The organism is Pseudomonas sp. SBT1-2 (assembly GCF_028640875.1).
In the GTDB taxonomy this organism is placed as follows: domain Bacteria; phylum Pseudomonadota; class Gammaproteobacteria; order Pseudomonadales; family Pseudomonadaceae; genus Aquipseudomonas; species Aquipseudomonas chlororaphis_I.
The window spans coordinates 1-56,535 of the sequence record NZ_JAQZAA010000056.1 but is presented as its reverse complement, the minus strand read 5'-3'; the positions used below and the strand labels follow the sequence as shown (position 1 = coordinate 56,535).

The following is a 56,535-nucleotide window of genomic DNA, read 5'->3' as shown; positions in this document are numbered from 1 at the left end:
CGGGCCGGTGCGGTTGGTCGCGCGTAGGGTGGCTCCTGCGGGACCGCCGGGATCGGCGAATTGCCCGGCATCGCTGAGGCTGTCGCCGAAGACGACAAAGCTCGAGTAGGGAGAAGGAGATGCGATCGCTTGAGCGCAGGCCAAAGATAGAAGGCTGCTGGCGAGCGGTGCAAACAACGTCTTCTTGATCATGAACAAGTCCGTCTTCTTGTTGTAGGGAGTGAAACGGTAGTGTCAACGGCTCTCTCTTCCCGGATGTAGCCACAGGCTACGTCACCTGCTTGCTGACCACTGCGCTCCACAAAGTGCAGGCGCGCTCGCTTTCCAAGACTGTGCCCGGCAAGAGAAATGCAAAAATAGGATGCCTGATCCCGATCTCGCAAAACGCAAGGGGATCGAAATTCAGATTGTTCTGATAGAAATGCGTCAGACGAAAAGCAGCCAGGACCTTCAAGTGCTAGTGGGGCCGGGCTGAATAGTGCAATTCAATGCAACGATCCGCCGGCATACCTCTCTGGCGGCATCATGCGGTGCGTCCAAGCAGGCGTGTCCGTGGAGGGAAGCAGTGCGGACTATGGCTTGTTGTCAACGTTGCGTCTGTTGGCGATCCTGCGCCACGCAGCGGGCGCCGTAACGAGTGAAGGCTAGCGTTTTACCCGGGTGTCGGAAGGTCGCTCCATGAACATCTTCCGATAGTCCGTGGCGAACTGCCCGAGATGGGAAAATCCCCAGCGCGTTGCGATCTCGGTGATTGACGACATTTCGTCAGGATCCTGCAATGCCATTCTGACGCGCCCCAGACGCACATCCTTCAGATAGCGCATGACGCCAACATCTCGCCATTGCTGGAATGCACGGTGAAGGGTACGAACGCTGCAATGCGATGCCTCCGCGATGTCGGTCAGCGTCAGCGGTCGTTCCGCGTGTTCCTCGATGAACGCAACGGCGCGTCTCACGCAGGCGGCTGCAAGGCCGCGCTCTGCCGGCACCGCGTCAGTCAGTTGTTCGCCGACCAGGCTCATCAACAGGATCTCTTCTGCCCGCGGGAGCTGCATCGCTCTGAGCGCTGCCGGTGTGTCAGGGTCGAGTAGCTGCCTGACCAACTGAACCGAGGCAAGCCAGCGGTCGCGCCGCGCCGCATCAAACAGCGCTGGCACTGGCACTGCCAAAGGCGGTTCACGCCTCGCGATGCTGCGCCAGATGTCCGCGATTCGGCGTGCATCGACTCGCACGCCCAGTTGAACGTTCTCCGCGCTGTAGCGGAATTCCGATCGCGCATCCGACGCAACCAACACCGTCGACCCGGCCCTGCCTACATGATCGACCGGCCCGCTGCGGGCTTCCGAATGACCCGCCAGGGTGGTAAGAACGAGTGCAAAGTCACCGCAAATCTCAGGCCGGATAGAGATATCGGTCCCATACGCGAACCATGTCAGTGCCATGCCATCACCGTCCAATTTGAACATGGTGACAGGCATCGTTCGGCGCTCGCTGGCCGTAAATCGATACGGGCGATAGACGCGGCCAATCTTCATCCGGGCCAGCTCAAGATCGTCGGACTGAAACAGCAGCGCGCTACGCGGAATGTCGCTACCGGGCAAGAGCGGCGGGAACTGCAATGTCGGAGGATTCAGGCGGGAGCGCCAGTCGTTCATCTCGGGTCTCCTGGTAGTGCGGGAGGCCTTTTTCACGGAAAACGAAAAATGGCGCTCATTCGATATCAGCGGCGCAACTACGATAGCCACCCACAAATGTTCCGGGAATGATGGGGGTGGGTGCAACGCTTGGTCTCGCAACGCAACTGAATGCCCGGGCCGGACGTCACTCCAAGGGCATCATACCGACTCTACTTCCCGCGCGTTCCAATTGTGGGATATCCACTCTTCCAGTACCAGCCAGACGATTCGCGGCAAAGGGCCAGGGCTTATTAAGTCCTCGCACTCAGAATGCGAACCTATGAGGACATGAACATGACAACGCTATATCGCGGCATGAACCGCGCAGCGCTCGACGCTGCTTACAACAACGTCGCAGCCATCCCTGATTTTCCAGTTGTACTGGCCGACTTTCAGATGCGCAGCGCGAAGCTCTACGAGCGCGAGTCGTGCCGTCGTGACCTTTCTTACGGCGACAGCTCCCGTGAGCGCTATGACTGGATCGAATGTGGGAAGCCTGATGCGCCAACGTTCGTATTCATCCACGGCGGCTATTGGCAGAACTGTACGAAAGAAGATTTCGCTTTCATCGCAGGCGGCCCACTCGCAAACGGGTTCAACGTTGTACTCGCTGAGTACACACTGGCACCTGACGCGTCGATGACGCAGATTGTCGGTGAAACCGGTCGCCTGCTTGATCATCTTGCGGCCGATCACGATGCGCTCGGGATAGGAAAGCGGCCGCTCGTGCTGAGCGGTCACTCGGCCGGAGGCCACCTTACTGCCTTGTATCGCGGGCATCCGGTCGTGACGAGTGCGCTGCCAATCAGTGCCCTTGTCGACCTGGAACCTATCAGCTTGTCATGGCTCAACGACAAACTAAAGCTGTCGAGGTGGGAGATCGATGCATTCAGTCCAATCAGGCATATCGATAAGGGTGTGCCCATGGCAGTCGCCGTTGGTGATGCGGAACTACCGGAACTCGTGCGTCATTCGGATGAGTATGCGGGCGCATGTGCGGCCGTCGGCGAGACAGTCGAGTTGGTCCACGTACCAGGCTGCACGCACTTTTCGATACTCGAGACACTCGCTTTACAAGACGGCAGCCTCGCAAAAGCGCTTGTGAGAATCGCCGGACGTTGATACCGCACACCATGGGCTGCACTGGCGCACGACGATGAGTGTAGGTCCATCACCGGCGGGCAAGTTTCTCTCCAGGCCAGTCGGCCACGACGAAGGGTCAAAGAGCGTGGCAACTGATGAACTCAAATTCATCTTCGGATACTTCCTTTGATTATCAGGATTGATCTCATCTCAATTTTGAATGGCCATCGGTATTTTGCTCGTCCCTATTTTTGGGGCAATGCATCCAGCGGTGATGCATCTACATACAAGCAGAAGGAAGTACATGTGAAAGCGATTCTCAAACTCCTCGCATTGTCGACTCTTGTCGCAGCCTCTGGTTGCACCAGCTACAACATCAGCCAGCCGTCGTCACCAATCGACAGCCAGGTCAAGGCCGACTTGAAGGCTGACGTCGCGGTGGGCGAAGCAATCTCGGGACAGTCGTCGGTCAACATCCTGTTTGGCTTCCTCCAGTTCGGTGGCGATAGCCAGTTTGCCGACGGTGTGGCATACGGCGGTGAAGGCAGTGGTGCTCTGGGTGGCCTGGGCCTGGATCCGGTTAGTTCGGTCAAATCCGCCGCGGCATTCAAGGCCGTCAAGTCTTCCGGGGCAGACCTGATCGTTGCTCCTCGCTATGAAGTAAGCGAAGAGAACTACTTCGTCTTCAAAAAGGTCTCCGTAACCGTTAAAGGCAACAAAGGCAACATCCGCAGCATCCGCTAACTCGTGGTGCCATGGACCTCCGGCGCATCGGATCACCGTAGCAGCAATCTTCTCTCGGACTGGCTGCTGCCGATTCGATCTGAGCACGACTGGCTCGCTGAGCTGACGATGGCTTGGAGGTGGGGCATTGAGTCCGCTGGTGTTGCTCCCATTCGCAGACTCTCCGCACCTGCTCGCTTCCTGGAGACGTCCAAATCCTGGTGAAAGCAAATCCCTTAGCCCGTCCCCAGCGGGCTTTTTTTTGAGCCGCGCTCAGTACAAGCAGCCCCCGTAGTAGTCCTTGCCTCATCGAAGGCTGCCCTTACCAAACAATCCGGATACGCCGGCGTTCCGATTGATTACGGCGCCGGGAACCGATCCGCCCGACTCTTTCGCCATTCCCCTCAACCTGGAATCGCGAACATGCATCTCCCCCGCCGCCATCGTTGGCTATTTGCGCTTGTGCTGGGCTGCCTGTCGCCGCTGGCGACTGCCGGTGAGGCTGAGTTGCGAGCTGAACTGGCCGTACTGATGCGCCAGTTCGATGGCCTGGAGCGCCAGGTTGATCACAGTGCAGCGTTGGCCGCTAAGGGGTACACACCGACGGGCAGCCGCTACCACTTCGACTACACCCGTCTGCGCGAAGACCTGCACCGCATTCGAGGCGGCATCCAGGAGTACCTGGCGCCGACCCGTGCGCAACCACGCGACCCTGTCGAATTGCGGGGTGACTACCGCCGGGAGTCTAGGGACAAGGGGGCACCATGATGACCGCTGCTCAAAACGCTGCATTCAAGGCCAACGGCGGTATCGACCCTGGCGTGCTTTCGACCCTGCTGCTCGGACTGCTGTTCGCAACTCTGTTGCTCTGGGGCGTATGGGCCATGCGCACCGCCTACGTAGGCTGGTCTGAGCAGCGCCTCAATCAACGCCAGTTCCTCGCCGTGATCGTGCGCTTTCTCGCGGTGTACCTCGTGCTCGGGTACCTCCTTCTCCGGTAGTTCAACAAAGGCATCTGATATGAAGTTCAAGCACTCATTCACATCATCTCGCGCGGCCGCTTTGATCGCTCTCGCGGGCACACCACTGTTGGCCTTTGATGCCCTTTCTTCTGGTCTGCCGAAGATGGATGCGCCGTCACGCGGTGAGGGCAAGGGCATCCTGCAAACCCTACAGAACTACGGCTATGACATCGTGATGCTGGTGGCCTTGATCGTGGTGGCAGCGATGTTCCTGGGCGTCTGCTACCACGCCTACACCCGCTACTCGGAAATTCATACCGGGCGCGCCACGTGGGGGCAGTTTGGTCTCTCCGTGGCGGTGGGTGCGATGCTGCTGGTCGTTGGCATCTGGCTCCTGACCCAGGGTACGGGTGTGCTGTGATGGGCAGCCAGGGGCAGGACGGCACCGTGGCGTTTCTTCCGCATCGGTTGAATCGCCAGCCAGTGGTCGTGAGGGGATTGACTGCGGACGAACTGTGGATCTGCGCGGGCCTGTCCGGCGTGGCCGGCCTGCTGGCGGGTGTTCCGCTGGCCTGGTTGGTTGGCAGCATCGCCATGGTGCCCACCCTGATCGTGGGCGGCGTCGCCGCCGGGGTGTTCATCGGAGGCGGTGTCCTGCGGCGGCTCAAGCGCGGTAGGCCTGAGACCTGGCTACACCGTCAGTTGCTGTGGCGCCTCGCTCAGGGCTACCCGGCTCTGGCGGGCCGTCTGGGTGGTCAGTTGCTGATCACGCGCTCCGGCTGCTGGAGCACGCACAGGGGCAAGCCATGAGCCGTTTCAAGAACGAAGTGGCCCACCTGTCAGCGCACGTGAAGACGCTGCGCATCGGCGTCGGCGCACTGTTCGTGCTGCTGCTGGTGGTAAGCGGCGGCTGGTGGAGCGCTCCGCGGGACCTGACCATCCACGTGCCTCCGGACCTGCGCTCTGGCAGCACCCGAAAATGGTGGGAAGTACCGCCTGAAAGTGTTTACGCGTTCACTTACTACATCTTCCAGCAACTGCACCGCTGGCCCACCAACGGCGAGGAGGACTACCCGCGCAACCTCCACGCACTGTCGGGGTATCTGACGCCTGCTTGCCGGGCCTATCTGCAGCAGGATTTCGAATCCCGGCGCGTGGCCGGAGAGCTGCGTCAGCGGGTGCGCGGCGTCTATGAAATCCCCGGCCGAGGCTACGGTGACGACCCGAACCTGCGTGTAAAGGTGCTTTCAGACAAGGACTGGATCGTCACGCTCGACCTCAACGCTGACGAGTACTACGGCTCAGAGCCGGTCAAACGGGCGCTGGTGCGCTACTCACTGAAAGTGGTTCGCTCTGACCAGGACCCTGAACGCAATCCGTTCGGCCTGGCGCTGGACTGCTACAGCCAGCCGCCACAGCGTATTTCCATCGCTGCGACATCAGAGGCTGCCCCCTCCAAGGCGATGATCATTGAAGGAGCCACGCCATGACGCGTCTGCTCATCCTGCTTGCCATCAGTCTGCCGCTCTCAGCGCAGGCGGTCGAGATTTTGCGCTGGGAGCGCATGCCACTAGCCGTTCCGCTGCTGGTGGACCAGGAGCGCGTGGTGTTCATCGACCGCAATGTGCGCGTCGGCGTGCCCGCGGAACTGAGCGGCAAGCTGCGCGTGCAGAGTGCCGGCGGCGCCATCTATCTGCGGGCGAATGAGGTCATCGAGCCCTCACGCCTGCAGCTGCAAGACGCCGACACCGGCGCACTGATCCTTTTGGACATCGCTGCGACGGAGCCACGCAAGGATCAGGCTGCGTTGGAGCCTGTGCGCATCGTAGAGGGTGACAACACGTCCAAACGCTATGGAAACGCCGACACTGCCGCCCGTGGCGAAGACCGCGAGGAGAACGAAACAGCCCAGCAGATCGCACGGGAAACACCCGTCCCAGTGGTGCTGACCCGCTACGCTGCGCAGAACCTGTTCGCCCCGCTCCGCACCGTCGAGCCCGTGAACAGCATTGGCCGGGTCAACCTGCGCCGCGACCTGCCGCTCGGGTCACTGCTGCCGTCACTGCCAGTGCATGCCCGTGCGCTGGCGGCCTGGCGCCTGGAGGACTTCTGGGTGACCGCCGTGCGTCTACGCAATACCTCGCCCAGCACATTGGCACTCGACCCGCGCACGCTGCAGGGTGACTTTGTCACGGCAACCTTCCAGCACCCCGACCTGGGGCCCACAGGGCAGCCCAGCGACACGACGGTCGTGTACCTCGTGACGCGTGGCCATGGCCTGGCGGAGTCGCTGTTGCCCGCGACCAGCAAATTTGACGCATCGCTGAACCTGCCGGCGCCTGATGCAGGAGGCGGTCATGAAAAGTAACCGCCTCTTGAAGTGGCTGGTCCTCCCTCTCGTGCTGCTGGTGCTCCTCGTGGGCGTGAAGCTGTTCAGCGGGCGTGGCCAGGCCGGCGATGCGACCGAGAGCGGGCCGCGCCTGACGCCGGAAGAGATGAAGGCTCTGGGTATTGAAGGTGATACCCCGCGCGACACCGTTGCCACCCTGGTCGGCCAGGTCAAGCAGCTACGGACGGAACTGCAGGGCGCACTGGGTGACAACAAGCAGCAGAAGGAAGAGAACGAACGCCTGCGGGCGCGCGAGGCCACGATCGAGCAACGAATCCAGGGCGCGCTTGATACGGAGCGCCAACGCCTGCAGGACGAGCGCTCGGCGATCGAGGGCGAGAAGACCCAGACCGCGGGCATTTTGCAGGAATTGCAGCGGCGCATGGACGGCCTGAGTGCCGGCGGTAGCAGCCAGACGGACCTGCCGGTCGGCCTGGGCCTGGAGGCCGGCGACGGCAAGGGCTTCAGTGGTGGTATGCGCTGGATCGAGCCCGAGGATGCCCGCCCGGCAGAAGGCGCCGGCGGGCGCAGCCCAGGCGCCAAGGCGGCGAGCTTTCCGACCAGTTTCGGGCCAGCCCAGACGGCGCTGGAGCAACCGGGCGAGACCATTCGCCACCGGGATCGCGACCTGGACAAAGCAAGCAGGCTCAAGCCGATCTACACGCTGCCCTCGAACTCGACGCTGATGGGTTCGATCGCCATGACTGCGCTGATCGGTCGGGTGCCGGTGGATGGAACGGTCAACGACCCGTTCCCGTTCAAAGTCCTGATTGGGCCGGACAACCTCACTGCCAATGGCATCGACCTGCCTGATGTGGTGGGTGCGGTTGTCAGCGGTACGGCGTCTGGCGACTGGACGCTCTCGTGCGTGCGGGGGAACATCCGCACGATGACATTTGTATTCAGGGACGGAACGGTGCGCACCGTCCCGAGCACTGACCGCAACGACCGGGACGACAGCAGCAGTGGCAATAGCGAGGGCGCCAGCGGCGTGAATACCGATGGCAGCCTGGGCTGGATCAGCGACCCATACGGTATTCCATGCGTCAGCGGCGAGCGCCGCAGCAACGCCCAACAGTACCTGGGCACACAGGCGCTGATTACCGCGGCCGGCGCCGGTGCAGCATCGCTGATCAAATCCGACAACGGCAACGTCGCGATGGTGGCCGGCAGCGACGGCCAGTTGGGCACCGTGGGTATCTCGGGCAACGAGGCCATGGGCCGCATCCTAGCCAGTGGCGTGCAAGGCATGTCCGAATGGGTCAACAAGCTGTACGGCCAGGCTTTCGCGGCGGTGTACGTGCAGCCCGGTGCCAAGGTCGCGGTCCACCTTGAGCGTCCGATCAACATCGACTACGACCCCAAAGGTCGCCGGGTCGACTACCGCGCAGGAGGTTCGCATGCACCCGATCTTGACTAAGCGCCTGGGTAAACACCTGGGACTATTGGTGGCAATGTCGCTACTGGCCGGCTGCGCTACCAACAAAGAGACACTGCTCCCGCACAGCGACAACACGATGCTCGATGTGTGGGACCAGGAAACCGGAGGAAGTGCTGCCGGCGGCCAGGCACAACGGCGGCTGCTTGATGCTCGCCAGCAACTGCGCCGCCCGCTGCCCCCAGAAGGTTCCGCAGCCATCAACGGCAGTAGCTACACGCGTACTGCGCAGAACGAAATCTACCGCCAGTTCCATCGGCTGCCGAACCCGGATCTGGTCATGTATGTGTTCCCGCACCTGGCCGGCACCGATCCGGTGCCGGTACCCGGATACTCCACGGTGTTCCCGCTGTACCAGCGTGTGCAGTACGCGCTACCGGGCGAACGGCTGGATGACTACTGAACCGTTCGCCGGCTCATCTTCACCGGCGACCGCGCGCCCTGTGCCTCTGCTGCAGTAGCGCCACGTTCGCGTCGATGCGGTGTTGGATCATGCGCAACGTATCTCGAGTGATAAGCCGCGGGTACATGTGATCGGCCATGTCTGTGAACTGGCTGGCCACTTCGCAAATGGCATCGATTCGCCTCCCTGCAACGTCCTGGGGCACTTCGGCTTCCTCGGCAAGCCGAAGCATCTCCTCGCGGGAAATCGATACCGCCTCTCCCATCACGTCCATTTGGTGGTACCCATGCGGCCCCTCGCAGAAGGTCACATCGTAGGCCGGCGCCAGTCTCCACTGACCATCGGGCGCCATGATGTAGGAGAAGTTCTTGGGGTGATCGTCTCGGTTGTTGAAGGCAACGTTGAAGACGGCGCGCTCGAAGGCCACCGCCATTTCTCGCACGTCGTTCGTGCACATCTGCGTTGCCCGCATGAAACTGAAGTAATCCAGCGTCCCCGGCGTCCGGTAGTTGGCCCCCGTAAAGGCGGCGAGGCTCTGCATGGGCACGCGCTGTCCATCATGGCGATCAAAGCGTTTGCTGGCGAACGCTGCCAGGCCATTGGGCAAACTGAAGTACTGCGTGTCCGGAGTCTCGATGGCGCACCTGCGAAGGCATTCGGCGTAGACCATCTCGATGGCGCACACCTCGGGGTGCTCCTCCTTGGCTGGGAACTTGACCAGCCAGGCTTCGAAGCCTGGCACGACGGCCGTGGTGAACCCGCCGGATTGCGGGTCACGATAGACAAGAGCCTTGGGTCTTGCACCTTGGGGCGAGCCGCCAACCAGCAGCAACGTCTGCAGGAACTCACCCCCCTCGCCATGGAGCACCTCCTGCACTTCAGCAGCAAGTTGTTCCAGCGGGATATGGACGTCCGGCGCCTCGCCTTCGGGTGCGACGGGTTCGAACGTCATGGCCCCCATCGCGTTGCTACCGATATAGGCCAACCGCTCCAGGGCGCCAATCCGCGCCGTGGTGAGCCCACGGCGCCTAAACATACGGTCCATCAGCAGCATGCCCCACCCATCGGGCAAGGAGTCATAGACGGGCCCCGGCAGTTGCAACTGATGGTCTGGGAAATCTCGCCGCAACTGGGGACCCTCCAGCGGCAGCTTGTACGACGACAGCTCTAGGCCCTTTTGCCGGGCCTGGTTGCTGTACTCGAACACGATCAGTGGGCGACCGGTGAGGGCGGTCGTGGAGACCAGCGTGCCCCAAAGCCATCGCTCGCCCCAGCCCTCGTAGAAGACATTCACTTGCTCAAGCATTGCTGGGCCTCTTCTTGGTACGGAGGCGCTTTGAGGTTTTCTCGTAGCGCAGAATGTCCTCGATGCTGTCCAGCTTTGGCAGGAACAGACCTTCGAGCTCCTTGACGCGGCCGAGCGCCATCGCCACCCGGACCACGGCTTCGAAACCAACATTGCGCCCGGCTTCCAGATTCGACACGGTGTTGGCCCCGATGCCGGCACGCCCGGCCAGATCGGCCTGGGTCATGCCCAGAGCCAAACGCTCTGTGCGCAAGCGCTGGCAGAGCCGCTTGACGACTTCACTCGGTTTGCTAAAGCTTAAATCCAGCATAGTGTGCCTATGCCCCCTTCTATGCCAGTTAGTACACAAAATTATAGAATTAACCCGACTTCCGTTCAAGTCGCGTAATTCCCACATTCTGTGATTTATCGGCGGATATAGCTGAACGACCACCGCATACGGGAGTTATTAGATCAGCCCCCCAGGGAGAGGCCATCGAACCCTCCCAGGCGGCGCCGGACTATCCGGGGCAGTCCAGAAACACATTGTTGGGGGCACGGCACAGGCCTGCCGACGAGACTGGGCGATACCAACATCCACCACCGGTATCGCGATCGTGACAATCAGCCTCCCTGCTGGGCCCGGCCAGACACCAGAGCCCACCGGCACCTGGACTGAGCCACCTCAGGCCCTGCTTCCGCACAGCAGCACGATGCTCGATGTATGGGACCGGGAAGCCGCGGAAGTGTTGCCGGCGGCCAGGCAGAACGCCGGCTGCTTGATGCTCGCCAGCACTGCGCCGCGCACCGCCCGCCCGGGTGAGTGCTTGGAAGACTACTGACGCGCTCCCGCTGGCTGGTTGCACGCTTCCCGCCTGATGCAGCGTAGAGGCAATCGAGGCCGAGATGGGACCTGAAGAGAAACGAGGAGGTTAAATGCTGCTTCCGTTCGAGCTGGACCCGCAGATCATCCACCACATCGTATACAGCCAAGCGGGCTCCATCGGTAAGGCCCTCATCGAGCTCCTGATGAACTCGGTCGATGCCCACGCGAAGGCCGTAAGGCTTACCCTCAGCAAAGCCGGTTTCGAATGCAGCGACGATGGCAAGGGATTTGCCACTCGCGAGGATGTCGTTCGCTACTTTGGTCGCTTCGGCACACCACATGCAGAAGGCGACTCGACATACGGCCGGTTCCGGCTCGGCCGCGGCCAGATCATGGCGCATGCCAGTACGGTCTGGCGCTCCAGCGCCTGGAAAATGACTGTTGATACGCGGTCCATGGGCTACAACTATGATCTCGACGAGCTGTCAGACTCTTGCTTGGGCTGCGCCATTGCAGGCTGTTGGTATGACGAGCTCAGCGATTCGGAGCTGATGTCGGTCCTGCAAGAGATCCGCGACCTGGTTCGCTACACCCCGATCCGCGTGGAGTTGAACGGGCGCCTGATTACCCGGGATCCTCACGACGAGAAATGGGATGCGGAAGACGATTTCGCCTGGTATCGCGTGAAGGAAGACGGAGCGGTCTCGATCTACAATCAGGGCGTGCTTGTTCGCCACGACCCCGGCCACCTTTGGGGCGCCGGTGGCCTCATCGTGTCGAAGCAGGCGATCAGCCTCAACGTGTCCCGTACCGAGATCCTGCGTAAGACCTGCCCGGTCTGGAAGGCCATCGCCAGGCAGTTCGGGCAGATGGCCGATGCCATCACCTCACGCCTGGGCGACCACCGCAAGACCGAGGCCCGGCGCGAGAAGTCTGCTCGCGCACTGCTGGCTGGCGATCCCCTCATCGCGAATATCTACACCACTGAAGAGGTCATCACCATCCTCCCGGGTAAACGCCACATTTCCCTGGAGAACTTCTTGCGCAGGTGCCGCTCCAGCCAGGGTAAGCAACCGGTCGGGGCGTTTTCCGTGGTGGAAGACGGCTTCGATGTGCCCAAAGGTGAGGCCATTGCGCGCGACGGTATTGCCGTCATCGTCCACCCCAAGACCCTTGAGCGCTTCGGTTGCTACAACGCAAGCGATCTGCTGGAGTGCATCGATCGCATCCATGCCAATCTTCGCGACGACGTTGCCAAGAACCACACCCGGTTCTGGGGGCTCGGCAGGCTCTATCTGCCCGAGCTGATCGCGTTCGCAACGCTGAGCGCCGCCTACGTCGAGCACACCGCGCTCGTGAGCGAGCGTGATGCGCTGGACAAGGAAACACGGCGCGCCTGGATGGCCCTACGCGGCGTACTCCCGCACTATGTCGCCATCTGCACCGGGGGCAATCGCTTTCGCGGTCCGACCGTGCGGGGCGGGAAAGCGCTGCAGGTCTTCCTGGGCCAGTCGACCAGTGCCGAAGCGTGGACTGACGGGCATAGCTACATCGCAATCAACACCAACGTGGTGCAGCACCTCAAATCCCACCCGCTCACAACCGTCACCCGTATCTTCTCTCTCGTTGAACACGAGATCGCACACGAGGGCGATAGTCTTGATTGTGGCCATGACGAAGCGTTCTACCAGCGCTTCCACGACCTCACCATCAAGTACGCCGAACAGCGCCAGTGGTACATGCACTTATGGCTGATGCGGTACACCACCAGCATGGAGAACGAGGGAAAACGTGCTCGTGGTGAAGCGTGGCGCGAACGCTTCCTGATCGACCGCGCAGGCATTAGCCGGGTACAGCGCGGACTAGAGCCAGTAATCGACGACGCACGTACGCTTCCAGTCGCTCTTGAACCAAATCTCGCCGAGGATGAGGCATTCATCGACAAAAACAATGCGCGTTTCGACGCACCCGGACCTCCCGCTGTTGACGAGGGGACAGGTCGATGACAACGCTCCGGCATTGATAGTCAACGCCATGACCCTGCCCACCATCTCACGGAATATGTCGTTCCTATCTGAAATGACCCGAGGAAAGCTCCTGTTCTTGCTGTGTTCGACACTGCTGCAAGCACAATAGGTCGATACTTTACCCCTCGAACCGCACTGGAGCACTGGCATGGATACCCTAACGAGCCTAAAGGTATTCCGCGAGATCGTTGAGCTGAATTCCTTCAGTGGTGCAGCAAAGCGGCTCGCGATTTCAACTGCCATGATCAGCAAACACGTTGCTCATTTGGAGGCAACTCAGCAAACAAGGCTTCTCAATCGGACCAGTCGAAGCATTAGCCTGACCGAATCCGGAAGACTCTACTACAACAGCTGTCGCGAAGCGCTCGACATACTTGACGATGCCGAGGCGCTACTGGGGCACCACAACGGAAGCCCAAGCGGAACGCTGCGGGTGACTGCTCCCCAATGGTTCTCCAATCCTGAGTTCGCACGTATTCTCGTGGAGTATCAACACGCCTATCCGAAGGTAAAGCTGGAGCTTCTCCTGGACAACGCGAAGCATGATCTAGTGTCCGGACGCTACGATCTGGCTCTTCGTGTCACTGACAAGCCGTCACCAACGCTAATCGTGCGACCAATAGCTACTCTGGAATTTGTCTTAGTCGGCACACCGTCTTACTTTGCCAAGTCTGGACGTCCATCCTCTCCGAAGGAGCTGGGGATCCACAACTTCATTCTACCGGTTCTTACAGAGGTCGAGGGTGCGGATATTAACAAAGACCAGGAAGCCGATGCAGTTGTTAGGGGGCGGGTCATACGCTCGAATGACACCACGTTGATTCTCCAACTTGCTCAGTCGGGTTTCGGACTGGCCTATCTGCCGCGCTGGCTGGTCGAAGCAGACTTGGAACAGGGGAAGCTGGAAATGGCCATACCGGGCTACGTTCCGTTCTCTTCACCGCTTTACGCTGCCTATAAGAATCGAAGATTTCTAGCTCCCAAGATTCGCACATTCATCGATTTCATGGCATGTGCACTCAGCCACCTCGATACCGCAGGGGGTGCGGATTGACACTCCATACTCACCAGATTCGATCTTCAATTAAGCGCAACTGATCGGATGGCGAGCGAGCTAGTGCCGAGCTATGGCTCAGCTCTGATTTCAACGCCGCCCCCCATATGCTGATGCACTCAGGCGAGGAGCTTAAATCTTCAAAGGCGGATAAGTACGCTTTGGACTGAGTATGCGCGGCTTTCGACGCGGTAATCGTGCCGCCAGCCACCCGACCACTCTCTTGCTCCCAAGGTTTCCTGATAGGAGATTTATAGTTTCCTCAAAACCTCTTTTTTAATCATAAACACTCCCCTACATTAAGCCTGCATTAATAGTAATGATTATCGATGCTAGAAACTACGAGGCTCGGTGATGAGTAGCTCACTCTGACCTCCTATGCGCGAACTCGGGTGCTCCGGCAGTTCCGCTGTGAAGTTCAGGTGGGTAGATGCGTTGTCTCGCGACCAAGCTGGCAATATCAAAGGGGGGCATATGCGATATGAAGGGCTCAGATCAGCCATTTCGTCCTTGGACGGAGTGAAAGGCGGTTGCACCGCGGCATTCTTTGATCTCGACAATACGATCTTGGACATGCACACCATGATCTTGTTTGCTCGATACCTGTCAGATCTAGCTCGGGTCAGTGACGATCAGGTTTCCACTATGTTGGCAGCGGTGAAGGATGCTGAAAGAGCCGGAGCCACGCGGGAGCAAACCAACGGTATCTTCTTCAGTGTCTTGAGGGGGCTAAGCGAAGAAGAATATCTGCATCTAGGATCGCAATGGTGGGAGCAGGCAGAGAAGAAGTTCGTGGAGCCCATCTTGCGGGAGTTTGAACTCCTAAAAGCACACGACGTGCCGGTTGTTGCCGTTTCGGGCTCATATTCTTGCTGCGTTCGTCCGATCATCCAGAGTCTTGGAATGACCGCAGGATTTGGCTCCGAGCCGGAGATATCCAGCGGCCTCTTGACCGGGAAGGTGCGCGTTCCATTGGTGGGTGAGCAGAAGAAAGCACAACTGCTCGAATACTTGAAAAGCCACGCTGGCCTGAGTTCATCGACGCTAGCCTACGGCGATCATCCATCCGACTTCCCCATGCTCTCGGCAGCATCAAGAGCTTGTTTCGTGCATTCCGGCTCGACCGATGCCGAGACACTGCTTTACGTCCAGTCACGCGGCTGGAGAGTTGTGACCGTCTAGCCCGCTCAGTCCGACCACAGCCAGAAGGCAAAGGCCTAGATGGAGTTCGTACGTGCTGGCGCAAGCTCTCGCGTATATACGAAAAATGAAGAAGGAGCTTTTCCTATGAACATCACGACTGCGGGGCGAGGGCTGAACTTCGAGCGGACGCTTCCAATTTCCCTAGTTCACAAGCCGTCGAACGATTCGGTTTTGCTTACGGACTATGTGGTTCAATCCCATCTTGAGACATTGCTCGGCGCCCAGGTCGCAAGAGGGCATGGTCTGTATCAGGAGAACATCCTCGAGGTTGCGGGTTACGACATTGCTGCGCTTGTAGAGATCTGCCGGCAAGCTTGCTTCGCCATTGCGCACAATCAGTTCGATCTTTCGCTGAAGGAAAACCGGTACCAGTTCCTGTTCCGCGAGCTGGAGGCCAACATCACCCCTTCGGCCCTTGAGATCGAGCATCCCCGTGGTCATCCGATAAGAGTTGTCGTAGCGAGTACCGTGGAAAAAGTACTCCGATCAGACAAGCGTACCTCAGGGTTGACGTGGCGTTTTGAGCTCAGCGATCCAAAGGGAATGGAAATTGCGCTCATCCGAATTCGTCAGAACTTCGTGGATCGGGAGCAATGGAAACGAATTCGCGAGGCAATGTGCCGCCAACGCGGGGTGGTGTTCCAAGGTGCCATCGAGATCCCGCCTGAGAGCGAACTACTTCCCTCCGACGTCGGACGTTGGAATCCACAAAACTTGGCCCTGATCGGTGTGACCAGCATAGGCAATCGCTACGAAGCAGTTGCCCGAATCGATCCCCGCCATCCCATCCTGTTCGATCGCCCCACTGCTGATCACATATTCGCGATGATACAGCTGGAAGCCAGTCGACAACTTTCGGTCTATTCAGCGGCGAAGTCGCTCAACGTTAACCCGTTCAAGCTGAAGGTCATTCGCTGCGATGCACTTTTTCAGTCGATGGGTGAACTCAACACTCCCACGATACTGCACGCCGAGCTCTCGACCAACAGAGGTGGCAGATCCGGTGCTCGTGTAGATATTCAGATCATGCAAGGTGAGCGATCAGTCTCAACGTTTCAAGTTGAAATTCTCGAAATTGGCACCTGAATCCCGTGCGTTTGGCCCGATGGAGTGCGCGCCAGTCATTTGTATAGCGAATCTGCATAACAAACATCTATGAAAGGAATCTGAACATGAAATCTATCGACATCAAAACGCTCATGGAATTTCTGAAGAACTCGGGTGAGCAAGATGAATCCTCTCAGGTATCGATCACAGAAGAACACGCCGATTTCCGGTTCGATGAGCTTGGGTTTGACTCTCTTGCACTCCTCAATGTCGTGGAGCATCTGAAGCAGAAGCATGGTCTCGATATTGGCTATGACATTGCAGTAACTGCTGAAACGCCTCAAGCGCTACTGCGCATTATCCAGGGCGGCTTGTTTATGGATGTAGCGAGATAGCCTTCATCTGCGGCAACGAATCTCATTCTTGGGCAGCCCATCAAATTGATACGGCGACAGTTACAGGCGAGAGCCGGCAACTGTTCGATGATTAAACGCACTCAATATTTAATGAGGTACATATGTGCGGAATAGCAGGCTGGGTAGACTATCAACAGGACTTGGAACAAAACCTTCCTACAGTACGCGCGATGACGCACACGCTGACGAATCGCGGACCTGACGCGGAGGGGCTATGGCACAGTAGGCATGTAGTGTTTGGTCATCGCCGCCTTGCCATTATCGACCTCGAAGGTGGCCGTCAGCCGATGGAAGCTGCTACCGACGCGAACAATAGTGCAGCAATCACATTCTGCGGTGAAATCTACAACCATGTTGAGTTACGCCAAGAACTGAAGTGCCTTGGCCATCACTTTCAAACACGCAGCGATACGGAGGTTCTTCTTAAGGCATTCCTGCAATGGGGTGTGGAAATGGTCAGTCGCCTCAATGGGATGTTTGCCTTTGCCATCTGGGACCGCCGGCAGGATGAACTGATCCTGGTTCGCGACCGAGTAGGGATAAAGCCGCTCTACTACTACCCCACGCAGCATGGAATCATCTTCGGTTCCGAACCGAAGGCCATCCTAGTCAATCCCTCCGTACCTAGGCGCGTATCGCTCCAAGGCCTGCGGGAAATGCTCGATATGGTCAAAACGCCAGAGGCGTCGATCTACGATGGCATGTACGAGGTTCGACCTGGCCAAGTCATACGCTTCAACCGCCAGGGACTGGTGAAGTCTACTTACTGGAAGCTTGAGGCACATCCGCATACTGACGACTACGAGACTACGGTACAGCAGGTTCGCAGCCTACTTCAGGACTCGGTGCGAATGCAGATGGTGGCGGACGTACCTATCTGCACTCTACTTTCAGGAGGCCTTGACTCTTCCACAGTCACGGCAATGGTGGCCAAGGAACTGGGCTCCGACGTGATTCGATCTTTTTCCGTCGACTTCACGAAAAACCAACAACAGTTCGAGGTGGATTCGGTACGTGGCTCTCCGGACGCGCCGTTCGCGCGCGCACTATCGGAGCATGTGGGTTCGGTCCACACCGAGATCCTCCTAAATAGCCAAGAGCTCCTGGATACATCAGTACGCGCGAGTGTTCTGCGGGCGACTGATATGCCACCAACCTACTGGGGCGATATGTGGCCATCGCTCTATCTGCTATTTCGTGAGATCCGGCGCCATTCGACGGTCGCCCTATCCGGTGAGGCCGCAGACGAGATCTTTGGCGGCTACCAATGGTTCCGAAATCCTGCGGCGCTACAGGCCGATACATTCCCCTGGTTGACGTCCGGCTCTTCGCGCTACTTTGGTGGCACCCAACTCCTGTCTCCAGATCTCCTCAGACAACTCGACCAGGAGACGTATCGAAAGGATACTTATCATGATGCACTGCGCGAAGTTCCCGTGCTTCCGGGGGAGGCGCCCCAGGACAAGCGCATGCGGGAAATCACGTATCTCAATCTCACACGATTCCTGCAAACGCTCCTTGACCGCAAAGATCGGATGAGTATGGCTGTTGGTCTTGAAGTGCGCGTTCCATTCTGCGACCACCGGCTGATTGAATATGTGTTCAATGCGCCTTGGCAGATGAAGGTTGCCGACGGGCGCGAAAAGAGCCTGCTGCGCGCAGCGGCTAAAAACCTTCTCCCTGACTCAATTATGACACGCGTCAAATCCCCCTATCCCGCGACGCAGGACCCAGCCTACGAGGCCGGGCTGCGTCGTGAGCTTCAGGAGGTTCTAGCAGATCCGAACAGTCCCGTGTATCCGCTTCTTAACGTGTCAAAGGCTCAAGAACTGCTCAAGCGCGTGGGCTCAGCGAAAAGCCAACCGTACAACCGCGGCGGGCTTGAGGTAGCCCTTTGGATGAACCGTTGGCTGACGGAATACAAAGTCGATTTAGCCCTGTGAAGTAGGCATCGGGTGCCTTCGCTGGTGCCTGCGGGATCAAGATACCAACTTCAAGCTGCTGTCGCCGCTTGACGATTCGTCATTGGAATGGAGTGAAATGATGACTGCTGCAAACTCAGAATTAATCGAACCTCGCATCGTTGTTATCGATCCGAGTATTCCCAAGGAGCAAGTTGACGCCCAGATCCTCGCCACGCGCAAGTTCGACACATTCTGGGCCAATGGGGATGAGTCACTAGCTCTTGCAGTGTTGTCCCCCGACTATAGAGATCAAACTTTGCCTCCAGGTCGCCCAACTGGGCCGGATGGAGTATTGCGTGCCGCAAAGGCGATCCATACCGCGATACCGGACTTGCAATGCGAGATAGACCAGCTACTTGTCATTGGTGACCGGGTCGCGACCTATCTGATATTCACCGGGCATTTCACGGGGACCTTTCGGGGAGTGCAGGGAGGTGGGCAGCCGGTCAATTACATTTCGATGGATATCTATCGCTTCTCCAATGGCTTGATCTTTGAGAGCTGGCATCTGGAAGACAACCTCACCCTCTACTCCCAACTCGGCATCATCAACTCCTGAGAAACCTTGAGATTCCTGGCGGTAAACGCGCGGGAGTTTCGAATCCAGTTAGCCTATACGAGGTAGACGCGCCCGCCATCTGCTGGTTCGACGGTGGGCGACAATCGTCCAAATTCAAAGGTAATCAAGAGCGTCATGACTGAAGAAATCTGTGCAGTACCCGTCGAAGAAAAAGGGGCCGATCGCCTGCCGCTCTTGGCGCTGCTTGCGCTAGCCGCATCGTGCTTCGTCACGATCCTTACGGAAACGCTACCGGCTGGCCTTCTCCTGCCGATAAGTGCAGACCTTGGAATCTCGGAGGCCATGGCGGGGCAACTGGTAACCGCATACGCCATAGGCTCTCTCATCGCAGCCATACCTTTGAGCATCGCCACACGTGCTTGGGGTCGACGCCCTTTGCTGATGCTCACAATCGCGCTCTTTGCGGTGATCAACCTGATCACGGCAATTTCCGACAACTACGCGCTGACGCTCATAGTCCGCTTCCTCGCTGGTATGAGTGCTGGGTTGCTATGGAGTATCATCGCAGGCTATGCCGCCCGGATGGTCGCTCCTGAACTCAAAGGGCGCGCCATCGCAGTAGCAATGGTTGGAACGCCCATCGCATTGTCCCTTGGCCTGCCTGCAAGCACATTCCTCGGGCAACTGCTGGGTTGGCGGGCTGTTTTTGTTCTGATGTCCGCTGCAAGTGTCCTGCTTTTGATCTGGATTCGCTGGCGCATGCCAAACTTGCCTGGGCAGGATGCCAGGACGAAGCTCACCCTGCGTCGGGTCTTCGTACTTCCCGGCATGAGGCCGATACTTCTAACTCTCTTCACATTCGTCCTCGCTCATAACATCCTATACACCTACATTGCGCCAATGGTGGTTCCGTCCGGACTTACTGATGATCTGAGCGGCGTGTTGCTGGTTTTTGGCCTTGCGTCGCTGGCCAGTATCGGATTCGTCGGCAGCCAAGTGGATAGGCGTTTGCGGCAACTAACTCTAGCCAGCATCACACTATTCGTTTTCGCTGTAATTGGCCTCGCGGTTGGGATAGATCTAGCGCCAGTTATCTATGTCGGCGTTGCTGCATGGGGGCTTGGTTATGGCGGTTCGGCAACCCTCTTTCAGACTGCGACAGCTCATACGGCAGGGGCGGATATCGATGTCGCCCAGTCCATGACTGTGGTTGCTTGGAACCTCTCAATTGCCGGTGGCGGCATCCTTGGAGGCGTGCTCCTGTCTGTTGGGCTTGACGCTTTGCCTATGGCTACGATTCCGCTTCTGATGGTTGCTCTCGTTACGGTATGGAGCGCGTCGAAGAGCGGGTTCAACTGAGATTGTGAATAGATTAGTCGTCAAGGCCAAGTTCTGCTGGATCCTATCGGCCTCACTGCTATAGATGACAGATACGTCTGACAGGTAAACAACCGCCCCATCAGCTTGTCAGTACGGATGGAGCGGTTGCTCGAGACCGAGGAATCAGCGCATGGCCTGGTTGATGACCGAAAGGTCGTTACAAACTCGCCAGTGGGTAGTCGATGGTCAACCGTGTTTCATCGACGTCGCGGTCCAGGTAGTCATGATTACCACGGTGCCACGCTTGCGATGTGCGCAATGACAACCCGGCCAATGGGCCATCTTTGATGCGGTAGGCAAGACCCAGGTCGGTTTCCCAGTGTCGCCCGTCCCGGCCATATAAGCCCGTGTAGATGCTGCTGGCGGCTGTCTTGCTCCCATCACTGCCATAGCCCCGAGCATGCAGGCCATAGAGGCTGAGTCCATTGAAGCCAACGCCTGTGAGGTCAAGATCGTAGCGCAATTGCCAGGAGCGTTCGCCGGGCCCGTTGAAGTCCGAGTAGCCCACGGAGTTGGCCAGGGCCATGGACGCGCTGGAGCGTCCGTCGCCGAACGCCATGTAGTCGAAGGGCTGGTCCCCACGCACGTGCTGGAAGGCTGCGGTTACGCTGTGGAAATCGCGGTCATAGGCCAGGGCCAGGGATGCGGCAACGTTGTTGATTCCTCCAAAGCCACGCGACCCTGTGTCCAGGGTCCTATATGCATTCACGTCCACGCGCAGCGCTTCTTTGGGCGTTAAGGGCAGTTTGTAGCTCGCCCCCAGGTAGTACTGGCGCCAAACGTCCTCGAACCGCGAACTGTAGGCGCTCAAAGAGAGGCCATCAGTAGCCTTCCAGACTCCGCCCAGGTAGTCCACCGAATCGACTTCGGCCGAGCGCTTCCCGAGCTTGCCGTACACGGTTGTGATCTTGCCATGTACTTTGGATTCGCTCGGGCCAGCGGCTGCCGTGAAGTGTCCGCCTTCTACCCGGAGGTCATCCGTAATGACGCTCCCGATGTGCATCCCATAGGCCATGCCGATCAAGGTGCGATTGCTGACGGCTGCGAACACCGGGGCCGAGGTGGTCATTTGGCCGTATTTAAGCTGCGTCCCGCCGGCTCGCATTTTCAGCGCGCCGCCGAACTTGCCATAGTGCGAGTCCGGGTGGCCGTCGCCACCCACGGGCAAGTTGCCCGTTCCCGTGCGACCACCGCCACTGTCCAGTTGCAGCCCCATCATCGCGTGGGCGTCCAGACCGAAGCCGACAGTGCCTTGCGTGTAGCCGGACACAAGCCAGCCGGTCAGGCCCTGAGTAAGCTCTTCGCGGTATCCGTTGCGCGCATCTCTGGGCTTGCCCCGATTGCGGCCGGCATTGTTGCTTTGGTCGCGGTAGTCGCGATTGAAATAGTAGGTACGTGTTTTCAACGACACTTCACTGTCTTCCAGGAACCCTCCTTCCTGTGGGGCTGCAAACGCAAGATCAGACAGGCTGCCCGCTAAGACTCCGACGCGAAACACATGTTTGAGGTTATTCATTTTATTAGAGCCCTCTGTGTTGGCTGAACGCTAGTTCGACGATGTGCCGAGGACTCAGTATCGAGATTCGATTTCCGCCCGCTTGTGTTTGTCTGCCAGGTCGGCATGACCCTGGCAGGCGTAGGCAAGATTGCCCGGCGAGGAAAACGGACAGTGTGTCCAGTGGCTGCGAAGGGCAGTCATTGGGCGGGCCTGAAGGTCCATGACTCGACTGAGAGGAAGACTGTCTATGAATACGTTCCCCCGTTCGCTGCTGTTGGGCCTGTTCCTGCTGCCGGCGTGGGTGGTGCACGCCGATACCGCCATCACGCCATATGTGCTGAAGGAGCCGCTGCAACTAGCGGACTACCTCCCGCCACCACCAGGGGCGGACTCTGCCGTGGCCCGCGCCGACCTCAAGGCAGTTCTCGATGTGCAGAAGAACCGTACCCAGGAGCAGACGACCCGGGTACAGGCGCATGATCAATGGGAAGACAACATCTTTCCCTTCGCCCGAGACATTTTTGGCGAAGCTTTCGATAAGGAGCAATTGCCCCTGACGCGCCAGTTTTTCCAGCGTGTGCAAGAGAACCTTGTCCAGGTGCTGATGCCGGCGAAAAAGCACTTTGCGAGACCGCGCCCCTATGAGTTGGAGCCTGCTGTCAAACCAGTCCTGCCGCCCCCGGAAGGCGATTCCTACCCAAGCGGCCATGCCATGGACAGCTACTTGAATGCGACCCTACTCAGCATCGCCGTGCCCGAAAAGCATGACGAACTGTTTGCCCGGGCCAGGGCCCACGCAGACAGCCGCGTCCTTGCCGGCGTGCACTACCCGAGTGACCTGCAAGGTGGACAGGTCGCTGCCGCAGCACTGGTTGGCGCCTTGCTGGCCGAACCACGGGTAGCCGCCGATTTTGCAGCAGTTCGGCTGGAAGTCCGCAAAGCACTCATGCTTAGGCAGTGATAGGAAAACACAGGAGGACTAGGCGCGCTCAGCAAGGAACCTCGCTCAGGCCAGAAATAGCGCTCGCTGCCACGCAGGAGCCTCTGGTCGCGCCTAGATCGCATTTCATTCACTGCATCCCCGGGGCAATCCCACAAACCTCTCGCATCGGCTTCCTCTATCTATAGAGTTGTTCTCCCGACAATCCGGGGATCTTCAGATTCGGATTGTTGGCGGCCGGCGGCAGGCCACTTCACGACACTTAGCGAAACTTACCTTCCCTGGTATCGCCATCGTGAATACTCGCCTTCCGTACCATTGCCTAATCAGTGAATACGCGGACCTCCATCGGAGGTCGCAATGATGGCCTGGCCCAAACGCGCTCAACAGCCGACAGTACCTCCTTCAGAGTCGGCGCCGACCAATGCCTGGAGCCGGCATGTCCAGGCTTTGACCGCTGCGGGTATTCAAGAACCAGGCAGTCCCACCTACCTGCGGCCCAAGGGCCCCACCCTGGCCGACGAACAGGCCCTCTACGACGTTGCCCCATCTTTCGTCGATATGCTGCCCTGGGTGGAATACCTGACGCAGTCGCAGAGTCTGCTACTGGAGGATGGCGCCTCGGTCGCAGCCTTCTTCGAGCTCACACCGGTGGGTACAGAGGGTCGCGAGCTGCACTGGCTCTCTCAGGTGCGCGACAGCCTGGAGAACGCGCTGCAAGACTCCTTTGATGAGCTCGACGACAACCCCTGGGTCGTACAGCTCTATGCGCAGGACGAAACCAGCTGGGACAGCTACCTGAACACGCTGCACGGCTATATCCAGCCACGCGCACAGGCCTCGGACTTCAGTGCCTTCTACGAACGCTTCTTCGCCCACCACCTGCGTGCAATCGCCGCCCCCGGGGGATTGTTCGAGGACAACACGGTCACGCGACTGCCTTGGCGCGGTCAGCAACGCCGGGTACGCCTGGTGGTCTACCGCCGCTCGCCTGCGACCACGGCGCGGCGCGGGCAATCACCCGAGCACGCGCTGACGGTGATCTGCGATCGGCTGCTCGGTGGGCTGGCCAACGCTGGCGTGCGAACGCAGCGCATGACGGCAGCCCACGTGCACGACTGGTTACTGCGCTGGTTCAACCCCAACCCCACGATGCTGGGCCCGACGGCGGATGACCGCGAACGCTTCTATGCGCTGACTGCCTATCCCGATACGACTGAGCCCGGCGAGCTCGAATTGGCCAGCGGCACCGATTTCGCGCAACGCCTGTTCTTTGATCAGCCACGCTCTGACGTTGAGAACGGCGTATGGCGTTTCGACGACATGCCGCACCGGGTCATGACCGTGGACCGGCTCCGCATGCCGCCGGGCATCGGACATATCACAGGGGAGACGCGCAAAGGCGATGCGGTCAACGCGCTGTTCGACCAAATGCCGGAGGACACCGTGATGTGTCTCACGCTGGTCGCAACGCCACAGGATGTGCTTGAGGCCCACCTGAACCACCTGAGCAAGAAGGCGGTCGGAGAGACGCTGGCCTCGGAGCAGACACGCCAGGACGTGCACGAAGCTCGAAGCATCATCGGCAGCTCGCACAAGCTCTACCGCGGCGCGCTGGCGTTTTACCTGCGCGGACGCGATCTGGACGAGCTCGACGCGCGCGGTCTGCAGTTGGCGAACGTGATGCTCAACGCTGGGCTGCAGCCGGTACGGGAAGAAGACGAAGTGGCTCCGCTGGACAGCTACCTGCGCTGGCTCCCCTGCATGTTCGATCCGGCCAAGGACAAGCGCCAATGGTATACACAGCTGATGTTCGCCCAGCACGCGGCCAACCTGGCCCCGGTCTGGGGACGCAGCCAGGGCACCGGCCATCCCGGCATCACGATGTTCAACCGTGGCGGCGGCGCCATCACCTTCGATCCGTTGAATCGGCTGGATCGACAAATGAACGCCCACCTGTTCCTGTTTGGCCCGACTGGTTCAGGCAAGTCTGCCACCCTCAACAATCTGCTCAACCAGGTCACCGCCGTGTACCGGCCGCGGCTGTTCATCGTCGAGGCCGGCAACAGCTTCGGGCTCTACGGCGATTTCGCCGCGCGCCTGGGTCTCACCGTTCACAGGGTGAAGCTGTCGCCGGGTTCCGGGGTCAGCCTTGCGCCCTTTGCGGACGCCTGGCGCTTGGTGGACACCCCGAGCAAGGTCCAGACACTGGATGCCGACGCCCTGGACGAAGAAGAGGATGAGCCGAACGTAGAGGCCGAAGGCGACGAGCAGCGCGACGTACTGGGTGAGCTTGAGATCACTGCGCGCCTGATGATCACCGGTGGTGAGGACCGTGAAGAAGCGCGAATGACCCGCGCCGACCGTAGCCTGATCCGCCAGTGCATCATCGAGGCAGCCAGGCGATGCGTGGCCGACAAACGCACCGTGCTCACCCGCGACGTGCGCGACGCCCTGCGCGAACGCGGCCGCGATGCCTCGCTGCCTGAGTCCCGGCGCACGCGCCTGCTGGAAATGGCCGACGCCATGGACATGTTCACCCAGGGGGTGGACGGCGAGATGTTTGACCGTGACGGCACGCCCTGGCCCGAGGCGGACATCACCATTGTCGACCTGGCCACTTTCGCTCGCGAGGGCTACAGCGCGCAACTGTCCATTGCCTACATCTCGCTGATCAACGCGGTGAACAACATCGCCGAGCGCGATCAGTTCTTGGGCCGACCGATCATTAACGTCACGGACGAAGGACACATCATCACCAAGAACCCGCTGCTCGCCCCCTACATCGTGAAAATCACAAAGATGTGGCGCAAGCTCGGTGCCTGGTTCTGGCTTGCCACACAGAACCTGGACGACCTTCCGAAGGCCGCGGAACCTATGTTGAACATGATCGAGTGGTGGATCTGCCTAAGCATGCCGCCGGACGAGGTGGAGAAAATCGCGCGCTTCCGCGAGCTGAATGCTTCGCAGAAGGCGCTGATGCTCAGCGCCCGCAAGGAGGCAGGGAAGTTCACGGAAGGTGTGATCCTGTCGAAATCGATGGAAGTGCTCTTTCGTGCAGTGCCCCCGAGCTTGTACCTGGCAATGGCCATGACCGAGCCGGAAGAGAAGGCCGAGCGGTTCCGGCTGATGCAGGAGCACGGCATCAGCGAACTGGATGCCGCGTTCAGGGTCGCGGAGGCGATCGATCAGACTCGGGGGATCGCTCCCCTGGCGCTGAACATCTGACAGGGAGCCATCCAAATGCCCCGATATCTGTTCATTCCTCGTCGTCGGCGGGGCTTGCTCGCCATGCTGAGCTTTACACTGCTCGCGGCCGTAGGTGGGGCTGTTCTGCTGAGCAACAGCCCTCAACAGGACAGCTCCCCCGCTCCACCCACTACCGCCATCTCTGGCCCTCCATGGCTGTATGGCAGCAGTACAGCCCGGTTCACCCTGGTGGTCTACGCCGACTTCGAGTGCCCGTACTGCCAGGCCTACATCCCGCAGCTGATGCGCTGGGTCAAGTCGAATCCCGATGTGGCCTTGCAATGGCACCACCTGCCGTTGGCCGCTCATGAGCCGGCAGCTTCAAGGGAGGCCCAACTGGCCGAGTGTTTTGCGGAGACCGGAAGCGCGCCGATGTTCTGGGAAGCAGTCGAATGGATCTACGGACACACGCGGGGAAACGGCCAGGGCGTGGCGGAATCGAGCTCCCCGCCCGGCCTCAGCACTGCAACGCAGGCGTGTATGAAAAGCGAGCAAGCAGCAGCAATCGTACGCACCCAGACCGAAGAAGCCACTGCTGCGGGCATCACCGCCACACCCACTCTGCGACTACTCGACGGAGAGACCGGGCGCACGCTCAAACTAGAGGGCGCAGTCGATGATGACGTGCTTCTCTCCGCCCTGGACTGGCTATCCAGTGTCCCTATTGTGAACGACGAAGAGAGCACTCCACTCCGAATGCCCGTCGAGGATGTCAGCGACACGACCAGGTAGCCAACTACTGATCCTGCCCTCGGAACTACCACGCTTTTCTTGGCCCCCAAGCATATCTCTACTATTTCTCTCCGTCGCGAGAGTCGAACACCATCCTGCGAGCCCAGTAGAAGCTGATCATCTCATCAGTCAACGTGGGAGTGGCGCGTATTCGATCTCAACTACTGGCGGCAATGGGCTAAGCCGCACTGCACAGAGCTCGAGTCAGTATGCTGCCATTGATCGAATGGCAGTACACATGCTGCGTTGGCGCGCTTCGAAGGTAAGGAACGGTACTCTCGATTGTCGCTTGAGCAGAAGTCAGGGGAAACTGTCGGCACCGTAGCTAACTCAACTTGGCTTGCCCCATGTTCAGAAGCTAATGGGTGACGAAACACGCGCCGACGCAATCCTTCATTTCAATGAATCCGTCCTCAAAGGAGAGTGGCTCCAACGGAATATGCATGCCTACTTGCCAAACGCCGACACGGCGATTCGATCCAATTACCCAGAGTGCTACATTGATCGACGATCACTGACACTGAAAGCCGTATGCTTTAGGTATCTGACGCACCGGAATTGTTGGTCTGGTAAGGATCACAGCCGTCGTCATTCTCGACCCTAGTCATGAAGGAGCCAACAATGGACCTCGCAACACTCTCTCTGTTTGTGCTAGCAGTGTCAGCCGTTACGGTCATTCCCGGCCCAACTATGCTGCTCGCACTGAACAATGGAGCCCAAGGTGGCAAGCGGATAGCGGTCTGCGGAATCGCCGGGGCAGCGTTGTCCGATCTGATCCTGATCGGCGCAGTGGGCTGCGGCCTTGGCGCACTCTTGCTCGCCTCGGAACAGCTTTTCACTCTGGTCAAATGGGCCGGTGCAGCGTACCTGCTGTATCTGGCCTGGCTCCTGTGGCGAGCACCTGTTGGGCGGATTCAGACCAACACGCCAACAAGTGTTCCTCTCTCCGGTCGATCTGCTTTTTTACGTTCATTGTTCGTTGCTCTTTCCAACCCTAAGGGACTGCTGTTCTTCTCGGCATTTCTTCCTCAGTTCATTCATCCTGAAGGGGATATCGCGATTCAGTACGCCACCTTGGCACTGGTGACAGCAGTGATAGACATCGCACTGATGAGTGTGTACGCGTTAGGCGGCCATCATGCGATGCGGATTCTCTCCGGGAAAGCCATGCGCTGGTTGAACCGAGGATGCGCCGGTCTTCTCGCAGGGCTGGGCGTAGCGTTGAGCCTGTATCGACGCAGCACCATCAGCTAGACCTCATCTTTCTCCCACTCAGCCTGGCTATTGGAAAAGGTGAGTCATCTTCATCTTTCTATGCGCAGTTGCTGTCGTGCTGACAGGCCCGGAAGCCGTCGGCTTCGAAGATTTCACCCCTGCGGATGTCGCGGTTGCCAACGAAGCCGCGACAGGTGGGGCATTGCGCTGGACCTTCTGCCCGAGTACATCTCCCCAAATAGCGATCCTTCAGCCGGGTATCTGAAGGGAGCGACCTCGCTGCACGAAGCCATCGGGGCGCTGGTGGGCGGAAATCGCAGCTACATGACGTCTGTGCAGACGGCTTGACTCACATAATGCTCGAGGTGCTTCTTGCACACGTCGGCTACGCTGCGCAACTTGATGTGGCGGCGATACTTTCCACCACCCTCGAGAACTCCATGCGGATCTGTGAAAGCGAATCCTTGAGCAAACTCAACGGCAACATGCTCCTGATACGCAAACACGCCACAGAAGGGCTTCACCCGGGAGAACATGATGCCGCCATACTTGACCGTTTCAGAAAACGTGCCAGCCGTCCCCTTCACCGTAACGCGCACTAGCTGGACAATCTCCAACATGGTCATGCGGGTCAGGGCCAGATCTGCCAGCAGCGCTTCGACGGCCTCATTGCTACTACTCAACATCGCGACTTTCTCCCTTGTTCACCCTCTCCTTGGGGGGCACTACTCGATCATGGCGCCCGACCGGATAGCTGCGACGTTCTACGTTAGCACCTGACACCACGATCCAGACAGCGCTGCTCAGAATTTCAGAACTCTCTCAGAACTCGAGGTAACTCTCCTCCATCGCCGAGGGGATCACCGGTACGCCGGCCACGCGACTGCTTGACTGAGAAGCCGGTCGGTCGATCAAGCTCGAAGGCGCTGCCGATGACAATGTGCTGCTTTCAGCGTTGGACTGGAATCTAGTGCCCGCGCAGCATCCGGTGAGCTGGACAATGTGGACGAGATCACTGTCCAAGTAAGTTTGTGGGCATCTACAGTTCGTTGGCCAAATAATCGACCAGAGCCAAGGGACTTCGGCTGTCGACGATTTTGAACATGACGTCGCGCTTACTTCGGGGGAGACGTGTCGCACACCGCTTGGCTGCCGCCCTAACAGCCGCATCAGTTCCATGAATTCTTGCGACCAAAAGGAGCACAAGCGTGGCGTGTGACAGTGTCATGGGAGGAACCTGAAATAGTGCCGCGAGAACTTTCCTTAAGTGAAACATGGCGAAGCGTGAATCATCAAGGAGCCAACGCCTAGATGGCAACGGCCTGCCCGGCAGATCTTGATCGGTATGGAAGGCTGTGTCCCGGGGCGAATGTCTAGTCGCCACCGAAAACCCCAAGGCCAGTTCGGCGGTGGGACAAGGTTCCGGGAGTCGTTTGGTTCAGACGGATGCCTTGACCGAAGAGGGCGTTTCGCTCGACAGAGCGGAGGCAACACCGGGCGCCGAGCTTTGCGAGTCTCGCAATGCTGCATTGCTTGGCACTTTGATATTTAGAATATCTTTAATGAGCCGATTGGGCTCTGCCACCTCGCGCTTCAGGCGTTGCCACTCTTCTTTGAGGATGGCTTTCGTAAAAAATTCGGCGTCATTTAGCGTCGCCTGGATAGCCTCAAACAGTGGCTGGTTCGCGTAGTTCCCTCGAAGAGCTGCTACTGCGAGATCGTCCATGTTCGTGCGCAGCTGTCGCAACGAGATCGTCAACGCTTGGTGTAGCTTCTCGTCGTCGTTCAGACGCAGTACGACCCGCATGTAGAGCTGATGATGCTCACTGGCCCGTGTCGTATTGTCTTTCAGAAACACGATGCGCAGCGCCTCACATTCGTCAACTACTGCTTGGGGATCCTGGCCCCAATATCTGTCGTGCCTATCGCCACACTTCCAGTAGAGCTGCTTCCACGCCTCCGCAGTCTCAAGTGAAAGTGACAGATACTTGGCGATATCCGAGCGTAGATCATCAATCCACTTTTGACGCTTGTCGGCAATAAAGGTGGAGACCGAACGGGTGTTTGCCAAGCGCTGTACGGCAAGTGTCCTCCGGGTGTTCCACAGACTCACCAGTGCGCCGACGATGGCTGTCACGAATCCGCCAATGACAGCCCAGCCGAGACTCACGGGTAGATCAGCGATTAGCTCCCACAAGCTCATGAGGAAGTCGTGCATGTTTAGACCTTATCGACGGAATCTATCTATTGTTACATGAGAGTGAAACATCGTAGCTGACTCTCGATGCGACGACTTGATCTTCAACGTTCGTGGGACGACAACGTATGGAGGACGCATTTCATCTCGCTACTGAGTGAACCCCTCCCAGGCAAGCCAGCACACTCCTCTAATTCCACATAGGCCTCATGACTGTCTCTGCTGCCAAACAGCATTTGCTGATAAGTGCACGGCCTGATATTGGGAAGCGAATCGGACACCCCAGACGGTAGCGTGGCCGTGCTCGTTGGAACTAAGGCTAGGACAAACAGGTTGCTGGCTATACCGATTCTCATGTTCTGAATCCCCCTCAATATTTCCTGCGTCTACCCGGTCAGCGCGCTCCTTTCTGAAGAACAGAAATACACTGCATCTTCCGTAGGGCATCTCTTCAATCGAGGTGAAGACTGATGGTCCGCCGCAGTGTTGATAGATCACGGCACATCACCACCTCCTCAATGTGCACTGGTGTTGAGGGCTAGTACCAGCGCCACGGCATGCTGCTGACGTAACGAGTGACCTGTTTGACCTCCAGGTAGTCGGCAAGCCCATTCCATCCCAAAGCACGCCTGCCACCGCTATGGCGAACCCCGCCACTCGGGGCCTCGATGAACGTAGGTTGGGAGCAATTAATCCAGACGATCCCTGCTCTCAATGCGTTGGCCACCCGCGCAGCACGCTCGGTATCCGCGGACATGACTGCGGCGGCAAAGCCATATCGGCGGTCATTGGCATACGAGACGGCTTGGAGCTCAGTGTTGAAACGCTTTACGCACAGTACGGGCCCGAAGATATCCTCAGTCCAGATAAAACTGTCAGCGTCTGGCTCGTCGAAGATTGTGGGTTCGACGAAATAGCCGCAGCAAAGACTTGAGGGGCGCCCACCTCCGCTTACCAAAGTGGCCTCATCCACACCATGAGAAATCAGGCTCATCACTTTTCTGTACTGCTCAGCTCCAACCAAAGGCCCCATTTGCACCCCTGGCTCCAATCCTGAGCCGACCTTTATTGAGCGGGCGGCCTCGACTAGACGCTCAAGCAATCTCGGGGCAATCTCCCTTTGCACCAGAAGACGTGATGTAGCGCTGTAAATCTGCCCCTGGTTCCAGAAAATCCCGCACATGACCCATTCAACCGCAGCCTCGATATCTGCATCATCGAATACGATAAATGCGGATTTTCCTCCCAACTCAAGGCTGACGTTCTTGATCCCCGAGACTGCGGCGGACATGACTTTGGCACCTGTCGGAACACTGCCCGAAAACACCACCTTGTCCACACCAGGATGTTGGCCCAAAGCATGTCCAGCTTCCTTGCCACAACCAGGAACGATGTTCAGTGCGCCCCCTGGCAAGCCAACCCTCTCTGCAGCGGCGCCTAGCTGGAGTGCTGTCAATGGGGTGAGTTCAGAAGGTTTAAGAACACAAGCAGCGCCCGCGGCCAAGGCCGGCGCTACCTTTTTGGCAGCGCTCAACAAGGGATTGTTCCAAGGAAGAATCAACCCCACCACTCCGATTGCTTCATGGCGGACACGACATTCGAAACTCGTGTTCGAAAGCGGATTCGGTTCATCTTGCAACTCATCCAACTCACGCGCCAGCACGGCATAATATCGAAAGCAACTTACTGCATCGGAAACATCCCGCTGAGCTTCCGAAAGAGGCTTGCCGTTATCGCGAACCTCGAGCACGGACAACTCCTCTCTGTGCTGCTCCAAGTCATCGGCCAAGCTATTCAAGAAATAAGCGCGCTCGTACCCACTAAGGTTTCCCCAATCGCCGGAGAATGCACTTCTTGCCGCACGAACAGCGAGATCAATATCGTCCTCAGTAGCGGAGCCAACGCTCTGAATGACCGTCTCTGTTGCCGGATCAATGCTGACAATCTTCCCTCCATGCGTCGGTCGAACCCAGCATCCGTTTATAAATAGATTGTCCACGATATGACCCTCAAGAATCGAGTATTCAAGTCTGCACTCCGCCTCCAGAGCGCTGTATTTCGAGTTAAAGGACCTGGCATATCCCCGTCGAACAAGTGAAATGGCTTCTTTTGTGGGGCTGCCTCCATCTTCAGCGGAGACAGCCCTCAAGGCAGCCCGAGAATGAACGAACCGACAACACGCTAACAGTTGTACTAAGGTGCTGAAAATATACCTTTGAGGGTAGTTCTAAGGATATTGAATTCGTTGGCCTATCTTAATATGGGTAGGCTTGAATTCACTGGGATAGAGGGCCATCAGGCTTCCTCGCCGCAAGCCTAGTTGGATTCCAGGCAGCGTATGAACAAGCCAAGCAGATCAGACTGGCTTCTGACGCCGAGCTTCTCATATAAGTTTCTGCGATGTACCTTGACGGTCCCGTTGCTAATTTTAAGCAACTGGGATATCGCAAGGCTTGAGTGCCCTCTTAATAATAGCCTTGCGACCTCGCGTTCTCGCCGGGTTATCAGGCCGCGGCCAAAACTTTCGAATGTCTCGTTTACCTTCTTGTCATTATCGGGTGCGGACGTTCCCCCGCTTCTCCGATGCTCATGCCAGGCTGACTGCACCACGGCATCCACAACGGGTAGGGCATTGTTTAATAGAGTGATTTCATCACTTCGAAAGCCTCCTCCCAGCCGCCTCATCAAGGAGAACACCGCCGTGCATTTCGGCTGCAGATTGATGAAGAAGCCAAGCTCATCATTCAATCCCAAGTAGCTGTAATAGCTCTTGAAGTAGTCACTATCTTGGAATCCATCGGACGTCATGTCACGCAGGCAGCACACGCCATTGCCTGGGTTGTTTCGGCAAGCAAGGAAAAAGGGGTTCTGCAGATAGGGGCCCTGCTTATACCATTCAATGAAAATCCTCTTCAATCCCTCAGATAATGTGTGGAATAGCAGTAGTGGTTTCTGGTCTCCGTCATAAACAAACAATACAAAATGGTCCACAACGCTTAAGCACTGCAACCACTTAGTCAGAGATTGAAGTTGCATACTTCCGCAAGGCTGCTTCAGCACCTCAACTACCTGTCGTGTCCAGGCTGCATCTTGTCTACGCATTGTCATCTACCTATCTTGACCGACCGCTCATTGTCTTTTTGTTTTCTGAAGTGATGCCTTTTTATAAATATCACCTATGGGCAATCTGGACAATCAGACGAATATGGTAGCGAAGTGGAGATTAAAAATGGCTAATATTTAGAGTTAGCCCACGTCCCCGGAAGAGAGCTCTTCCTCAACCTCGAGCATGATGAACCAATGCGCTGCCGCGGTCACTCAGCTCAAAGATAACAAAACTGTTAGATAATTTGCATTTATATACCTCCAAGAGGGTATATGGATGAATCCCAATCTTTAACGTTTGAATTTTTTATGCCGCCTCACTTGCTTGTTCTAGACGCCTTTCTCCTAATGACACTCCATAATGCTATGACTGCCCCCTAATTCTCTCGCAGCATTAGCCGATAGATCTCCCAACCCAACTCCAATCATTGCCCTCGGGAGATTTATGTCATGTCTTTTCGCAATTTGCATATCGCGACCCGTGCGGGTCTCAGCTTTGCGGTGATCACTTTCCTGCTCGTTTTCACAGGAATTTTTTCGCTCAACCGGATGGAATCGATCAATGAAGCATCTTCAATGATCAGCGATAATTGGCTTCCAAGTGTCCGAGAAACCGGGCACATGAATACGTTGCTTGCAGAGTCCCGCCAACTTCTGCTTTCAGGTGTTCTGATATCAGACCCAAGCAATAGGGCCTCATTCGAACAACGGTTGATGGCCCTGGAAAAGGAACTGCTGGAGACAGAAGCAGAGTATCGAAAACTGGTGAGTGGCCATGACGAGCAGGTCCTGTTCGATAACTACCTGGCAACCCGGAAAATCATGCTGGATGCTCAGAATGCCCTTCTGCGGTCGGCAGCGGATCGTCCAGTGGCAGAAATACGCCAGCTCACCCGGACCGAGTTGTTCGACCAGTATCATGCAACGCGGGAGTCTCTCCAAAAACTGATCGACTTCAACTCTCAAGGCGCCAACGAAGCGAATGAACGCTCCGATAGCCAGTACGCTACCGCAGTCAAAGCTGTCATCGGTGTTCTGGTAGCAGCCGGCCTCGGCACTGTCGTTTTGGCCTGGCTCCTCACTCGCAGCATTACCCTGCCACTCAACCAGGCTGTCAGGATTGCCGAAGTCATAGCCTCTGGCAATCTGACCACCCATATCGATACCCAGGGACGAGACGAGCCGGCCAAACTATTGCAGGCCCTACAACGCATGCAAGAGCAGTTACGCCAGACCATCCAACAGATCGTCGGCTCAGCAACCCAACTGGCATCTGCCGCCGTGGAACTGACAGCGGTAACGGAGCAAAGCAACCGAGCCCTCACCCAACAGAACGATGAGATTCAGATGGCCGCGACCGCCGTCAACGAGATGACAAGTGCGGTGGAAGAGGTAGCTCGCAACGCCAGCTCGACCTCTGATGCCTCTTCCGCATCCGAACAGGCAGCAAAGCAAGGTCGAGAGCGGGTACTGGACACGGTACAAGCGATTCGAATGATGGGCACAGAGGTGGAGAACACTTCCGAACTCGTGAGTGGGCTAGCCCAAAAAGCGCTGGATATTTCCAAGGTGCTGGATGTCATTCGAGGGATCGCCGAACAGACCAATCTGCTGGCGCTGAATGCGGCAATCGAAGCTGCTCGCGCGGGAGATCTGGGCCGTGGATTTGCTGTGGTCGCAGATGAGGTCCGGGCTCTTGCCCACCGCACCCAGGTATCTACGCAGGAGATCGAGCTCATGATTGTCAATATTCAAGGAGGGACTGGCGAGGCGGTAAATGCCATGAGTAGCACCAGCATCCGAGCACGGGATATGCAGGAAATAGCCGAGGCTGCCGGTGTCGCGCTGAACGAAATAGCCGAACGAGTCAGCCAGATCAATGAGCGCACTTTGGTGATCGCCAGCGCATCCGAGGAGCAAGCTCAGGTCGCCCGAGAAGTGGATCGCAACCTCGTCAACATACGCGACATATCGCTGCAGACTTCTGACGGAGCCAGTCAGACGGCTGCTGCAAGTCACGAGCTGTCTCAATTGGCGAACGATCTCAACGGCATGGTCTCCCGCTTTGTGGTCTGAAACACCGGACTGCTTGCCGCCGAGTAGCCAGGTCGAATCATGAACTCGTTGGCTCTGCGATTGATGGGGCCGTCCATTTCCCACGAAACCACTCCTTGGCGGACCTTCGCCCCAGGCTACGATTGCTCCCGGCCGTACTGACCGTGCAGCAAAGACGGACTTCATATCCGGGCGAACGAATCCAATGAGAGCTTACTGGCGGGGACATCGCGTTGCGGCCAGGGGAGAATCGGGGCAATCGGACCGCTCCACGAAGCAGGATCCTACCGAAGCGACTGATTCGACACTGCTCCTGCAATAGGTATCGCACCGGACCTCATCCCCGATGACAATCTTGGCCATTCCAACGATGGCTGGGGTCTCGACCAGGTCGACGCACTGGAACTTGCCGAGCGCCTGGAGAAAGCCATCGAAGCTAGGGAGACCCAGAGCTATACCGACAAGTACCGAGCGCACCTCGAGGCGCTTCCCATGGAGCCGTGCACCATCTGCGGCGCTACGGGCAAGCGCGCCGAGCCACCGCAGACCGGGCCGGGAACCTTGCCTTGCAATGGTTGCGACAGCTCGGGCCGGGTCTTAAACTTCGCAACCCACTACCCTTTCGACGTGGAGAACGTGAGGGAATTTGCGACGTTCTTGCGTGCGAGCGGCGGGTTCGAAATCTGCTAACAAGATAGTCCGAGGAGGCGATTTGCACGGCTGGTTCAGCTGTGTACATCGCCAGTTCTCGTGGCAGGTGGGCGCGAGCAAGAGGACGGCTCATTCGCACTGCTATGCCAGCGCTTCCTAGCTCAGGACATGTCAGAACGTAAATTCTGGGGCGAACGGACGCTGCCTGTTTGCATTCTGTATCGAAGTGGTTGCAAAACAATTCGAAAACGACAGTCTACAAATTGTTTTGCAATTCTGTTGGTTACGCATCCAATTGTGCTGGTCATCATGAACACCCAACTCATTTTTGGGGTATCGCGATGAAGAAACAACTGGCTGTTTTTGGTCTGGTCGCTGGCGCCGTTCTGGCTCACGGACAGGCGAATGCGCAAAGCGCGGAAATCAAGGTCATTGGCAAAATCTTGCCTGACGCTTGCCAACTGGTGATCGGCGGTGGTGGGGTGTATGACTTCGGCAATATCGGCGCGGACAAGCTGAGCAAGGATTCGACGACCACACTCGAAGCCAAGACGCAGACCCTGACTGTCACGTGCAACGCGGCTGCTAAAGTCGCGGTGAAGGCAACGGACAACCGCATGGGGTCGGCAGCGGGCGGCAAGGGTGACGCCTACGAGTTCGGCTTGGGCAAGCATCCCGGTGGCGATCCGGGCTACTACAAGCTGGCGCTGACTCGTGCCATCAGTGAAGGCAACACGCTTGATGTGCTTGCTGATCCCAACAACAGCAATTCGTGGAGCATCGACAGCGCGGGCTTTACCGCCAACGGTACCTCGCGCGTGGCCTTCGCTAGCTCGGGAAGCTTAGCGCCGGAGGCGTACAAGAACCTGACGGCCGATCTGACGGTGACCCCGACGATTAACAAGCTGTCGGCGCTGGATCTGGCCAATGGCGGCGTCGATCTGGACGGTTCCGCCACCATCGAGCTGAGCTACTTGTAAACCAGGACGGAAGGCAGGGCACTGTGATCGTCCCGTGCGGGATTTCGCATGGCTCCTGCCTGTTTCCAGAACGGCTTGCATGAGCGTCCACGCATGCCCCCCATATTCGATATCAACCGAGCTCCCCATGAATTTCAAGCCCCTGCTCACGCTCCTCTTGCTCGCATCCACCGCCGTAGCAACAGACCAAGCGTCCGCCGTCGATCTGAGCGTCAGCGGCCGAATCAGTCCTAGCAGCGCTTGCAACCTATCGCTGGGTAACAACGGGCAGATCGACCTTGGCACGCTATCGCGCCAGGATTTACGGGCCAACGATGAAACCCTCATCATTCATCCGGGCTTGATGACGTTGACTATCCAATGCCAAACCCCGACCAAGACGGCAATCAAGGCGATAGACAATCGTGAATCCTCCGACGTGGGTTTGTGGGGCTATTCCCACTACGGGTTGGGCATTCCAGGAAGCCAGAGCAGGTTCTGGTTCTACCCGAACTCTCACTTCGGCGACGGAAAACCACTAGACCGCTTGGTAAGTGGGCGTGACGGCAACTGGGAGGTCTCTGCCCCCCCGATGTATCCATCCTCCTTGAACGCGTGGGCAGAAGAAGGTAGCGCACTCCCGCAAGCGTTCAAGACGATCAGCAGCGAGTTGTCGTTCTACATCAAGCTGGCTGCTCCCCGTGACCTCGATCTGAGCCGGGAGGTTGTTCTCGACGGCTCCGCCACACTGGAGCTGGTCTACCTGTAGCGCGAGCTCGCATACCGCCGAATGCACACCATCTGACTTGACTGAGCACTTATGAACCTCAAGCCTCTACTCGCCCTCGCTCTACTAGCCTCCGCCATGAAAGTTGCCTCTGCCGCCGATTTGAGCGTTAGCGGCCAAATCAAGCCTGCCAGCGCATGCAATCTCACGCTCAGCGATCGCGGTCAAATTAACCTCGGAGAGCTTTCACGCAACGACTTGCACGCCACTGATGAGACGTTCTTCGTGCGCAAGTTGCAGTTGCTAGTCGAGTGTAAAGCCGCGACCAAAGTGGGGGTCAAGTCGATAGACAATCGTGAGTCCGTGTATGGCGACTTCGGGTTGGGTATTCAAGGCAGTTCAGGCCGATTCGCGATCTACCCGTTCCACCGGTTTGGTGATGGAAAGCCGCTATTCCAGTTGAAAAGTTGGGATGGCATCAGCTGGCGACACAACGGCTCGACCGTAGCAGCCGATCCAATTTATCCGTCGGAGCTGGGCGCTTGGGCAGAAGAAGGCGCACTCCCACAGGCCTTCACGACGGTCAGCACCGAGTTGCAATTCACCATCCATTTGCCCCCTCTTAGTGACCTGGATCTGAGCCAGCAAATCGACCTTGACGGCTCCGCCACGATGGAACTGGTCTACCTGTAGCGCGAACCCGCATACCGCTGAATGCACACCATCTGACTTGACTGAGCACTTATGAACCTCAAGCCTCTACTCGCCCTCGCTCTACTAGCCTTCGCCGTGAAAGTTGCCTCTGCCGCCGATTTGAGCGTTAGCGGCCAAATCAAGCCTGTCGGGGCTTGCAATCTGATGTTGGGCAATGCGGGCACTATCGACCTGGGAACGATATCCCGCAAGGATCTGCGGGACGAAGCGAATTGGTTGAACAACATTTACCGGCCGATATCGTTTTCCATCAATTGCCCGATGCCAACAACGGTGGCGCTGCGGGCGATCGATAATCGGGAGGGCACTGCTACCAGTGAGATCTGGGATGCCGCCTACGGTTTGGGCACTACGTTCAGCGGAAAGAAGTTCGGGGCGTATCGTTGGATGCCGCGCCAGGTCAAGATTGACGGAAGCTGGGCACAGCAACTATTGCAAAAGAACCCGGGGGATGATTGGGCCGAGAGCGTGAAACCTGGAGTACTTGGGAGAAACTTGGCGCCCAACTGGCTAACCACCTGGACGCAGGAAGGAAATGATTTGCCTCAAGCCTTTCAAGTCGTTGCAGGAAACTTGGAGTTCGCGATACACATCCCGGTTTCCGGGCTCGATCTGAGCCAGGAAATCAACATTGATGGCTCCGCCACGATGGAACTGGTCTACCTCTAATTCCGCCAATCCACACCGGCCATCATGCACTTGAAGCAATTCCTCGTTCCGTCTTTACTCGCTTTTGCTTTGGCAGGCGCAGGTGACGTTTGGGCCGCCGATCTGAACGTCCGCGGCCAAATCCAACCCGTTGGTGCCTGCAGCCTGACGCTGCGCAACGGAGGCATCACCGATCTGGGAACGCTCACCTTCAAACAGGTGGCCGAAGGCCCGCTACTGATGATCGGAGCGAACCTCTACCACCGCATCGCCGCTATCGATGAGCAGTTGACCGTTGCATGCCCGATGCAGACCAGGGTGTCCCTGCGGGCGCTCGACAACCGCCGCAGTTCGGCGGACAACCCCTTCACCTTTGGCTTGGGCTTCGGCAAGGGCAAAAAGGCGGGCTGGTTCAGGCTAAACGCCTCTGCGGCAGTCGGTGACGGCAGGGGTATTGCGCTGTTGTATCGCTGGGACGATGACACCTCGTGGCGGGAACAGGCCTTCTGGGGAGTCGAGTGGGCAGATGACAGCGTAGACGTGTCCTGGGCCGAATCGGGGCAGACCTTGCCGCAGGCATTCGAGACGCTCGAGATCAAGGTAACTGGAGATGTCGCGGTGTCGAACACGTTGGATACTCATAGCGAAGTAGCGCTTGACGGTTCCACCACCCTTGAACTGCGCTACCTATGAAGCCTGATACCGGCACGAGTAGCCCGACCGGCCGGTGTCCGCCGCTGGGCCCAGCGCAATAGCCCCAAAACACTGAGATTTACCCGAGCGTTTCGTGGCGCGCCCGAGCGCACCGCAAGGGAGAACTCACGCCCATTTGTTTGCCAATTCTTGATTTGACCCTACCGATCGTGACTACTTCTGCCCATCGCTTTCCCCGTCGTCTATCCCCCATGGCACGTCCTACCTTGCCGCGTTGGCGCGTGTTGGCGCAATGCGCCGCTACGGCAGGTGTGCTGACGTGCCTGCATTTTTCGGTCCCCGCGCAGGCTTCGGGTGTCTTGCCCGAGTCCTCGGTCGTGATCATCAACGAGGCGGATGGCGAAGCCACCATGAACGTGAAGAACACCGAGTCGATTCCGTTGCTTCTACACACGGCCATCCAGAACCTGCCGGAAGATCAGGAGTTGCTGGTGGTGGCGGTGCCTCCGGTCAGCCGCGTGGAGGCTCAAGATTCGCAGCTGGTGCGCTTCTTGTTGCAGAGCAAGGACCCGCTGCGGGTGCAACGCCTCAAGCGAGTGACCTTCGAGGGCATCCCGCCCAAGGGGCCGGACGGCAAGGCGCGCATCAGCATGACGATCCGCCAGAATCTGCCTCTGATCGTGCACCCTGCGAAGCTCGAACGGCATGCGACACCCTGGACGCTACTGCAGTGGACGGTTGCGGACGGAAAACTGAACGTGCGCAACGACAGCGCCTACGTGGTGCGCTTGGCTCAAGGCGTGCAGCTTCTGCCTAGCAAGACGACAATCGACCTGGGCAAGACCTATATCTTGCCCAACACGTCGGTGGAAGTCGCCTTGCCGCCGGGCGGCGGCATGCGTGCGACGACAGGTGTAAGAATCTCGCCTGCCACAGCCTATGGCTATGAAGTCGACACCTACGACGCCCCGCTTGCCAAAACGGCCCAGCAGTGATGTTTGCTGTCAACGAGGCTCGTCGCGCGAGGTGCCGCGGTCAACCACGAGTGCGGCGGCGCCGGGCGGCCGCTTCTTCGCTGCTGCTACTGGCGGGAGCTAGTCAAGCGTGGCCCACGGCGCAGGCCCAGGAGGGAGTACCACTGGGTGGTCTGTCGGCAACTCAGGTGGAAAATGCAGAGTTCGATACGGACATTCTGCAACGCCGGGGCCTGGACCCGCATATCGCTGACTACTTTCGCGACGCACCCCGGTTTCAGCCTGGCCGCAATCGGGTCATCGTATATGTGAACGACATTAGGCGGGGACGCATCAATACGCGGTTTACCGCAGATGGCGCGCTGTGCTTTGACCAGGGCTTCCTGGACGCTGCCGGCTTAGCGGTGCCCGAAGCGAAGTACGCCGTAGCGCAAACGCCTGGGTCTGAATCCTGCTACGACTTTGTAAAGGCGTTCCCAGGCACCCACATCACGCTTAAGCCTGGTCGGGAAGAGGTGCGCTTGATCGTGCCCACTGTGGCCCAGCGCTTGGCTGTCACAGACTTTTCCGGGTTCAGCCGCGGCGGTAAGGCGGTGCTGTACAACTACGATCTGATGGCCATGCGCAACCAGGCGCGCGGCATGACGGGTTCGAATTTCTTCACACTCAACTCCGAGCTGGGGGTAAACGCCGGCGACTGGATCATGCGTAGCCGTTCCTATGCTCAGCGTCAGGGCAAGTCCGGGTTCCGCAACCGCCACCTCTATGCGTACGGCCAGAAGACCTGGCCCAAATCGGGTGCGACGGTCCAGGGCGGACAGATCAACATTGCCAATTCGGCATTGACCGGTGCGCCGCTGACCGGAGTCCAGGTGTTTCCCGAGTCCGCGCTGAGCGAAAGGCAGCACAACATCGTCATGGTCGAGGGCGTAGCGCAGTCGCAAGCACGGGTGGAAGTGCGCCAGGCAGGCGCGTTGATCTACTCCACCGTAGTGCCCGCCGGACCTTTTGCGCTTACAGACCTGCCGCTGCTCAACTACAGCAGCAACCTGGACGTGACCGTGACCGAATCTGGCGGCGCGCAGCGGCACTTCATGGTGCCAGCCGGCTCCATCAACGCGGGTTCGCTCGGGCAGCGGCCCGGCTACGCCTTCGCGCTGGGCAAGAGCCGCAACCTCAACGGAACCAAGGCCCGTGATCCGTGGGTCGCGAGCGCCAGCGGCAGTTGGACACTGCGCAGGTCCAGCAGCGTCAGCGCCGGCGCGCTGTATGCGCCCGGCTACCAGGCAGGTAGTTGGGGCGTGGACATGCGGTTGTCGCGGTTGAGCGGGCTCAAGCTGCTGCAGCGTGCCTCGCGTGCTTCGCTTCAAAGCGCGAAGACGGGCACGCAGATCGAGGTCTCCGGGATCGTTGGGGGGCTGCGCGAGAACCTGAGCATGAGCGTGAGCAGCGCCTATCAGGGCAACGGCTATCGCACGCTGGACGATTTCACTCAGGATACTGCGGGCTCACGTTACACGGCCTCGCGCTATCGGAGCCAGCACACCGCTGCAATGGCTTGGTCCGATGCAAGAATGGGAGGACTCTCCCTGGGCTACTCCCTTTCGAGCCAGCAGGACGGCAACCGTACTCAGAGGCTGAACTTCTCCTGGGGCAAGAACTTTGAATTCGGCACTGTGTCGTTCAACGTCGAGCGTGATCTCAGTGCCCGCCAGAAGAGCCGCGATCGGTACGGTTACGGCGCCTACAACAGACCGACCAATACCTACTACCTGTCGTTGAGCATCCCCTTCGGAAAACGAAGCGTGCGCACCTTTGCCAGCAATGCAAGTGGCTACACGAGATTCGGTGCCAATTACAACGAGCAGGTGAGCGATAACCTGAACTACTCGGTGAGCGCAGAACGCAATACGCGTGACGGAAACAATGCGCTGTCTGGCCAATTGGCCGCTACGCCGCGCGTTGCTCGGGTGAATCTTGGCTACTCCGATACCGGGAACCAAGCCCGCGCCTACTACGGTGGCGCCTCGGGTGGCCTAGTGGTGCATTCCCAGGGACTGACATTGTCGCCATATCCGGTGCAGGATACCTTTGGGATCGTGTCAGCAGCTGGCGTGCCGAGCGTGAAAATCAGCACTCCGCAAGGGCCGGTGTGGACCGATCCTTGGGGACGTGCCGTGGTGCCGCAGCTCTCTGCGTACAGCAGCAACCGCGTCGAGGTGATGACTAAGACCTTGCCGCGCAACATCGATATCAGCAACGGCTTTCGCCAGGTCGACCCTGGACGTGGCTCAGTGAGCCAGATTGACTTCGAGCTTACCCGCGTGCGCCGCGTGCTGCTCAATGCGCGCGATTCCGAAGGCCGGCCGCTACCGGCCGGCGCCTATGTGCTCGACGCCAGCCAGCAGTACGTAGGCACTGTGCTGGAGCAGGGTCAGGTGTTCCTGAGCAATGGCAACGAGAACGGGGAACTGTCGGTGGCCTTGCCAGATGGGCGGCAATGCGTGCTCCAGTTTTCTCTGTTGGAGCAAGCGAGCACCGACACTTTATTCGAAAGCGCTGATGCTCGTTGCGTGCTCCGATGAGACAGATAACCGTGAGGTCCCTTATGAAGCAATACTTGAGACTCGCCCACAGGCATGCCTGGGCGCTATGCCTGGGTATGAGCCTGAGCGGGGCGTCGGCCGCCGCGGACAACTGCCAGGTGCACGCCGTACCCGCACTGGTGGACTACGGTCCGCAGCATCGTCAGAGCATTCTTAGCCAACCAACAACCTTCGGCGGCCATGCGCTGGGAAAGCGCCTGGTATCGGTGAATGTGGTGTGCAGCACGCCGGTGCGTATCGCCCTGTTCTTGCGCGGTGAGCCCCAGAACGATCGCGCCTTCCGTTTCGGAGAACAAGGGGCTCTTTCCGTGGTGGCCGAGCAGGCCACGCTGGATGGAAAATCGTTGTCCCTGAGTAACGTGGAGCAGACCGGTCAGGCACCGTCAGAGCCATCTACAAGGTCCGGCCTGCAGCCGGGCCGAGGCATTGTGGTGATGGAGCAAGGTTTGCCGGCAATCGGCAGCCGATTGTCCCTGATGCTTGAGTTGGATCCTGCCGTCCCTGGCGATGTTATCGCCGTGGTCAACAGCGAGTCTACGTGGTCCAGCAGCTATCAACTGGAGCTCGTTGCGTTCTGACACAGGCCTGGTCGGTCTAGAACAGCATATCAACGGAGAGCTGCGGTTGATGGGCGGGATAGTTGTTGACCAAGACTCGCGTCGCGAGTTCTTACCAAAAAAAGAGATTGTTCTTACGTGTGTTGGCAGTTCAGTTGATGGCACATTTAGCCTGCCGCTTTCTGTAGGGCTCAAAGATAGTCGTTGCCATTGCGCACCGGTACTTCATACGCGGCAGACCCCCGTTGAAGCAACCCTTGATAGGAGATGACCTCGTAGAGCCCAGGGCCAGTTTCTGCCCGCATGGAAGGCGTCTTGAAATAGAACCCAAGGCCGGAGGCACTTGTTCTAGAGCAAGTGCCTCTAGCTACTCGCCCGTTATTTATCCCTTTTGTCGAGGACTTCCTATGCTTCGCTCACGCCTCCGTTCCACGTTCTTCCTTGCCATCGCTGCACTGCTTCTCAGTGCCTGCTCCGGAGGAAAGCCGGACGCCACCATCGACGCCTTTTACCGCGCAGTCGTCAAAGGTGACGTGGGGACCGCAAGCAAACTGGTGTCCTTCACGGATGTGCCTGCTGCCAAGATGATCGAAGCCAAGGGCAAATTGCAGATGATCGTTGGTGAGATGCAAAGCCGAATTCAGGCCAATGATGGACTGGATACGCTCGAAGTGCTCGATTCACAGATCAATGAGAGCGGTAGCACTGCTGCAGTGCAAGTGAAACTGACGTTCAAGAACGGCAAGGTGCTGACCAAGATTCACCAATTGGTCAAAGAGGACGGGAGCTGGAAGCTCCTCCTGAGGTGATGGCTCGGTGGTCAGGTTGGAAGCGCACCTTTGCCCTCCTACTCTCTGCTCAAGCCGGATATGCCGTTGGTGCGCCGAGCCTGCCGCCTAATGCCATGGCCGGGGACCTGATCTTTCGGGAGGGGACTGAAGTAGTCAGCGCGGCAGTGATGGCTGTCGACCATGGCGCCTTCACCCACGTCGGCATATTGGTTGGATCCTCCGGCAACTGGCAGGTTCTTCACGCTACTCCGTCAGAGGTCCAGGGAAGGCCTGATGGAGTCGTGTTGGATACGCTGGACTTCTTCCTAGACACCAGTCGATCGAAGCAGTACGGGATCTTCCACGTGGAGGCGAGCGAGCAGCAACGCGCGGACTCTCTGCGTGCTGCACGGGAGATGTTGGGCCGCCCCTTTCGCATCGCGGATCCGGCAGGCACCTATTGCACTGAATTGGTGTGGGACGCGTGGCGCTCTGCAGGGGTCGACCTCCAAGTGCAATTCACTCACATAGAGCTGCCGATGCTGCCGGGTAGCTATCTTCTGCCCAGTGCATTGCTTGCGTCGCCGAAAATTCACCATGTCGGAGCAGATCCGCGTCGCCAGGGACCTGCATCTACGGAGCCACGCGAGGTACTCGACCGATAGTGCTGATAGATGGTGGAGCCGCACCACCTCCAGAGAACACCTGGAGGAAGGCCTTCACCGGCTGCGACTTTTGACCGCGATCTGCGTCTGAGGCCGAGTGCGTGGTCGGATAGCCGCATGCCGTCCCGACCGCACACCTTAGCGGACAAAGAAGCGAACAATAGGGAATTCTGCGGCAGCGGATTCCTTGTGGAGCGCCGGTTCTATCTACGGTGGACTGAAGGCCTGCCCCCACTTCAGGCCTTGCTTCATGAATCTGCCCCTCCTCCTGCCCACCGCTGTACTGGCGTGTATCGCTTGGCCGGCAATCGCGGCAGATATCCACGTCTTCACCGACCGTGCTCACCCGGTGCGCAGCGTCCCCTCGGGTGTCGAAGTGGTTGCTGTGGACCTCGGCGAACGTCTGGAGAACGAGCTGGCCACAGAACTTCCTGCCGATCCTGAGCAAGCCGCCCGCCTTGTCCAGCACCGACTGGAACAAGGCGGTGCAGCGCTACAACGCCGGCTGGCCGCAGCCTATCAAGGGGTGACTGAGGCTTGGAGCCTTGGCGTGGTCAAGATCCCAGCCGTGGTGGTGGATCACCGCTACGTGATCTACGGCGAGCCGGACGTGACGCTCGCGCTGGCTCGAATTGCCCGCTACAGGAAGGACCACCCATGATTGCCTCTCGCCGTATGCGCGCACTTGCTGGCTCGTTGCTCTTAGGGGCCGCAGGCGGTGCATTTGCGCTCGATACCGTGTCCATCTCCACCTCCTCGCTTTCACCGAACTGCCTGGATTACCGGGTAGTCGGGGTTTGCTACTGGTTGCAGTGCGGTTACGGATGTCGGGTGCGGACCTCCGTAAAAGTTCGCCATTACATCCCCGATGCGGTGGTCTCAAGCTACGCCAACACCGGCGAGAACCCTTGGACTGAGGTGCGCTTGCTCAGCGCATCAAACTCGACCGCTCAAGGTGGCGGTGATGGCACGACCAACCAAGGCAGTGAGAACAATCTCGCAAAGTTCCGCAATGCTGACGTCATCGGGCATCCGGCCGGGGCGATATTCGGCAAGTTCGCCGCATCGTCGGGCTACACCTGCCAAGGTGCAGGGACCCCCTTCATGCCGTACCTGTTGAGTACGCTCGATACCGTGGCCTGGCGCTACAACGTGCCAGAACTTGTCTACCCCGAATCGCTGGTGCCGGGAATGCGTGAAATCGGCGGGCGTTTGAGCGCAAATCTCTGGGGCAACGTCTACCCCCGCGGGGGCTTGCTGCACCAGGTGGACGACCACAAGGCGAGCGCGGTCATTGCGCAACGGGCTGGCGACGTGGTGACGCGGCGGGGACAACTGCACGTGTACCAGCCGCTGCTGGCCTCGAAGAAAGACGGCTACTGGCCGGCTGGGGCACTCAAAGAGAGCGATGCCGCAACGGGCAAGTGGCAGGAACTCACGCCGCGCATGTCCAACAGCTGCGCCGTGTTTCCGAACTCCAACTCGCTGACCCAGGCACAACGGGGCGACTACGCCTGGGCGTTGTGGCGCCCATACAGCTGCTGCAAACGCCGGGGTCAGAAGTTCCTTGGTAGCACCGACTTCCAGTAGAGGCCCCAGATGAAGACTCGCACAAACGCCGTTTCACGTGCTGCCACACGTGTCCCCACGTTACGGAAAGCGTGGGTCGCCCCGCTGGCTCTTCTCTGCGTTTCAGCGTGGGCGCAGACACAGATCGGTGATGGCACGATCAGCAGCTCCGGGCGCGTCATCGGTGACGATGTGCTCTACAGCATCGGTGGTGGCCGCGCAGTGTCGATGAGCAGCGCAGGCAACATGCAGAGCATTGGCGTCGGGCTGGGCTGGAACAGCAACCTGATCTGCGGCGACATGAGCCTCACCACCACGCTACAGAACCAGCTCAACGGCATCACCAATGGCTTTCAAACCATCATGTCGAGTGTGATCCAGAACGCCACAAGCGCAGTCGCATCGCTTCCGGCACTGATCATCCAGCGTGCGGATCCCGGTCTGTATAACTTGCTTACAAATGGTGTGCTCCAAGCGCGTTTGGATTTCGATCGCTCCAAGCTGACCTGCAGGGCCATGACCGAGCGCATGGCCGACGTCGCGGGCGGCCAACTGGGCTGGGACCGTCTTTCCGAAGGCATGGCACTCAAGGAAACCGTACGTTCCGGGAATGCGGATGCCGTCTCAGCCGTCGAGAAGGCAGAGAAATCACGCGGCAACAACGGAGTGCCATGGGTTGGCGGTGGTAACGCCGGGGGCAGTGGGCAGAGCCCGATCAAGGTTGTCGGTGATGTGACCAAGGCCGGCTACAACCTGCTCAGCAGCCGTGGGGCGAACGAAACGTCATCGATCAGCGCCAATGCCTGCGGCAACCGGCAGACTTGCCAGACCTGGAGTTCTCCACAAGCGGCGGCAACTTGGGCGACCCGGGTGCTGGGCGAGCGTGAGCAGCGTACGTGCGAGAACTGCACAAAGACGCAAACCACCCCTGGCGTCGGTCTCACCCCGATGATCCAGGAAGAATACGAGTCCAAGGTCAAAGCGCTACAGGCGCTGGTCAGTGGCTCCAAGCCCACGACACCTGCGAACCTGGACGCCGCCGGAAGTGCGTCGCTGCCGATCACCCGCGGGGTCATCGAGGCCTTGCGCGATGAGCCCGACCAGGACCTTCTGGGGCAACGCCTGGCCTCGGAAGTGGCACTGACCAGCGTCTTGGAGAAGGCATTGCTTCTGCAGCGCACGCTGCTCGCAGGAAAGAAAGAACCCAACATCTCTGCCAACGACCTGGCAATCCAGGCCGTGGATCAGGAAAGCGCCGCCCTGGCCCAGGAGATCAACAACCTCAAGACAGAGCTGGAACTGCGCCGGACGCTGGCCGCCAACTCACCGATGATGATCATCCAGCGCCACGGCATGCGCGCCGCAGGCTCACGGGGAGTCTACGAAGGCGACACCGTGCGTGATCGGGTGCAGCAGATCGAGAAGCCGGCCGCGGCCAAGCCCTGAAATTCAGCGCTTGGCTATCAGGGGCCCCTCCCGACTCGCTGACCTATCTGCATGGCCACACCGTGCTTCACAGAACTGGCCGAAATAGATGCCGGCCGGAGGATGTTGGGCGCTCCAACGCAACCAGCTTGGTGCACACGGCGTCACGGCCTCACTGAGAACAATCCGGTTGCCCCGTGAATCGGTTTTCCGCTCGCGCACGACCGCCCCACGCGATGAACTCCAACAGTCGCCCAGTCCCCACCAGTGCCCATGGTTCAGAAAGGGCAAGCTTTGGAGTACACCATGCCGATATCTCCCCGTCCCTCTAAGAAGCTACCCAAACGCCTGATCCATGCGGTTGCACTGTGGGCAGCACTTCTGATCCTTCTCGCGTTTACGGCGAACATCATTGGCATCTACCTGAACGAAGGGATTGTCGGCTGGAGCAGCTGGCTGGACGACCACAAGCTGCATTTCTTCGTATGGCGATTGTTCCTGTATGCCGCGACTGCAGCCGGCTGGCTATGGGCTCGCCGGCGCCTGCTCCAGCGTGATCCTGAGAGCCGCTTGCGCGTGCGCTTCATGGAGACAATTGCGCTGCCTATAGCGTTGCTGATCGAACTCAGCCAGTGGATCAATCTGTCGTAAGGGGATCAGCATGACGCTCTACACAAACGATTACCTTGAGTACTACCTGACTCTGGTCAGTTGGATCGTGCACAACGGCATCTGGAACACCCTGGTGGCCACCAGCCTGATTGCCATCCCCTTCCTTGCCATCGTCCTGCAGGAGTGGCTTCGCGCCCGGGGTGAGGGCGCCGATGAGGGGAACAAGGGGATGCTCTCCGCGGCACGCATTGAAAACCGGGTCTGGGTTGCGGTCGCGGTCCTGATGTTTGCAGGTATACCGGTCATCGACGTGAGTATTGATACCGTCAAGTTCGATACCACGCGCTCCAAGCAGTGTCAGGTGCAGGTTCCCCAGCCACAAGATACCGGCTGGAGCCAGTCGTTTACGACGCTGAACAACCAAAGCGCGAAGGTCCCTCTCTGGTGGTTCTTCATACACTCGGTGTCCAAAGCCGTCACCGGCGCCGCAGTGGCTGCGATCCCATGCGGGGTAGACCTGCGGCAGATGCGCATGGACATTGACAGCACTCGCATCGCCGATCCGGTGCTGTCGCAGGAAGTCGCAGATTTCTCGAGCGACTGCTATGGCCCGGCCAGGGCCAAGCTGTTCATGAACCGCCCGGAGCTGAACGAAGCTCAGATGTATGACGTCACCTGGATTGGCTCACGCCGGTTTTTGAACACCCCAGGCTACTACGATACCTACCACTCACACACACCTCGCACGGCCTGGCCGTACAACGCTACCCGCGATGCCGGGTTGGCGCAGGTTCCCAGTGGTGGCGGCTATCCGACATGTCAGCAATGGTGGAACGACGCAGGCAAGGGGCTGCGGACACGTCTACTGGAGCAGGTCAGTCCAGATCTGCTGACACGCCTTCGCAAGTGGGCCAGCTTTATCTCTAGGGAACAGGCAGACGATGCACTGATTCGGGCCATTGCGTCACCGCAGAAGCAGGTCGTCAATCGGGGACACGTCTACACGGACTATGGCGGCCAGGTCGGCATGACCTTGCCCAATGCGGCGACCCGTCTAACGGGGGATGTGGGGCTGGCAGTGGGCTCGCTCGGGTTCTTCCCAGCGATGGACGTCGTGCGTCAGGCTCTGCCGATGGCCTTGTCGTTTCTCAAAGCCGCGCTGGTGATCTGCATCCCGTTCGTGCTTGTGTTCAGTACCTTCGACCTCAAGGCCGTAGTCACAGTAAGCGTGGTGCAGTTTTCGATGTATTTCGTGGACTTCTGGTACCAGCTCGCACGCTGGGTCGACAGCACCATCCTCAATGCGCTGTATGGAGAAGAGGGATTTGGTGTTGACCGGCCACACACGAACTTCAATCCGTTCTTCGGATTGGACAACGCATTCGGCGACATGCTACTGAACTTCGTGATGGCCACGATGTTCATCGTGCTGCCCAGCTTTTGGGTAATGGCGCTTGCCTGGGCGGGGATTCGTGCGGGGAGCTTTTTGGGAGGCCTTGCAGCAGCTACGAACGATGCCAAAGCCGCTGGAGCCAAGGTAGGGCAGATGGCCGAAAACGTTGTGGCACAGCAAGTCAGTAAGAACGCCGATGCGGGTATCAATCCCAGGCCGAAAAAGGACGCTGGCTAATAAGTGCTCAATGGAGAATATCGTCCGAACTATCGGCGTCGAGGGCCTGATCTTCGCGAGGGTGTAGATGCCCAGCTTGCTCTGGGAATCTCATCGCGTCCTCTGCCCGTTTCATATAGGTTTGAGTTTGGAAGAAGCTCTCAATCTGCTCGTCCTCCTCGTCACTTTCGATGAAGTCACGGTCATCATCACTATGGTGCAAGAAAAGCACGATGAGGAACCCCAAAATAAGGACGGCTGGCACGGCTGCGATATACAGCAGACCCGCTGCAAGCGCGAGGCGCACGGCCCACTTCAGCGCAAGGGCGAGCCAGCACGGTACGCCAACGGCCACAGCGTTCTGAACAACAGAGGACTCTAGGCGCATAACGGACTTCAGCCACCGGCCTACAGTGTGGCCGGCACGCTCCGCAACGGTCATTCTCTTCGCGTTGTTCATCGCTGAAACCTCCCGCGCTCATGCGCTGGCGATGCTTCGTTGGCAGCCCACTCCATACGAATGGGATCAAGGATTTCCACTCATCTTAGGCCACTTCGCCATCAATGTCCCGGTCCCGCACGACAGTATGCCCCGCGGTCACCCAAGGCACCTCACACAAACGGATCCTTCAGGGCGAGGCTGACGTCCTGGATGTACCCGTTCATATCTTGGGTGTACAGAGACCCACATCCCTCGATCGTGGCCGTTGCAACGATGCAGGCGTCGCGAAACGCCAGACCGTAGCGCTCGGCGAACTTCTGCGCCAGTGAGTGCGCTTCCAACGTCATCGAGGTGACATGGCAGAGGGCTGTCACGTCATCAAGGAACTGCCCCACCTCGCGCCAGCTCATCTTCAACTGGTGTTGGCAGACGCTAGCTACTTCGTTGAGCACCTGCACGCTGATCGTGGGTCGTTTGCCCAAGAGTGCTTCAGAGCGATCCGCCTTCGCGTCATCTGCGGACAGCAGATTGAGTACAACATTGCTATCGACAAAGATCTTGGGTTGGCCTGCCTTATCCCCGCCCATTGGCCTCGTCCCGGTTGAATTTGAAATTGGCAGGCAGCTTGCCGCGGAAGCTGCGTAGACGCTCGAAGCGGAGTAGACGATCGCGGAGTTCGACAGCTTTAGGCTTCTTGCGTACTGCAGACGTACGTGGCGTATCGACGACGATTTCGATGTCGTCGCCCTCGTGCAGCTCAAGTGCCTCTACAACCTTCGTTGGCAGTCGAACCGCGAGACGCTTCCCTAATTTTTCTACTTGCACGGCAATTCCCGTTCTGGATAGACCCAAGCGAAGTGTATGTTTTTGAACTTCCCTAGCAACCGGAACTGCCACCCTCACGGCCCCTGGAGAGCAATCGCGGAAAATTTCAGATCAATCCTACTTCGCCCCCTGTCGGAGCTCCTGCAAACTATCCTGCGGATATCTCAGCACATCCCTGTCCACCGGCCATAGCAGCATTCTTCATGGCTAGGTCAGCCGCCCCTCTGGGGCGTCGGCGCGTCATATGGTGGCGAGCTACTTGGCGGGAAGCTGAATGAACATTGAGAGCGCCATGGAAATACTCGCCAAGATCTTCTCCAACATGCTACTGCTGGCCGTTGTCGTCTTTGTTGGCAGACGCGTGTATGACAATTTGACCTACGCCAGCAGAATCGCCAAGGCCACCCCAACCCTCGCCCAGTACCTGCGGAAGTACCCACAGTGCAAGACACCACGCGGCATCCAATGCATTGTTTGCAATTCAATGACCATTAGAAACTGGGGCTTTGCCGGACCAGGCGACCCGCGCCGTCTGTTCATTTGCAATCAGTGCAATACCCGGCTCTATCGTACCGAGAACTGGTGAGCAGGTAGGTGTGCTGAAGGCCACCCATACGCCTCTCCTCAAGCAGTCAATGTATGGATGCCGTTTCGCATCTTAAATGCCGGTTCCATGGATCAACCTCGGCCATCAGTGCGCGAAGGGATGCAGTATCGGGCAAACCGGTAGGGTTGGCCCGCACCGTTCTTCCTGCCGTTGCTAAGCAGGAGAGCCCTTTAGGCAGGTCCTGGCCATAGACCAACGCGTGTTTGATTTGCGTGGTATACCGGCAAAGCGAAATCAGGTCGAATTGATCTTGTAGGCCGAAGGAGGCATTGACGATCAGCACGTCGATTGGAACGTCGCCATAGTCAACCAGTTGCAATAGATCGCGCAGGCTCTGAACCGGGGCTACCCGGTAGTAGCCGAGAAGGTTCAGGCCCCTTTCAATCTTCATGCTATGAAAGTGCTGCTCGTCGGCAACTAAGATCCTCAGTGTTTTATTCCGCATGTCTAACGCTCCTGCAATAGAGCCACAACCCGATCGCGCTGCCATTTCGGCAGGGCTGAACCACCATCGGAGTCTCCAATGCCTCGTGCAGCACTCGGACGGCCCTATCTGGGCCTGCACCGCTCTGGGCTATGGATACCTCTGGATTGAGTCCAGAAGTGGTATGAGAAATGGCCTGTGTGTTTCTATTGCAGATCCTGCTCTTCTTGGCAGCCATGAGGCCATAAGATGCATCCCAATAGATGCCTGGATGCGTCTCCGTGGGACGTCAGATACCTCCATCACCTACACGTTCTGCAACCGGGTAAGCCGGCGATAGAAATGCGATCTCTAGACTACAGCCCCAGTCGGTCAGCGCGGACAATGGTCGGCCCAATGAATACCAGCTTTCGCAGTGCAGCATCTGGTCCATAAGGCTGCATCTTGAAGTGCGGGCGCCGCCAATGGCTTCGCACCTCACGTCCCAGATCGTTGGAAGTCATCGAAGTCATGACCTCCGCGTCGAGCAGCGCGGGTCCGATTACGTACCGATCGTACAACTGCTCGATTTCCGCCATACGTTCCGCACGCTTGCGCTTGCCCAATCCCGCAAAGTTCCTAGGCGCCTCGCTATAGGCGCGGTTTGGTATCACGTGAGCATCGCGCACCGACAGATAGAGCAACATTTTCAAGGCGTAGTCCAGCGTGGTTCGCCAGTGCTGATGGACGGGGGCCGACCGGCCCACAGACATCAACGGCCCGTCAGTGTCAGCCCGCTGATCAGTCAGCACCTCATCCAGAAGCTGGCTGATGGTTTTGCTGGGGTCTGCCAAGGGAAGCTCTAACGTGCTCAGCATGACCAGGCCGCCCTCCAGATCGAGACCGCGGGTCCAGCATGCGCAACTGAGAGTGCCTGCACGTTTTGCCAACACGATTGCTTCATTGCCGTCTTGTCGCTCCCAGCTGGATGCCTCTGGCACGATGCACAAGGTGTCGCATGGAAGCACCAACGAACCGATTGGAACATCATCAGCGATGTACGCGGAATGCAGCAGTCGATGAAGTGCCGCGCTTGGCTCATAGAAGAGCCCATTGCACAGTTCCATGATCTGCCATACCGCGCTTTGCGCGGCGTCGCCTGATAGGGCATGAACGGATTCGCCGGATGTGCCGTTGGGGAGCATCTGCCGCGTGAGTGAAGCGGTAAAACGGATGGCCTGGGTCAGCGGCTCGGTTGACAACACCTCTCCCAGGGGCTGCGTCGTGGACCCCACAACCACTTTTCCGTGGAGCTCGCGCCATGCTGCTAGCGCTCCCGATATCCGGTAACGCACTGGGGCGGGCAATCCGGCATAGCGCGAAGATGCTGCCAATCGACTCTTCTCCAGCGCGCTCAAGAGCAAGCTGCGCACCGTGATCGCGGCTAGATGCGAATCATCTGACAACGGAGGTAGTGGCTCAAACAGCGGTTGTCGCATACGTCGCTTTGCATAGGCCTCGCGGTCTTCTGACGTGAAGCGAACAGCCACCTCCATATTGGCTGAGCGCCCATTCGCCTTAGCATCCCAAGTGAATTCGAAGGAGATGTCCTGGCCAAACTGGATTCGAAAATGGGACTGGGGCGATCTAGTGCGGAGCCACACAACCAACTCCGGCCGCAGCAGATTCCATATGTCGTGGCTGCAGTGAAGCCGCTCAGCCTCATCAACAGGACGGAGCCTGCCTGACGTCACCCACATCGTCACTCCCGGGACAATGCTTGTGCAGCGCACTGGCCGCCCATCCATACCGATCGAGCAACCTAGTACGAAGTGGACAAGGTCGCTGGTACTTCTGCTGGCGCCATCCTCTAGCTCTAGGGGCCGACTCGATTCGACGTAACGGGTGCCTGGTGTCCCCGAGGCCGGGTTGAACGGAGAATAGCTGTCCATGGCATACCCACTTACGAGAGGTTGTTCATCCGGGAGTGCTCGCTTCATACCCGCCGCACCAACATCCGCACGATCAAACCATCGCAGGCGATTCGAGATAGATTCAGCACGCGCGTGGGCGAGCAGTCCCAATGTAGGAACTCCGACCCTCCCTCGAAATGGGAACAATCCGATTTACGATCGGATACTTGCTGTTTTTATTGGCATCCTGGATTCAGGCAGGAAGCGCGCGAACCCGGACTTCGGCAGCGCCCTGCAAAGTCCAACGGTTTTGCGGGATCGAAACCCGCTCGCGCCCAAACATCAGCCGATCGGGCCATATCTGGCTCGATCGAGTCATATTTTGCTCGATTTTTTTATTTAACTTTCAATGACTTATGTTATTCCGAGCCAATAGTGGCCCGAAAAACTACCGAAATAATCACTTTTAGCGCTTCTCGGTGGGGGGGCAAGACCCCGAACTGCAACAGGATTTCTACATAAGCCACTGATAAATCACAGTAAATTAATGATATCCGGGAAGCTGGCATAGCGTTTGCGTTGTAGGTCCATGTCATCACCGATGGCACAACGGCCCATCCGGCCTTTTCGTCAACGCTACAAAGGAAGCAGCCAATGCCGACTCCCGCTTATATCAGCATCCAGGGCAAGACTCAGGGCAACATCACCCAGGGCGCCTTCTCCGCCGACTCCGTTGGCAACGTCTACCAGGAAGGCCACGAAGACCAGATTCTGGTTCAGGAAATCGAGCACCTGATCGCGACCCCGACCGATCCGCAAAGCGGCCAGCCTTCCGGTCAGCGCGTGCATAAGCCGTTCGTCTTCACTTCGCCGCTGAACAAAGCCACCCCGTTGATGTACCAGGCCCTGGCCTCCGGCGAGATGCTCCCGGAAGTGGAAGTGAAGTGGTACCGCACCTCGGTGGAGGGCAAGCAAGAGCATTTCTTCACCACCAAGCTCGAAGACGCCACCATCGTCAACATCAACACCGTGTTGCCACACGCACAGGATGCGAGCAAGGCCGAATACACCCAGTTGGTCAAGGTCGCCATGGCCTACCGCAAGATCACCTGGACTCACGCTATCGCCGGCACCGAAGCCTCGGACGACTGGCGCAAGCCGCAGGAAGCCTGACCCAAGGGCCAGAAGCACGGCCGGCGCAGCATGTGCCAGCCGTGCCACCCCTGATCCGATCGAAGACCGGAGGCATTAGCCCTGGTTGAACAGGAGCCTGCCATGCCCGCCCAATCCGATCTGCGCTTCACCTTCGACCTCATCGGCGGCGAGGTGCGCGATGTCTTCGAGGTCGTCGAGTTCGAACTTCACGAAGCCCTCTGCGAGACCTTTCACCTCGCGGTGGAGTTGACCTGCACCAACCCCCAAATCGACTTTGGGCAGGTGCTGGATCGCCCCGCTCGTCTGACCCTCTGGCACGGCCAGCAGCCGGTGCGATATGTACACGGTGCCGTGTCTTCCTTCGTCCAGGGCGAGACCGGGTTTCGACGCACCCGCTATTCAGCTGTGATCGAACCGCGCCTGGCGCGCCTGAAGCTCAGTTCCGACTGGCGGATCTTCCAGACCCTGAGTGTCCCGCAGATCGCCGAAGCGGTGCTCAAGGCCCACGGACTTACCCAGGACTACGAACAGCGCGTGACCACCGAGCACCAGGTCCGCGAGTACTGCGTGCAGGCCGGCGACACCGACTACCACTTCATCGAGCGCATCATGCGCGAGGAAGGCTTTTTCTACTCCTTCCGCCACAGTGCCGAGGGGCACCAG

At 58.5% G+C, this 56,535-nt stretch carries 56 protein-coding genes (1 of these 56 only partly in view); 41 read left to right on the top strand and 15 right to left on the bottom strand.

Translation table 11 applies throughout. The features are described from left to right. Both estP and PVZ78_RS07250 read right to left on the bottom strand, forming a co-directional pair. Window positions 1-192: the start of an esterase EstP gene (estP, locus tag PVZ78_RS07255; RefSeq protein WP_273828484.1), read on the bottom strand. The gene continues 1,719 nt to the left of window position 1, outside the view; 192 of the gene's 1,911 nt are visible here — the first part of the coding sequence; its start codon is at window positions 190-192; its stop codon lies off the left edge, out of view. Window positions 193-644: 452 nt separating this feature from the next. Further along, window positions 645-1,655: a helix-turn-helix transcriptional regulator gene (locus PVZ78_RS07250; protein ID WP_273828483.1), complete on the bottom strand. Its 1,011-nt coding sequence runs from the start codon at window positions 1,653-1,655 to the stop codon at window positions 645-647. A 315-nt stretch (window positions 1,656-1,970) separates the two neighbouring features. Here PVZ78_RS07250 and PVZ78_RS07245 point away from each other — a divergent pair, with 315 nt between their 5' ends. The 10 genes from PVZ78_RS07245 (at window position 1,971) to PVZ78_RS07200 (ending at window position 8,674) form a co-directional block, all read left to right on the top strand. Further along, on the top strand, window positions 1,971-2,798 hold the full coding sequence (locus PVZ78_RS07245) for an alpha/beta hydrolase (protein ID WP_273828482.1): 828 nt from the start codon (window positions 1,971-1,973) through the stop codon (window positions 2,796-2,798). A gap of 267 nt (window positions 2,799-3,065) precedes the next feature. Further along, entirely contained in the window at window positions 3,066-3,503 is a 438-nt protein-coding gene (locus PVZ78_RS07240) for a hypothetical protein (protein WP_273828481.1), read from the top strand. Window positions 3,504-3,905: 402 nt separating this feature from the next. Then, window positions 3,906-4,250 (top strand): integrative conjugative element protein, RAQPRD family, encoded by a 345-nt coding sequence (locus PVZ78_RS07235; RefSeq protein WP_273828480.1) that lies wholly within the window; start codon window positions 3,906-3,908, stop codon window positions 4,248-4,250. Further along, complete coding sequence (locus PVZ78_RS07230; RefSeq protein WP_273828499.1) at window positions 4,250-4,483, top strand: TIGR03758 family integrating conjugative element protein; 234 nt, start codon at window positions 4,250-4,252, stop codon at window positions 4,481-4,483. Before PVZ78_RS07235 ends, PVZ78_RS07230 begins: the two co-directional genes overlap by 1 nt. Before the next feature lie 19 nt (window positions 4,484-4,502). After that, on the top strand, window positions 4,503-4,865 hold the full coding sequence (locus PVZ78_RS07225) for a TIGR03745 family integrating conjugative element membrane protein (RefSeq protein WP_273828479.1): 363 nt from the start codon (window positions 4,503-4,505) through the stop codon (window positions 4,863-4,865). Beyond that, entirely contained in the window at window positions 4,865-5,254 is a 390-nt protein-coding gene (locus PVZ78_RS07220) for a TIGR03750 family conjugal transfer protein (protein WP_273828478.1), read from the top strand. The genes PVZ78_RS07225 and PVZ78_RS07220 overlap by 1 nt, the downstream gene beginning before the upstream one ends. Then, window positions 5,251-5,934, top strand: a complete 684-nt coding sequence (locus PVZ78_RS07215) for a PFL_4703 family integrating conjugative element protein (RefSeq protein WP_273828477.1) — start codon at window positions 5,251-5,253, stop codon at window positions 5,932-5,934. The genes PVZ78_RS07220 and PVZ78_RS07215 overlap by 4 nt, the downstream gene beginning before the upstream one ends. After that, entirely contained in the window at window positions 5,931-6,812 is an 882-nt protein-coding gene (locus PVZ78_RS07210; protein ID WP_273828476.1) for a TIGR03749 family integrating conjugative element protein, read from the top strand. The genes PVZ78_RS07215 and PVZ78_RS07210 overlap by 4 nt, the downstream gene beginning before the upstream one ends. Continuing rightward, window positions 6,802-8,253 (top strand): TIGR03752 family integrating conjugative element protein, encoded by a 1,452-nt coding sequence (locus PVZ78_RS07205; protein WP_273828475.1) that lies wholly within the window; start codon window positions 6,802-6,804, stop codon window positions 8,251-8,253. The genes PVZ78_RS07210 and PVZ78_RS07205 overlap by 11 nt, the downstream gene beginning before the upstream one ends. Beyond that, the gene (locus PVZ78_RS07200; protein WP_273828474.1) at window positions 8,234-8,674 is read left to right on the top strand and encodes a TIGR03751 family conjugal transfer lipoprotein; all 441 of its coding nucleotides are present in this window, start codon (window positions 8,234-8,236) and stop codon (window positions 8,672-8,674) included. Before PVZ78_RS07205 ends, PVZ78_RS07200 begins: the two co-directional genes overlap by 20 nt. A 19-nt stretch (window positions 8,675-8,693) precedes the next feature. On the opposite strand, the gene PVZ78_RS07195 is transcribed toward PVZ78_RS07200, so the two are convergent. Both PVZ78_RS07195 and PVZ78_RS07190 read right to left on the bottom strand, forming a co-directional pair. After that, complete coding sequence (locus PVZ78_RS07195) at window positions 8,694-9,980, bottom strand: type II toxin-antitoxin system HipA family toxin (protein ID WP_273828473.1); 1,287 nt, start codon at window positions 9,978-9,980, stop codon at window positions 8,694-8,696. Next, window positions 9,973-10,290: a helix-turn-helix domain-containing protein gene (locus PVZ78_RS07190; protein WP_273828472.1), complete on the bottom strand. Its 318-nt coding sequence runs from the start codon at window positions 10,288-10,290 to the stop codon at window positions 9,973-9,975. The genes PVZ78_RS07195 and PVZ78_RS07190 overlap by 8 nt, the downstream gene beginning before the upstream one ends. A 605-nt stretch (window positions 10,291-10,895) precedes the next feature. On the opposite strand from PVZ78_RS07190, the gene PVZ78_RS07185 reads away from it, so the two are divergent. The 8 genes from PVZ78_RS07185 to PVZ78_RS07150 all read left to right on the top strand — a co-directional run bounded on the left by PVZ78_RS07185 (window position 10,896) and on the right by PVZ78_RS07150 (window position 20,375). Then, window positions 10,896-12,791 carry an ATP-binding protein gene (locus tag PVZ78_RS07185; protein WP_337960402.1) on the top strand — a complete coding sequence of 632 codons (1,896 nt, stop codon included), beginning with the start codon at window positions 10,896-10,898 and terminating at the stop codon, window positions 12,789-12,791. 169 nt (window positions 12,792-12,960) lie between these two features. Further along, complete coding sequence (locus PVZ78_RS07180; protein WP_273828471.1) at window positions 12,961-13,866, top strand: LysR family transcriptional regulator; 906 nt, start codon at window positions 12,961-12,963, stop codon at window positions 13,864-13,866. Between the two features lie 378 nt (window positions 13,867-14,244). Beyond that, on the top strand, window positions 14,245-15,048 hold the full coding sequence (locus PVZ78_RS07175) for an HAD family hydrolase (protein WP_337960401.1): 804 nt from the start codon (window positions 14,245-14,247) through the stop codon (window positions 15,046-15,048). A 105-nt stretch (window positions 15,049-15,153) separates the two neighbouring features. Continuing rightward, on the top strand, window positions 15,154-16,155 hold the full coding sequence (locus PVZ78_RS07170; RefSeq protein WP_273828470.1) for an AfsA-related hotdog domain-containing protein: 1,002 nt from the start codon (window positions 15,154-15,156) through the stop codon (window positions 16,153-16,155). 86 nt (window positions 16,156-16,241) lie between these two features. Continuing rightward, window positions 16,242-16,511 carry a phosphopantetheine-binding protein gene (locus tag PVZ78_RS07165; protein WP_273828469.1) on the top strand — a complete coding sequence of 90 codons (270 nt, stop codon included), beginning with the start codon at window positions 16,242-16,244 and terminating at the stop codon, window positions 16,509-16,511. 122 nt (window positions 16,512-16,633) lie between these two features. Next, window positions 16,634-18,475 (top strand): asparagine synthase (glutamine-hydrolyzing), encoded by a 1,842-nt coding sequence (asnB, locus tag PVZ78_RS07160; RefSeq protein ID WP_273828468.1) that lies wholly within the window; start codon window positions 16,634-16,636, stop codon window positions 18,473-18,475. Between the two features lie 100 nt (window positions 18,476-18,575). Next, window positions 18,576-19,055 carry an ester cyclase gene (locus PVZ78_RS07155; protein ID WP_273828467.1) on the top strand — a complete coding sequence of 160 codons (480 nt, stop codon included), beginning with the start codon at window positions 18,576-18,578 and terminating at the stop codon, window positions 19,053-19,055. A gap of 135 nt (window positions 19,056-19,190) precedes the next feature. Further along, the gene (locus PVZ78_RS07150; RefSeq protein ID WP_273828466.1) at window positions 19,191-20,375 is read left to right on the top strand and encodes an MFS transporter; all 1,185 of its coding nucleotides are present in this window, start codon (window positions 19,191-19,193) and stop codon (window positions 20,373-20,375) included. Window positions 20,376-20,553: 178 nt separating this feature from the next. Here the strand turns inward: PVZ78_RS07150 and PVZ78_RS07145 are convergent, their stop codons facing one another. After that, window positions 20,554-21,912, bottom strand: coding sequence for an OprD family outer membrane porin (locus PVZ78_RS07145; protein ID WP_273828465.1), 1,359 nt, complete (start codon window positions 21,910-21,912; stop codon window positions 20,554-20,556). Between the two features lie 229 nt (window positions 21,913-22,141). Between PVZ78_RS07145 and PVZ78_RS07140 the strand changes: the two genes are divergently transcribed. The 4 genes from PVZ78_RS07140 (at window position 22,142) to PVZ78_RS07125 (ending at window position 28,069) form a co-directional block, all read left to right on the top strand. Further along, window positions 22,142-22,855 (top strand): acid phosphatase, encoded by a 714-nt coding sequence (locus PVZ78_RS07140; RefSeq protein ID WP_273828464.1) that lies wholly within the window; start codon window positions 22,142-22,144, stop codon window positions 22,853-22,855. A gap of 342 nt (window positions 22,856-23,197) precedes the next feature. Next, window positions 23,198-26,062, top strand: a complete 2,865-nt coding sequence (locus PVZ78_RS07135; RefSeq protein ID WP_273828497.1) for a conjugative transfer ATPase — start codon at window positions 23,198-23,200, stop codon at window positions 26,060-26,062. Between the two features lie 15 nt (window positions 26,063-26,077). Next, the gene (locus PVZ78_RS07130) at window positions 26,078-26,815 is read left to right on the top strand and encodes a DsbA family protein (RefSeq protein ID WP_273828463.1); all 738 of its coding nucleotides are present in this window, start codon (window positions 26,078-26,080) and stop codon (window positions 26,813-26,815) included. Between the two features lie 621 nt (window positions 26,816-27,436). After that, entirely contained in the window at window positions 27,437-28,069 is a 633-nt protein-coding gene (locus PVZ78_RS07125) for a LysE family translocator (RefSeq protein ID WP_273828462.1), read from the top strand. Between the two features lie 281 nt (window positions 28,070-28,350). Here the strand turns inward: PVZ78_RS07125 and PVZ78_RS07120 are convergent, their stop codons facing one another. From PVZ78_RS07120 to PVZ78_RS07100, 5 genes are all read right to left on the bottom strand, one after another. Continuing rightward, window positions 28,351-28,716, bottom strand: a complete 366-nt coding sequence (locus PVZ78_RS07120; protein WP_273828461.1) for a DUF1801 domain-containing protein — start codon at window positions 28,714-28,716, stop codon at window positions 28,351-28,353. Between the two features lie 353 nt (window positions 28,717-29,069). Beyond that, window positions 29,070-29,258, bottom strand: a complete 189-nt coding sequence (locus PVZ78_RS07115; protein ID WP_273828460.1) for a DUF7740 domain-containing protein — start codon at window positions 29,256-29,258, stop codon at window positions 29,070-29,072. A 210-nt stretch (window positions 29,259-29,468) separates the two neighbouring features. After that, window positions 29,469-30,248 (bottom strand): hypothetical protein, encoded by a 780-nt coding sequence (locus tag PVZ78_RS07110; protein WP_273828459.1) that lies wholly within the window; start codon window positions 30,246-30,248, stop codon window positions 29,469-29,471. Window positions 30,249-30,765: 517 nt separating this feature from the next. After that, a complete protein-coding gene (locus tag PVZ78_RS07105; protein WP_273828496.1) occupies window positions 30,766-32,229 on the bottom strand; it encodes an aldehyde dehydrogenase family protein in 1,464 nt (487 codons plus the stop codon). A 314-nt stretch (window positions 32,230-32,543) separates the two neighbouring features. Next, window positions 32,544-33,329: a response regulator transcription factor gene (locus PVZ78_RS07100; RefSeq protein WP_273828458.1), complete on the bottom strand. Its 786-nt coding sequence runs from the start codon at window positions 33,327-33,329 to the stop codon at window positions 32,544-32,546. Between the two features lie 453 nt (window positions 33,330-33,782). Here PVZ78_RS07100 and PVZ78_RS07095 point away from each other — a divergent pair, with 453 nt between their 5' ends. The 16 genes from PVZ78_RS07095 to PVZ78_RS07025 all read left to right on the top strand — a co-directional run bounded on the left by PVZ78_RS07095 (window position 33,783) and on the right by PVZ78_RS07025 (window position 50,548). Then, window positions 33,783-35,408 (top strand): methyl-accepting chemotaxis protein, encoded by a 1,626-nt coding sequence (locus PVZ78_RS07095; protein ID WP_273828457.1) that lies wholly within the window; start codon window positions 33,783-33,785, stop codon window positions 35,406-35,408. A 971-nt stretch (window positions 35,409-36,379) separates the two neighbouring features. After that, window positions 36,380-37,018, top strand: a complete 639-nt coding sequence (locus PVZ78_RS07090; RefSeq protein WP_273828456.1) for a DUF1120 domain-containing protein — start codon at window positions 36,380-36,382, stop codon at window positions 37,016-37,018. Window positions 37,019-37,145: 127 nt separating this feature from the next. Then, window positions 37,146-37,766, top strand: coding sequence for a DUF1120 domain-containing protein (locus PVZ78_RS07085; RefSeq protein ID WP_273828455.1), 621 nt, complete (start codon window positions 37,146-37,148; stop codon window positions 37,764-37,766). A gap of 51 nt (window positions 37,767-37,817) precedes the next feature. Next, entirely contained in the window at window positions 37,818-38,417 is a 600-nt protein-coding gene (locus PVZ78_RS07080) for a DUF1120 domain-containing protein (protein ID WP_273828454.1), read from the top strand. A gap of 51 nt (window positions 38,418-38,468) precedes the next feature. Then, window positions 38,469-39,107: a DUF1120 domain-containing protein gene (locus PVZ78_RS07075; RefSeq protein WP_273828453.1), complete on the top strand. Its 639-nt coding sequence runs from the start codon at window positions 38,469-38,471 to the stop codon at window positions 39,105-39,107. 30 nt (window positions 39,108-39,137) lie between these two features. Further along, entirely contained in the window at window positions 39,138-39,779 is a 642-nt protein-coding gene (locus tag PVZ78_RS07070; RefSeq protein ID WP_273828452.1) for a DUF1120 domain-containing protein, read from the top strand. Window positions 39,780-39,991: 212 nt separating this feature from the next. Next, complete coding sequence (locus PVZ78_RS07065; protein WP_273828451.1) at window positions 39,992-40,735, top strand: fimbria/pilus chaperone family protein; 744 nt, start codon at window positions 39,992-39,994, stop codon at window positions 40,733-40,735. A 167-nt stretch (window positions 40,736-40,902) separates the two neighbouring features. Next, the gene (locus PVZ78_RS07060) at window positions 40,903-43,299 is read left to right on the top strand and encodes a fimbria/pilus outer membrane usher protein (protein ID WP_273828450.1); all 2,397 of its coding nucleotides are present in this window, start codon (window positions 40,903-40,905) and stop codon (window positions 43,297-43,299) included. 23 nt (window positions 43,300-43,322) lie between these two features. Further along, on the top strand, window positions 43,323-43,898 hold the full coding sequence (locus PVZ78_RS07055; RefSeq protein ID WP_273828449.1) for a hypothetical protein: 576 nt from the start codon (window positions 43,323-43,325) through the stop codon (window positions 43,896-43,898). Window positions 43,899-44,284: 386 nt separating this feature from the next. After that, complete coding sequence (locus PVZ78_RS07050) at window positions 44,285-44,686, top strand: DUF4878 domain-containing protein (RefSeq protein WP_273828448.1); 402 nt, start codon at window positions 44,285-44,287, stop codon at window positions 44,684-44,686. Beyond that, window positions 44,686-45,312 (top strand): YiiX/YebB-like N1pC/P60 family cysteine hydrolase, encoded by a 627-nt coding sequence (locus PVZ78_RS31750; protein ID WP_443218352.1) that lies wholly within the window; start codon window positions 44,686-44,688, stop codon window positions 45,310-45,312. The genes PVZ78_RS07050 and PVZ78_RS31750 overlap by 1 nt, the downstream gene beginning before the upstream one ends. 250 nt (window positions 45,313-45,562) lie before the next feature. After that, window positions 45,563-45,973: a TIGR03757 family integrating conjugative element protein gene (locus PVZ78_RS07045; RefSeq protein WP_273828447.1), complete on the top strand. Its 411-nt coding sequence runs from the start codon at window positions 45,563-45,565 to the stop codon at window positions 45,971-45,973. Further along, window positions 45,970-46,902 (top strand): TIGR03756 family integrating conjugative element protein, encoded by a 933-nt coding sequence (locus tag PVZ78_RS07040; RefSeq protein WP_273828446.1) that lies wholly within the window; start codon window positions 45,970-45,972, stop codon window positions 46,900-46,902. The genes PVZ78_RS07045 and PVZ78_RS07040 overlap by 4 nt, the downstream gene beginning before the upstream one ends. A 9-nt stretch (window positions 46,903-46,911) precedes the next feature. Then, window positions 46,912-48,327 carry an integrating conjugative element protein gene (locus PVZ78_RS07035; RefSeq protein WP_273828445.1) on the top strand — a complete coding sequence of 472 codons (1,416 nt, stop codon included), beginning with the start codon at window positions 46,912-46,914 and terminating at the stop codon, window positions 48,325-48,327. A gap of 285 nt (window positions 48,328-48,612) precedes the next feature. Further along, window positions 48,613-48,957 (top strand): hypothetical protein, encoded by a 345-nt coding sequence (locus PVZ78_RS07030; RefSeq protein ID WP_273828444.1) that lies wholly within the window; start codon window positions 48,613-48,615, stop codon window positions 48,955-48,957. Between the two features lie 10 nt (window positions 48,958-48,967). After that, window positions 48,968-50,548 (top strand): conjugal transfer protein TraG N-terminal domain-containing protein, encoded by a 1,581-nt coding sequence (locus PVZ78_RS07025; RefSeq protein WP_273828443.1) that lies wholly within the window; start codon window positions 48,968-48,970, stop codon window positions 50,546-50,548. A 7-nt stretch (window positions 50,549-50,555) separates the two neighbouring features. Here the strand turns inward: PVZ78_RS07025 and PVZ78_RS07020 are convergent, their stop codons facing one another. The 3 genes from PVZ78_RS07020 to PVZ78_RS07010 form a co-directional block, all read right to left on the bottom strand. Next, window positions 50,556-50,987 carry a DUF3742 family protein gene (locus PVZ78_RS07020; RefSeq protein ID WP_273828442.1) on the bottom strand — a complete coding sequence of 144 codons (432 nt, stop codon included), beginning with the start codon at window positions 50,985-50,987 and terminating at the stop codon, window positions 50,556-50,558. Between the two features lie 152 nt (window positions 50,988-51,139). After that, on the bottom strand, window positions 51,140-51,556 hold the full coding sequence (locus tag PVZ78_RS07015) for a PIN domain-containing protein (RefSeq protein WP_273828441.1): 417 nt from the start codon (window positions 51,554-51,556) through the stop codon (window positions 51,140-51,142). Further along, window positions 51,543-51,794, bottom strand: a complete 252-nt coding sequence (locus PVZ78_RS07010; protein WP_273828440.1) for an AbrB/MazE/SpoVT family DNA-binding domain-containing protein — start codon at window positions 51,792-51,794, stop codon at window positions 51,543-51,545. The genes PVZ78_RS07015 and PVZ78_RS07010 overlap by 14 nt, the downstream gene beginning before the upstream one ends. A gap of 274 nt (window positions 51,795-52,068) precedes the next feature. Between PVZ78_RS07010 and PVZ78_RS07005 the strand changes: the two genes are divergently transcribed. After that, window positions 52,069-52,380 (top strand): hypothetical protein, encoded by a 312-nt coding sequence (locus PVZ78_RS07005; protein ID WP_273828439.1) that lies wholly within the window; start codon window positions 52,069-52,071, stop codon window positions 52,378-52,380. A gap of 46 nt (window positions 52,381-52,426) precedes the next feature. Here the strand turns inward: PVZ78_RS07005 and PVZ78_RS07000 are convergent, their stop codons facing one another. After that, the gene (locus tag PVZ78_RS07000; RefSeq protein ID WP_273828438.1) at window positions 52,427-52,846 is read right to left on the bottom strand and encodes a response regulator; all 420 of its coding nucleotides are present in this window, start codon (window positions 52,844-52,846) and stop codon (window positions 52,427-52,429) included. Window positions 52,847-53,181: 335 nt separating this feature from the next. Further along, window positions 53,182-54,564, bottom strand: a complete 1,383-nt coding sequence (locus tag PVZ78_RS06995) for a hypothetical protein (protein WP_273828437.1) — start codon at window positions 54,562-54,564, stop codon at window positions 53,182-53,184. Between the two features lie 807 nt (window positions 54,565-55,371). Here PVZ78_RS06995 and PVZ78_RS06990 point away from each other — a divergent pair. Next, window positions 55,372-55,890, top strand: coding sequence for an Hcp family type VI secretion system effector (locus PVZ78_RS06990; protein ID WP_236186223.1), 519 nt, complete (start codon window positions 55,372-55,374; stop codon window positions 55,888-55,890). 102 nt (window positions 55,891-55,992) lie between these two features. Then, a partial coding sequence (locus tag PVZ78_RS06985) for a type VI secretion system Vgr family protein (RefSeq protein WP_273828436.1) occupies window positions 55,993-56,535 on the top strand: 543 nt, incomplete at its 3' end.

Excerpts from the sequence above, each read along its gene's own strand:
- PVZ78_RS07250 (WP_273828483.1), bottom strand. The coding sequence starts at position 1,655 with ATGAACGACTGGCGCTCCCGCCTGAATCCTCCGACATTGCAGTTCCCG.
- PVZ78_RS07245 (WP_273828482.1), top strand. The coding sequence starts at position 1,971 with ATGACAACGCTATATCGCGGCATGAACCGCGCAGCGCTCGACGCTGCT.
- PVZ78_RS07235 (WP_273828480.1), top strand. The coding sequence starts at position 3,906 with ATGCATCTCCCCCGCCGCCATCGTTGGCTATTTGCGCTTGTGCTGGGC.
- PVZ78_RS07230 (WP_273828499.1), top strand. The coding sequence starts at position 4,250 with ATGACCGCTGCTCAAAACGCTGCATTCAAGGCCAACGGCGGTATCGAC.
- PVZ78_RS07225 (WP_273828479.1), top strand. The coding sequence starts at position 4,503 with ATGAAGTTCAAGCACTCATTCACATCATCTCGCGCGGCCGCTTTGATC.
- PVZ78_RS07220 (WP_273828478.1), top strand. The coding sequence starts at position 4,865 with ATGGGCAGCCAGGGGCAGGACGGCACCGTGGCGTTTCTTCCGCATCGG.
- PVZ78_RS07215 (WP_273828477.1), top strand. The coding sequence starts at position 5,251 with ATGAGCCGTTTCAAGAACGAAGTGGCCCACCTGTCAGCGCACGTGAAG.
- PVZ78_RS07210 (WP_273828476.1), top strand. The coding sequence starts at position 5,931 with ATGACGCGTCTGCTCATCCTGCTTGCCATCAGTCTGCCGCTCTCAGCG.
- PVZ78_RS07205 (WP_273828475.1), top strand. The coding sequence starts at position 6,802 with ATGAAAAGTAACCGCCTCTTGAAGTGGCTGGTCCTCCCTCTCGTGCTG.
- PVZ78_RS07200 (WP_273828474.1), top strand. The coding sequence starts at position 8,234 with ATGCACCCGATCTTGACTAAGCGCCTGGGTAAACACCTGGGACTATTG.
- PVZ78_RS07195 (WP_273828473.1), bottom strand. The coding sequence starts at position 9,980 with ATGCTTGAGCAAGTGAATGTCTTCTACGAGGGCTGGGGCGAGCGATGG.
- PVZ78_RS07190 (WP_273828472.1), bottom strand. The coding sequence starts at position 10,290 with ATGCTGGATTTAAGCTTTAGCAAACCGAGTGAAGTCGTCAAGCGGCTC.
- PVZ78_RS07185 (WP_337960402.1), top strand. The coding sequence starts at position 10,896 with ATGCTGCTTCCGTTCGAGCTGGACCCGCAGATCATCCACCACATCGTA.
- PVZ78_RS07180 (WP_273828471.1), top strand. The coding sequence starts at position 12,961 with ATGGATACCCTAACGAGCCTAAAGGTATTCCGCGAGATCGTTGAGCTG.
- PVZ78_RS07175 (WP_337960401.1), top strand. The coding sequence starts at position 14,245 with ATGCGCGAACTCGGGTGCTCCGGCAGTTCCGCTGTGAAGTTCAGGTGG.
- PVZ78_RS07170 (WP_273828470.1), top strand. The coding sequence starts at position 15,154 with ATGAACATCACGACTGCGGGGCGAGGGCTGAACTTCGAGCGGACGCTT.
- PVZ78_RS07165 (WP_273828469.1), top strand. The coding sequence starts at position 16,242 with ATGAAATCTATCGACATCAAAACGCTCATGGAATTTCTGAAGAACTCG.
- asnB (WP_273828468.1), top strand. The coding sequence starts at position 16,634 with ATGTGCGGAATAGCAGGCTGGGTAGACTATCAACAGGACTTGGAACAA.
- PVZ78_RS07155 (WP_273828467.1), top strand. The coding sequence starts at position 18,576 with ATGACTGCTGCAAACTCAGAATTAATCGAACCTCGCATCGTTGTTATC.
- PVZ78_RS07150 (WP_273828466.1), top strand. The coding sequence starts at position 19,191 with ATGACTGAAGAAATCTGTGCAGTACCCGTCGAAGAAAAAGGGGCCGAT.
- PVZ78_RS07145 (WP_273828465.1), bottom strand. The coding sequence starts at position 21,912 with ATGAATAACCTCAAACATGTGTTTCGCGTCGGAGTCTTAGCGGGCAGC.
- PVZ78_RS07140 (WP_273828464.1), top strand. The coding sequence starts at position 22,142 with ATGAATACGTTCCCCCGTTCGCTGCTGTTGGGCCTGTTCCTGCTGCCG.
- PVZ78_RS07135 (WP_273828497.1), top strand. The coding sequence starts at position 23,198 with ATGGCCTGGCCCAAACGCGCTCAACAGCCGACAGTACCTCCTTCAGAG.
- PVZ78_RS07130 (WP_273828463.1), top strand. The coding sequence starts at position 26,078 with ATGCCCCGATATCTGTTCATTCCTCGTCGTCGGCGGGGCTTGCTCGCC.
- PVZ78_RS07125 (WP_273828462.1), top strand. The coding sequence starts at position 27,437 with ATGGACCTCGCAACACTCTCTCTGTTTGTGCTAGCAGTGTCAGCCGTT.
- PVZ78_RS07120 (WP_273828461.1), bottom strand. The coding sequence starts at position 28,716 with ATGTTGAGTAGTAGCAATGAGGCCGTCGAAGCGCTGCTGGCAGATCTG.
- PVZ78_RS07115 (WP_273828460.1), bottom strand. The coding sequence starts at position 29,258 with ATGACACTGTCACACGCCACGCTTGTGCTCCTTTTGGTCGCAAGAATT.
- PVZ78_RS07110 (WP_273828459.1), bottom strand. The coding sequence starts at position 30,248 with ATGCACGACTTCCTCATGAGCTTGTGGGAGCTAATCGCTGATCTACCC.
- PVZ78_RS07100 (WP_273828458.1), bottom strand. The coding sequence starts at position 33,329 with ATGCGTAGACAAGATGCAGCCTGGACACGACAGGTAGTTGAGGTGCTG.
- PVZ78_RS07095 (WP_273828457.1), top strand. The coding sequence starts at position 33,783 with ATGTCTTTTCGCAATTTGCATATCGCGACCCGTGCGGGTCTCAGCTTT.
- PVZ78_RS07090 (WP_273828456.1), top strand. The coding sequence starts at position 36,380 with ATGAAGAAACAACTGGCTGTTTTTGGTCTGGTCGCTGGCGCCGTTCTG.
- PVZ78_RS07085 (WP_273828455.1), top strand. The coding sequence starts at position 37,146 with ATGAATTTCAAGCCCCTGCTCACGCTCCTCTTGCTCGCATCCACCGCC.
- PVZ78_RS07080 (WP_273828454.1), top strand. The coding sequence starts at position 37,818 with ATGAACCTCAAGCCTCTACTCGCCCTCGCTCTACTAGCCTCCGCCATG.
- PVZ78_RS07075 (WP_273828453.1), top strand. The coding sequence starts at position 38,469 with ATGAACCTCAAGCCTCTACTCGCCCTCGCTCTACTAGCCTTCGCCGTG.
- PVZ78_RS07065 (WP_273828451.1), top strand. The coding sequence starts at position 39,992 with ATGGCACGTCCTACCTTGCCGCGTTGGCGCGTGTTGGCGCAATGCGCC.
- PVZ78_RS07055 (WP_273828449.1), top strand. The coding sequence starts at position 43,323 with ATGAAGCAATACTTGAGACTCGCCCACAGGCATGCCTGGGCGCTATGC.
- PVZ78_RS07050 (WP_273828448.1), top strand. The coding sequence starts at position 44,285 with ATGCTTCGCTCACGCCTCCGTTCCACGTTCTTCCTTGCCATCGCTGCA.
- PVZ78_RS31750 (WP_443218352.1), top strand. The coding sequence starts at position 44,686 with ATGGCTCGGTGGTCAGGTTGGAAGCGCACCTTTGCCCTCCTACTCTCT.
- PVZ78_RS07045 (WP_273828447.1), top strand. The coding sequence starts at position 45,563 with ATGAATCTGCCCCTCCTCCTGCCCACCGCTGTACTGGCGTGTATCGCT.
- PVZ78_RS07040 (WP_273828446.1), top strand. The coding sequence starts at position 45,970 with ATGATTGCCTCTCGCCGTATGCGCGCACTTGCTGGCTCGTTGCTCTTA.
- PVZ78_RS07035 (WP_273828445.1), top strand. The coding sequence starts at position 46,912 with ATGAAGACTCGCACAAACGCCGTTTCACGTGCTGCCACACGTGTCCCC.
- PVZ78_RS07030 (WP_273828444.1), top strand. The coding sequence starts at position 48,613 with ATGCCGATATCTCCCCGTCCCTCTAAGAAGCTACCCAAACGCCTGATC.
- PVZ78_RS07025 (WP_273828443.1), top strand. The coding sequence starts at position 48,968 with ATGACGCTCTACACAAACGATTACCTTGAGTACTACCTGACTCTGGTC.
- PVZ78_RS07020 (WP_273828442.1), bottom strand. The coding sequence starts at position 50,987 with ATGAACAACGCGAAGAGAATGACCGTTGCGGAGCGTGCCGGCCACACT.
- PVZ78_RS07015 (WP_273828441.1), bottom strand. The coding sequence starts at position 51,556 with ATGGGCGGGGATAAGGCAGGCCAACCCAAGATCTTTGTCGATAGCAAT.
- PVZ78_RS07005 (WP_273828439.1), top strand. The coding sequence starts at position 52,069 with ATGAACATTGAGAGCGCCATGGAAATACTCGCCAAGATCTTCTCCAAC.
- PVZ78_RS07000 (WP_273828438.1), bottom strand. The coding sequence starts at position 52,846 with ATGCGGAATAAAACACTGAGGATCTTAGTTGCCGACGAGCAGCACTTT.
- PVZ78_RS06995 (WP_273828437.1), bottom strand. The coding sequence starts at position 54,564 with ATGTGGGTGACGTCAGGCAGGCTCCGTCCTGTTGATGAGGCTGAGCGG.
- PVZ78_RS06990 (WP_236186223.1), top strand. The coding sequence starts at position 55,372 with ATGCCGACTCCCGCTTATATCAGCATCCAGGGCAAGACTCAGGGCAAC.